56 protein-coding genes, 2 tRNA genes, 1 rRNA gene, 1 other RNA gene and 1 other annotated feature (2 of these 61 running past the window's edge) are annotated in these 57,671 nt (G+C 46.1%); of the genes, 18 read left to right on the top strand and 42 right to left on the bottom strand.

The annotated features are described in order from the left end of the window. From dnaX to HP399_RS00480, 4 genes are all read right to left on the bottom strand, one after another. Positions 1 to 761, bottom strand: the beginning of a protein-coding gene (dnaX, locus tag HP399_RS00495; RefSeq protein WP_173620767.1) for a DNA polymerase III subunit gamma/tau. Its footprint begins 946 nt before the window's first position; 761 of the gene's 1,707 nt are visible here — the first part of the coding sequence; the start codon lies at positions 759 to 761; its stop codon lies beyond the left edge, outside the window. A 141-nt stretch (positions 762 to 902) separates the two neighbouring features. Continuing rightward, positions 903 to 2,336 (bottom strand): PAS domain-containing sensor histidine kinase, encoded by a 1,434-nt coding sequence (locus tag HP399_RS00490; protein ID WP_173620768.1) that lies wholly within the window; start codon positions 2,334 to 2,336, stop codon positions 903 to 905. 230 nt (positions 2,337 to 2,566) lie between these two features. After that, an RNA gene (gene ffs, locus HP399_RS00485) (signal recognition particle sRNA large type) lies at positions 2,567 to 2,831 on the bottom strand. Positions 2,832 to 2,886: 55 nt separating this feature from the next. After that, the gene (locus tag HP399_RS00480) at positions 2,887 to 4,647 is read right to left on the bottom strand and encodes an HD-GYP domain-containing protein (protein ID WP_173620769.1); all 1,761 of its coding nucleotides are present in this window, start codon (positions 4,645 to 4,647) and stop codon (positions 2,887 to 2,889) included. 214 nt (positions 4,648 to 4,861) lie between these two features. Between HP399_RS00480 and HP399_RS00475 the strand changes: the two genes are divergently transcribed. Then, positions 4,862 to 5,752: an EamA family transporter gene (locus tag HP399_RS00475; RefSeq protein ID WP_173620770.1), complete on the top strand. Its 891-nt coding sequence runs from the start codon at positions 4,862 to 4,864 to the stop codon at positions 5,750 to 5,752. 125 nt (positions 5,753 to 5,877) lie between these two features. On the opposite strand, the gene HP399_RS00470 is transcribed toward HP399_RS00475, so the two are convergent. Both HP399_RS00470 and HP399_RS00465 read right to left on the bottom strand, forming a co-directional pair. Beyond that, positions 5,878 to 6,537 (bottom strand): DedA family protein, encoded by a 660-nt coding sequence (locus tag HP399_RS00470; protein WP_173620771.1) that lies wholly within the window; start codon positions 6,535 to 6,537, stop codon positions 5,878 to 5,880. A 12-nt stretch (positions 6,538 to 6,549) separates the two neighbouring features. Further along, entirely contained in the window at positions 6,550 to 7,149 is a 600-nt protein-coding gene (locus HP399_RS00465; RefSeq protein ID WP_173620772.1) for a class I SAM-dependent methyltransferase, read from the bottom strand. A gap of 238 nt (positions 7,150 to 7,387) precedes the next feature. Between HP399_RS00465 and HP399_RS00460 the strand changes: the two genes are divergently transcribed. Further along, the gene (locus tag HP399_RS00460; RefSeq protein WP_069852527.1) at positions 7,388 to 7,696 is read left to right on the top strand and encodes a DUF4870 domain-containing protein; all 309 of its coding nucleotides are present in this window, start codon (positions 7,388 to 7,390) and stop codon (positions 7,694 to 7,696) included. A gap of 78 nt (positions 7,697 to 7,774) precedes the next feature. Here the strand turns inward: HP399_RS00460 and HP399_RS00455 are convergent, their stop codons facing one another. The 8 genes from HP399_RS00455 to HP399_RS00420 all read right to left on the bottom strand — a co-directional run bounded on the left by HP399_RS00455 (position 7,775) and on the right by HP399_RS00420 (position 13,252). Further along, a complete protein-coding gene (locus HP399_RS00455; RefSeq protein ID WP_173620773.1) occupies positions 7,775 to 8,407 on the bottom strand; it encodes an NAD(P)-dependent oxidoreductase in 633 nt (210 codons plus the stop codon). A gap of 190 nt (positions 8,408 to 8,597) precedes the next feature. Then, positions 8,598 to 8,987, bottom strand: a complete 390-nt coding sequence (locus HP399_RS00450) for a rhodanese-like domain-containing protein (protein WP_173620774.1) — start codon at positions 8,985 to 8,987, stop codon at positions 8,598 to 8,600. 24 nt (positions 8,988 to 9,011) lie between these two features. After that, a complete protein-coding gene (locus HP399_RS00445; protein ID WP_173620775.1) occupies positions 9,012 to 9,278 on the bottom strand; it encodes a metal-sensitive transcriptional regulator in 267 nt (88 codons plus the stop codon). Positions 9,279 to 9,392: 114 nt separating this feature from the next. Then, complete coding sequence (locus HP399_RS00440) at positions 9,393 to 9,875, bottom strand: DsrE/DsrF/DrsH-like family protein (protein ID WP_007719857.1); 483 nt, start codon at positions 9,873 to 9,875, stop codon at positions 9,393 to 9,395. Positions 9,876 to 9,959: 84 nt separating this feature from the next. Beyond that, positions 9,960 to 10,748 (bottom strand): sulfite exporter TauE/SafE family protein, encoded by a 789-nt coding sequence (locus HP399_RS00435; protein ID WP_173620776.1) that lies wholly within the window; start codon positions 10,746 to 10,748, stop codon positions 9,960 to 9,962. A gap of 340 nt (positions 10,749 to 11,088) precedes the next feature. After that, complete coding sequence (locus HP399_RS00430; protein ID WP_173620777.1) at positions 11,089 to 11,313, bottom strand: sulfurtransferase TusA family protein; 225 nt, start codon at positions 11,311 to 11,313, stop codon at positions 11,089 to 11,091. A gap of 206 nt (positions 11,314 to 11,519) precedes the next feature. Further along, complete coding sequence (locus HP399_RS00425; protein WP_173620778.1) at positions 11,520 to 12,656, bottom strand: MBL fold metallo-hydrolase; 1,137 nt, start codon at positions 12,654 to 12,656, stop codon at positions 11,520 to 11,522. A 14-nt stretch (positions 12,657 to 12,670) separates the two neighbouring features. Then, on the bottom strand, positions 12,671 to 13,252 hold the full coding sequence (locus HP399_RS00420) for a sulfurtransferase TusA family protein (RefSeq protein WP_173620779.1): 582 nt from the start codon (positions 13,250 to 13,252) through the stop codon (positions 12,671 to 12,673). A 175-nt stretch (positions 13,253 to 13,427) separates the two neighbouring features. Here HP399_RS00420 and HP399_RS00415 point away from each other — a divergent pair, with 175 nt between their 5' ends. After that, on the top strand, positions 13,428 to 13,856 hold the full coding sequence (locus tag HP399_RS00415) for a DUF4275 family protein (protein ID WP_173620780.1): 429 nt from the start codon (positions 13,428 to 13,430) through the stop codon (positions 13,854 to 13,856). A gap of 81 nt (positions 13,857 to 13,937) precedes the next feature. Here the strand turns inward: HP399_RS00415 and HP399_RS00410 are convergent, their stop codons facing one another. The 3 genes from HP399_RS00410 to HP399_RS00400 form a co-directional block, all read right to left on the bottom strand. After that, a complete protein-coding gene (locus tag HP399_RS00410; protein ID WP_173620781.1) occupies positions 13,938 to 15,251 on the bottom strand; it encodes a peptidoglycan D,D-transpeptidase FtsI family protein in 1,314 nt (437 codons plus the stop codon). Further along, the gene (locus tag HP399_RS00405; protein WP_173620782.1) at positions 15,235 to 15,765 is read right to left on the bottom strand and encodes an RNA polymerase sigma factor; all 531 of its coding nucleotides are present in this window, start codon (positions 15,763 to 15,765) and stop codon (positions 15,235 to 15,237) included. The genes HP399_RS00410 and HP399_RS00405 overlap by 17 nt, the downstream gene beginning before the upstream one ends. A 144-nt stretch (positions 15,766 to 15,909) precedes the next feature. Next, positions 15,910 to 15,998, bottom strand: a tRNA-Ser gene (locus HP399_RS00400). A gap of 159 nt (positions 15,999 to 16,157) precedes the next feature. On the opposite strand from HP399_RS00400, the gene HP399_RS00395 reads away from it, so the two are divergent. Continuing rightward, a complete protein-coding gene (locus HP399_RS00395) occupies positions 16,158 to 16,877 on the top strand; it encodes a pseudouridine synthase (protein WP_173620783.1) in 720 nt (239 codons plus the stop codon). Between the two features lie 39 nt (positions 16,878 to 16,916). On the opposite strand, the gene tadA is transcribed toward HP399_RS00395, so the two are convergent. Beyond that, the gene (gene tadA / locus HP399_RS00390; RefSeq protein ID WP_173620784.1) at positions 16,917 to 17,399 is read right to left on the bottom strand and encodes a tRNA adenosine(34) deaminase TadA; all 483 of its coding nucleotides are present in this window, start codon (positions 17,397 to 17,399) and stop codon (positions 16,917 to 16,919) included. A 183-nt stretch (positions 17,400 to 17,582) separates the two neighbouring features. Here tadA and HP399_RS00385 point away from each other — a divergent pair, with 183 nt between their 5' ends. The 6 genes from HP399_RS00385 (at position 17,583) to nagE (ending at position 23,565) form a co-directional block, all read left to right on the top strand. Next, entirely contained in the window at positions 17,583 to 18,080 is a 498-nt protein-coding gene (locus HP399_RS00385) for a ribonuclease H-like YkuK family protein (RefSeq protein ID WP_007719824.1), read from the top strand. Positions 18,081 to 18,447: 367 nt separating this feature from the next. Beyond that, complete coding sequence (glcT, locus tag HP399_RS00380) at positions 18,448 to 19,305, top strand: glucose PTS transporter transcription antiterminator GlcT (protein WP_173620785.1); 858 nt, start codon at positions 18,448 to 18,450, stop codon at positions 19,303 to 19,305. 129 nt (positions 19,306 to 19,434) lie between these two features. Further along, on the top strand, positions 19,435 to 19,932 hold the full coding sequence (locus tag HP399_RS00375; protein WP_007719817.1) for a PTS sugar transporter subunit IIA: 498 nt from the start codon (positions 19,435 to 19,437) through the stop codon (positions 19,930 to 19,932). A 30-nt stretch (positions 19,933 to 19,962) separates the two neighbouring features. Beyond that, positions 19,963 to 20,229, top strand: coding sequence for an HPr family phosphocarrier protein (locus tag HP399_RS00370; protein ID WP_144618346.1), 267 nt, complete (start codon positions 19,963 to 19,965; stop codon positions 20,227 to 20,229). A gap of 31 nt (positions 20,230 to 20,260) precedes the next feature. Then, positions 20,261 to 21,973 (top strand): phosphoenolpyruvate--protein phosphotransferase, encoded by a 1,713-nt coding sequence (gene ptsP, locus HP399_RS00365; RefSeq protein WP_173620786.1) that lies wholly within the window; start codon positions 20,261 to 20,263, stop codon positions 21,971 to 21,973. 152 nt (positions 21,974 to 22,125) lie between these two features. Beyond that, a complete protein-coding gene (gene nagE, locus HP399_RS00360) occupies positions 22,126 to 23,565 on the top strand; it encodes an N-acetylglucosamine-specific PTS transporter subunit IIBC (protein ID WP_173620787.1) in 1,440 nt (479 codons plus the stop codon). Positions 23,566 to 23,857: 292 nt separating this feature from the next. On the opposite strand, the gene HP399_RS00355 is transcribed toward nagE, so the two are convergent. Next, a complete protein-coding gene (locus tag HP399_RS00355; protein WP_173620788.1) occupies positions 23,858 to 24,070 on the bottom strand; it encodes a helix-turn-helix domain-containing protein in 213 nt (70 codons plus the stop codon). Between the two features lie 166 nt (positions 24,071 to 24,236). On the opposite strand from HP399_RS00355, the gene HP399_RS00350 reads away from it, so the two are divergent. Next, positions 24,237 to 24,593 carry a helix-turn-helix domain-containing protein gene (locus HP399_RS00350; protein ID WP_228088427.1) on the top strand — a complete coding sequence of 119 codons (357 nt, stop codon included), beginning with the start codon at positions 24,237 to 24,239 and terminating at the stop codon, positions 24,591 to 24,593. 103 nt (positions 24,594 to 24,696) lie between these two features. Here the strand turns inward: HP399_RS00350 and HP399_RS00345 are convergent, their stop codons facing one another. After that, positions 24,697 to 25,044, bottom strand: coding sequence for a winged helix-turn-helix transcriptional regulator (locus HP399_RS00345; RefSeq protein WP_039960453.1), 348 nt, complete (start codon positions 25,042 to 25,044; stop codon positions 24,697 to 24,699). A gap of 197 nt (positions 25,045 to 25,241) precedes the next feature. On the opposite strand from HP399_RS00345, the gene HP399_RS00340 reads away from it, so the two are divergent. Then, positions 25,242 to 25,652: a DoxX family protein gene (locus HP399_RS00340; protein ID WP_173620790.1), complete on the top strand. Its 411-nt coding sequence runs from the start codon at positions 25,242 to 25,244 to the stop codon at positions 25,650 to 25,652. Positions 25,653 to 25,719: 67 nt separating this feature from the next. On the opposite strand, the gene HP399_RS00335 is transcribed toward HP399_RS00340, so the two are convergent. After that, positions 25,720 to 26,328, bottom strand: a complete 609-nt coding sequence (locus tag HP399_RS00335; RefSeq protein ID WP_173620791.1) for a hypothetical protein — start codon at positions 26,326 to 26,328, stop codon at positions 25,720 to 25,722. Between the two features lie 1,014 nt (positions 26,329 to 27,342). On the opposite strand from HP399_RS00335, the gene HP399_RS00330 reads away from it, so the two are divergent. Together HP399_RS00330 and HP399_RS00325 are read left to right on the top strand one after the other, a co-directional pair. Next, positions 27,343 to 30,408: a type 2 lanthipeptide synthetase LanM family protein gene (locus HP399_RS00330; RefSeq protein ID WP_173620792.1), complete on the top strand. Its 3,066-nt coding sequence runs from the start codon at positions 27,343 to 27,345 to the stop codon at positions 30,406 to 30,408. Between the two features lie 39 nt (positions 30,409 to 30,447). Next, on the top strand, positions 30,448 to 32,622 hold the full coding sequence (locus HP399_RS00325; protein ID WP_173620793.1) for a peptidase domain-containing ABC transporter: 2,175 nt from the start codon (positions 30,448 to 30,450) through the stop codon (positions 32,620 to 32,622). A gap of 135 nt (positions 32,623 to 32,757) precedes the next feature. On the opposite strand, the gene HP399_RS00320 is transcribed toward HP399_RS00325, so the two are convergent. Next, entirely contained in the window at positions 32,758 to 33,939 is a 1,182-nt protein-coding gene (locus HP399_RS00320) for a NupC/NupG family nucleoside CNT transporter (RefSeq protein WP_173620794.1), read from the bottom strand. Positions 33,940 to 34,079: 140 nt separating this feature from the next. Further along, positions 34,080 to 34,487 (bottom strand): RidA family protein, encoded by a 408-nt coding sequence (locus HP399_RS00315; protein ID WP_173620795.1) that lies wholly within the window; start codon positions 34,485 to 34,487, stop codon positions 34,080 to 34,082. A 102-nt stretch (positions 34,488 to 34,589) separates the two neighbouring features. Here HP399_RS00315 and HP399_RS00310 point away from each other — a divergent pair, with 102 nt between their 5' ends. Further along, positions 34,590 to 35,168: a hypothetical protein gene (locus tag HP399_RS00310; RefSeq protein WP_173620796.1), complete on the top strand. Its 579-nt coding sequence runs from the start codon at positions 34,590 to 34,592 to the stop codon at positions 35,166 to 35,168. 51 nt (positions 35,169 to 35,219) lie between these two features. Here the strand turns inward: HP399_RS00310 and HP399_RS00305 are convergent, their stop codons facing one another. After that, the gene (locus HP399_RS00305; RefSeq protein ID WP_173620797.1) at positions 35,220 to 36,464 is read right to left on the bottom strand and encodes a hypothetical protein; all 1,245 of its coding nucleotides are present in this window, start codon (positions 36,462 to 36,464) and stop codon (positions 35,220 to 35,222) included. A 52-nt stretch (positions 36,465 to 36,516) separates the two neighbouring features. Between HP399_RS00305 and HP399_RS00300 the strand changes: the two genes are divergently transcribed. Both HP399_RS00300 and HP399_RS00295 read left to right on the top strand, forming a co-directional pair. Then, positions 36,517 to 36,915 carry a hypothetical protein gene (locus tag HP399_RS00300; RefSeq protein WP_228088426.1) on the top strand — a complete coding sequence of 133 codons (399 nt, stop codon included), beginning with the start codon at positions 36,517 to 36,519 and terminating at the stop codon, positions 36,913 to 36,915. 204 nt (positions 36,916 to 37,119) lie between these two features. Next, positions 37,120 to 37,545, top strand: coding sequence for a DUF7832 domain-containing protein (locus HP399_RS00295; protein WP_173620798.1), 426 nt, complete (start codon positions 37,120 to 37,122; stop codon positions 37,543 to 37,545). A 40-nt stretch (positions 37,546 to 37,585) separates the two neighbouring features. Here the strand turns inward: HP399_RS00295 and HP399_RS00290 are convergent, their stop codons facing one another. The 17 genes from HP399_RS00290 to guaB all read right to left on the bottom strand — a co-directional run bounded on the left by HP399_RS00290 (position 37,586) and on the right by guaB (position 54,593). Further along, entirely contained in the window at positions 37,586 to 38,125 is a 540-nt protein-coding gene (locus tag HP399_RS00290; protein ID WP_370642592.1) for a hypothetical protein, read from the bottom strand. A gap of 139 nt (positions 38,126 to 38,264) precedes the next feature. Continuing rightward, a tRNA-Arg gene (locus tag HP399_RS00285) sits at positions 38,265 to 38,338 on the bottom strand. A gap of 73 nt (positions 38,339 to 38,411) precedes the next feature. After that, positions 38,412 to 39,440, bottom strand: a complete 1,029-nt coding sequence (locus tag HP399_RS00280) for a histidinol phosphate phosphatase domain-containing protein (protein ID WP_173620799.1) — start codon at positions 39,438 to 39,440, stop codon at positions 38,412 to 38,414. Continuing rightward, a complete protein-coding gene (locus tag HP399_RS00275; RefSeq protein WP_173620800.1) occupies positions 39,434 to 40,234 on the bottom strand; it encodes a DeoR/GlpR family DNA-binding transcription regulator in 801 nt (266 codons plus the stop codon). The genes HP399_RS00280 and HP399_RS00275 overlap by 7 nt, the downstream gene beginning before the upstream one ends. Next, positions 40,218 to 41,237: an ABC transporter ATP-binding protein gene (locus tag HP399_RS00270; protein ID WP_173620801.1), complete on the bottom strand. Its 1,020-nt coding sequence runs from the start codon at positions 41,235 to 41,237 to the stop codon at positions 40,218 to 40,220. Before HP399_RS00270 ends, HP399_RS00275 begins: the two co-directional genes overlap by 17 nt. After that, entirely contained in the window at positions 41,237 to 42,025 is a 789-nt protein-coding gene (locus tag HP399_RS00265) for an ABC transporter permease (protein ID WP_012683806.1), read from the bottom strand. Before HP399_RS00265 ends, HP399_RS00270 begins: the two co-directional genes overlap by 1 nt. Next, a complete protein-coding gene (locus tag HP399_RS00260; protein ID WP_173620802.1) occupies positions 42,022 to 42,867 on the bottom strand; it encodes an ABC transporter permease in 846 nt (281 codons plus the stop codon). The genes HP399_RS00265 and HP399_RS00260 overlap by 4 nt, the downstream gene beginning before the upstream one ends. 60 nt (positions 42,868 to 42,927) lie before the next feature. Further along, complete coding sequence (locus tag HP399_RS00255; RefSeq protein ID WP_173620803.1) at positions 42,928 to 43,737, bottom strand: alkaline phosphatase family protein; 810 nt, start codon at positions 43,735 to 43,737, stop codon at positions 42,928 to 42,930. Beyond that, on the bottom strand, positions 43,727 to 44,824 hold the full coding sequence (locus tag HP399_RS00250; RefSeq protein ID WP_173620804.1) for an ABC transporter substrate-binding protein: 1,098 nt from the start codon (positions 44,822 to 44,824) through the stop codon (positions 43,727 to 43,729). Before HP399_RS00250 ends, HP399_RS00255 begins: the two co-directional genes overlap by 11 nt. A 191-nt stretch (positions 44,825 to 45,015) precedes the next feature. Further along, entirely contained in the window at positions 45,016 to 46,305 is a 1,290-nt protein-coding gene (aceA, locus tag HP399_RS00245; RefSeq protein WP_173620805.1) for an isocitrate lyase, read from the bottom strand. A gap of 26 nt (positions 46,306 to 46,331) precedes the next feature. After that, positions 46,332 to 47,939, bottom strand: coding sequence for a malate synthase A (gene aceB, locus HP399_RS00240; protein ID WP_173620806.1), 1,608 nt, complete (start codon positions 47,937 to 47,939; stop codon positions 46,332 to 46,334). Between the two features lie 60 nt (positions 47,940 to 47,999). Next, on the bottom strand, positions 48,000 to 48,167 hold the full coding sequence (locus tag HP399_RS00235) for a hypothetical protein (RefSeq protein ID WP_228088425.1): 168 nt from the start codon (positions 48,165 to 48,167) through the stop codon (positions 48,000 to 48,002). Positions 48,168 to 48,360: 193 nt separating this feature from the next. Next, positions 48,361 to 49,641 carry a serine--tRNA ligase gene (serS, locus tag HP399_RS00230; RefSeq protein ID WP_173620807.1) on the bottom strand — a complete coding sequence of 427 codons (1,281 nt, stop codon included), beginning with the start codon at positions 49,639 to 49,641 and terminating at the stop codon, positions 48,361 to 48,363. A gap of 54 nt (positions 49,642 to 49,695) precedes the next feature. Next, positions 49,696 to 49,920, bottom strand: a binding site (T-box leader). 131 nt (positions 49,921 to 50,051) lie between these two features. After that, entirely contained in the window at positions 50,052 to 50,627 is a 576-nt protein-coding gene (gene pdxT, locus HP399_RS00225) for a pyridoxal 5'-phosphate synthase glutaminase subunit PdxT (protein WP_173620808.1), read from the bottom strand. Positions 50,628 to 50,637: 10 nt separating this feature from the next. Next, positions 50,638 to 51,522, bottom strand: a complete 885-nt coding sequence (pdxS, locus tag HP399_RS00220) for a pyridoxal 5'-phosphate synthase lyase subunit PdxS (RefSeq protein ID WP_012683798.1) — start codon at positions 51,520 to 51,522, stop codon at positions 50,638 to 50,640. 105 nt (positions 51,523 to 51,627) lie between these two features. Next, positions 51,628 to 52,944 (bottom strand): D-alanyl-D-alanine carboxypeptidase family protein, encoded by a 1,317-nt coding sequence (locus tag HP399_RS00215; protein ID WP_144618368.1) that lies wholly within the window; start codon positions 52,942 to 52,944, stop codon positions 51,628 to 51,630. A gap of 188 nt (positions 52,945 to 53,132) precedes the next feature. Continuing rightward, complete coding sequence (gene guaB, locus HP399_RS00210) at positions 53,133 to 54,593, bottom strand: IMP dehydrogenase (protein ID WP_173620809.1); 1,461 nt, start codon at positions 54,591 to 54,593, stop codon at positions 53,133 to 53,135. Between the two features lie 166 nt (positions 54,594 to 54,759). Here guaB and HP399_RS00205 point away from each other — a divergent pair, with 166 nt between their 5' ends. Beyond that, positions 54,760 to 55,773 (top strand): YaaC family protein, encoded by a 1,014-nt coding sequence (locus HP399_RS00205; RefSeq protein ID WP_173620810.1) that lies wholly within the window; start codon positions 54,760 to 54,762, stop codon positions 55,771 to 55,773. A 108-nt stretch (positions 55,774 to 55,881) separates the two neighbouring features. Here HP399_RS00205 and HP399_RS00200 read toward each other — a convergent pair. Beyond that, positions 55,882 to 57,671, bottom strand: a 23S ribosomal RNA gene (locus HP399_RS00200) (it continues 1,139 nt past the right edge of the window).

Here is a 57,671-nt window from a genome sequence, read left to right as displayed (position 1 = left end):
CGCGCAAGCACAGAAAAGTAAGATTGGGCAACTGTGCCCGTAATCTGCATAATATCACTAGCACGAACCTCGTCCTTGCTATAGCTAATCGCTTGGTCCAACAAGCTAAGAGCATCACGGGCTCCACCTTCAGCCATCTTCGCTACGAGCTGCAGGGCCTGCTCCTCCACCTGCACCCCTTGTGATTGGCAAATCTTTTGCAAAAGATCGACCATCACTCTCAGTGGAATTCGGTGAAAATCAAAGCGCTGGCAACGAGAGATAATCGTCGCTGGCAGCTTGTGTGGCTCTGTCGTCGCCAAAATAAAAATGACGTGGGACGGCGGCTCTTCGAGAGTTTTTAACAAAGCGTTAAATGCCTCTGTCGTCAGCATATGCACCTCATCGATGATGTACACTTTATACCTGACGTCACTCGGGGCAAATTTCACTTTGTCGCGAATGTCGCGGATCTCTTCAACACCACGGTTGGATGCCGCGTCGATTTCCAGCACATCCGTTACAGAACCGTTGGAGATGGCTCTACACGTATCGCATTGATTGCATGGCTCGCCATCTATGGGCTGCTCGCAGTTCACTGCTTTCGCCATAATTTTGGCTGCACTTGTTTTTCCCGTACCTCGGGGACCGTTGAATAAATAGGCATGGGACAGCCTATTTTCGCGTAAAGCATTACGCAAGGTTGTCGTAACATGCTCTTGTCCGACTACGTCTTGAAAAGTCTGCGGTCGGTATACGCGGTATAGCGCGGTATAAGCCATGTTCGTGTGACACTCCCCATCTGCACAGTCCTCTTCTATATCCTATTCAGTATACACGATTGCCACCGTTCGTACAAAGTGAACGGACATGTCTCACTTAAAAAACGCCCCGCTCACAATTGTGCGGGACGCATTCTACTCCTAATACGGCAGCATGATATGGAAGGTCGTCCCAAACCCTTTGGAGGAGACACGGATTTGACCGCCAATATCGTGAATAATTTTTTGGCAGACAGACAATCCGAGCCCTGTCCCTTCCTCTTTTGTCGTAAAAAACGGATCAAAAATCTTATCAATAATGTAAAGCGGAATGCCCGGACCTGTATCGTGGATATCGATACTCACTTTGTCGCCATCCTGATCGAAATGATGGGAAATCCGAAGCGACCCTTGCTCTCCCATTGCTTCTATTCCATTTTTGCAGATATTAATGAACACTTGCTTCAATAGCTCGTTATCCCCGACGACCATCGGAAGCTTACCGCGAGAAGCAAACTGGACATCAATTCCGTACAGATTCGCCTGTGACTCGACGATCGGCAAAATTTCCTCAAAAACAGTATTTAAGTCGACCATGGAATATTGAATATTCCGAGGCTTGCTCAACAGTAGGAATTCACTGACTAAAGAATTGATGCGATTGATTTCGGTGAGCATGATTTCGGTGTACGTTTTCTCCCTTTCCATGCCGCTGTCACCGAATAACCTGAGGAACATTTGCAGAAATCCTTTGATCGAGGTAAGTGGATTGCGAATCTCGTGTGCTGTACCAGCAGCAATTTGCCCGATCATCGCCAAGCGTTCATTCCGCTCGAGCTTTTGGGCGAAGGATCGCAGGTTTGTTATGTCTTTGAAAAGAATAAACGCCCCTACTATTTTCCCTGACTCGTCTTGGAGTGTATTTGCGTCGACAATCAGCTCATAGCGTTGATTGTCATTCGTCCAGGAAGTCGCGACATTTTGCAGCTTTACGCCTTCCAACAATTCTTTTTTAATGAACCGATGCGGTTCGGGGATGCCGCTAAATACTTGATCGACGTGTTTATTGATGACGTCCAGTCTCTCCATACCCAACAGCTTGCACGCCGTCTGACTGGCTTCAATAATGATCGATTTCTCGTCGAGGATAAACAAGCCCATGCTTGTATCATAGGTCAGTTTGGTCAGCAATCGTTGCGACAAGAGCTGGTCGCTTTCTTTTACGAGTTGGGGAAAATGGATCATGTACAGAAGTTCTTCTGCTTGTTGTGCCATGATCATGACAGATGTGTTCCTGCATCTCCCCTGTTTATCACACCATTCCAGTTCGACCTCGCCTTTGGTTCCCACTTCTTCTTCCTTTCGCAAATATTCCTCATACAGGTGCTCCATGGAACCTCGATGGGGAAGAAGAGAGCTGATAGGCGTATTGACAAGTTGATCGCGTGAATATCCGGTTACACGAAGCAGTTGTTCGTTGACCTCCACGATACTACCCGCTTGATTGACCAATAAAACGGCAGTAGGCAGTTGATGCATGAACCGCTGCAATCGACCGGACGAGCCAACGAGATGTAACGAAGAAAGTGCACTCATAGCTTGTCCCTCCTGGCCTATGACGTATTTTGAAAGGAAAGAAACGAAATCCTTTCCGCCTATTATGAAAATTCGTGAAAATGCTCGTAAAACCTTCATTCTATCCACCTGAAAAGCATGGAAATGTTTCGCTAGTTATCGTCAAATTCCAACAAAAAATAATTGGATCGCAAAATAAAAATAGCATGCTTCCCTTCGGAAACATGCTATCTGTACATGCGTGATAAGTACCGTGCACCTATCTTCGATAATTCTTATCCGAGCGTTACTTATGGTAGCAGCTCAGAGCAGGCTACCCTGCGGCACACGCGATGATCCACTTATGGCTGCTTCCTTCCGGACCTGACCAGGTTCATGGGTTCGCGTTGCACAGGACCCGCTCCTCAACACCGCCGCCATAAGGCAGCCTCACATAAGAAAACCTAGGATAGGAATTCAACCCTGCTATTGCGGATTGCAGGTTACAGGGCACCGCAACCTCCCCGTCTAGCACGGTAGAATTAGAATACCAAAGTTAGTAGCCGATAGCAAGGAGTAAACCTATCCAGCGCTAGGAAATCTCTCTATCCTTACTAACTCTTCCCTTACAATCAGCCGATTGTGTAATCTGAATAGCTCCATCCTCAAAAGCCTTCTTAAAAATCGAAACAATGGAGGGGTCGAATTGTGTTCCTTGGCATCGGAGAATTTCTTCGTACGCCTCTATTGCGGTCATGGCTTTGCGATAGGAACGTGTAGAAGTCATGGCATCAAACGTATCTGCGACGGCAAGAATACGCCCAATCAGCGGGATTTCTTCCCCATTGAGCTGATCAGGGTATCCTTTTCCATCCCATCGCTCATGATGATGCCTTACCCCTGGACTGATATGTGACAGGTTTTCTATTTGCTCTACAATTTCTCCACTGATGATGGAATGAGTTTTCATACATTCATACTCGTCTGGCGATAGCTTTCCTGTTTTTAAAAGGACGTGATCAGGAATGGCTACTTTTCCGATATCATGCATTAAGCCAGCATAACGTAAATCATCTCGTGAAACTACAAGCTGTTCCTGCTGCTGTAAATAATCGTAAATGATAAGGGCATAGTGCGTAACTCGTTCTGTATGTCCTGCTGTATAAGGGTCCTTCATCTCTACCGCTAAATAAAAGCTGCGAACGATTTGATCCAGGCTCTGTTGCGAATACTCCCGCTCTCGGGTAATTAACGCATGCATCTGTTCTGCCATAGTGTTGAACTTATTCTCCAGTAGCGTTATTTCTTTCATACCATGTATCGGGACGCGTATGGAAAAATCACCTTTCAACAAGGAGTCAGTGGCGGAAACCAAGCTATAGATCGGCTCACCAATCCATTTTGATAAACGATGAGCCACATAACAGGCAAATAAGACCACGATAAAAAGGGTGAAACAAAAGATGAGGTTCAATCGTTGTAATCGTTCATTAATCCCCTCTCTCGGCAACCACTCAAAATAAGCACCACCGCTTTTTTCAGACACTTGACGGTATACGTAAATGTTTTTGCCTTGGATGAGCAAGGAAAAGAGTCCTTTTTCATTGGATTGTTCCCACTGCCTGCGTACCATTTCATAATGAGGAAGCGTCGAAACATGATTTCCAATCATAGCTTTATCGGTGTGAATCATAATCGTTCGGGAGGGGGAAAGGACCATCATGCCATACTCTTTTGGAACGACATAGGTACGGATCCAGTCAGTCAGTTTATCCAGATTGATTTCCACCAATAAAAGTCCCGTAGCTTTTGGATTCGAACTCTCCAGGCGCTTCTCGAGAAAAAATGATCTTGGGTGCTTCTCTTGCTCCCTTTTGGTAAGAAAATCTACCCTGTTTTCTCCGGTTCCCCATTGCTCTCGTTCCATAAATTGATTATCCGCACTCCAACTCTTATCTTCGTGCAAGGAGAAAACTCTTCCATCCTCACCGAGAAAAACAATATTTCCTACTACATTTTGGTTGCGGGAGAAACGCTCGAATAGATTTTGGACTTGTTCCTCCGATGTCCATTCACGCCTGAAGCCATTCTTTTTCCCTTCGACAAAAGATGGTTCCTCTGTGATACGCACGGCCAGTCTATTCGCCAATTCATCGGTTTCCTTTTGGATAGACTGAAAAAGGGACAAAAGCCGTTCATCGACGAGCCCTATATTCGCATCCATGTTCGTCTTGTACAGTTCAAACACTGCCTCTTTGGCTTGATCATAAAAAAGGAAGCAAACAAACATAGTCGGCCCTAGAATTAACAATAAAAATGTGGAAAATAATCGATCCCTCCACTTCAGGTACACAAGCCTCCCCCTTTTATCTAACCTGTTCACCAAACCAATAGCTACACCATTTATAGTGGGCACGATTATATAGTGTCACTTCACTATTTCCCGCTGGGATCAAACGTAAACCTTTGTTCGAACCAAAAATGGAATCTTCTTCATCCATAGACAAACGGACGCTGTCGTAATATCCTAGCTAAGAATTATTATCGTATGTGAGGAGATGCATCAGATGAGATACATCCTCCTGGTTTTTCTCGGAGCATGTAGTTACGGCATACTATCAACCATCGTAAAGCTTGCCTACAAGCAAGGCTATTCGCCCGCAGAGGTAATTGGTGGGCAAATGTTTCTGGGCTTTGTGCTGACCTGGATACCCGCTCTTTTCTTCCTACGGACCAAGCCTCCCCTTCGCCAGTTGCTATTATTGGTCGCCGTAGGTCTGACTGTCGGTTCCACGGGAATTATGTACTACAATGCCCTGCAATATATCCCTGCCTCAATCGCCATCGTCCTTTTGTTTCAATTCACATGGATGGGCGTACTGGTCGAAGCTGTGATGACTCGCCGAATGCCTGGAAAGGAGACGATTTTTTCCCTTCTATTGCTGCTGACAGGGACCCTTCTTGCAGGAGGAATTTTTGAGAGCGGCGGATTAGCCCAATTCCATATCCTCGGTGTTGTCTTCGGTCTTCTCTCAGCCGTTTCTTTTACGTTGTTTATTTTGTTCAGCGGAAAAATCGCCATTGCTGTTAATCCGTGGGTACGTAGTTCCAGCATGGCGACTGGCTCTTTTCTGTTGGCCAGCCTGATTTACCCACCCGTTTTTCTATTTAACGGAGCATTGCTGGACGGGTTGTTTCCATACGTATTTTTGCTCGCCTTCTTCGGTATTTTGATCCCGACGGTTTTTTTCAATTATGGAATGCCCCATATAGGACCGGGGATGGGCGCTATATTAGGAGCAGCTGAGCTACCTATGGCTGTGCTCTCCTCCTATATCATTCTGAATGAATCTGTCTCTATGCTCCAAGTGAGCGGTGTCGTGATCATCTTACTCGGAATCATCTTGCCGGAATGGCTGCGCCAGCGAAACATGCGAAGAAACAAGGCTACCTCATAAATCGTTGTCCAAAGCCCATCCATTGTGCCACTACCGCACATAAGGACGGGTTTTTTTTATGATAAAAAACAAAAAACCTCTGCTCCACGCAGAGGGTTGTTGACTTCGTCATTATTACATTCGGGTTACTCTTGTCGATCACGATCGATCATCAGAGGTTGTGGCGCAGCTGCGATGCTTTTTTGTTTTCTCCAAACGGTAAATCCATAATAAGCAGCAGCAATGAGAACCAGTGCACCTAAGACAGAGAAAATCACGGTTCGATTATTCAATAAGGCCACATAGGAAGTAAGCATCTCCACCTTATTTCCCATGAAATGACCGAGCAAAAACAAGATCAGCGTCCATACAAAGCCGGTTGTATACGAAAACAGGGCGTACCGTGGAAACGTCATTTTCCCGATCCCGACCAAGTAAGGAACCACATGCCTGACGACAGGAAAGAAATAGCTGATACATAGGGCGTAGCTTCCGTAACGATCGAGAAGCGACTGCGCTTGATCTACGTATTTGTTCATTCCTTTTTTTCGACTAATCCAGTTCAGTGCAGGTGCACCTAGCCATCTCCCGAGCACATATCCCAATGACAGCCCCGAAACCACACCCAAATAGGTCGCAATAAATGCAGGAATAACATGCAGAAGTCCCATCGAGGTCAGCACTCCTGCAGACAGCACGATCACCTCATCAGGAATCGGCATACCAACAATCCCTAGCCATAACATAAAGAAAAGAGCAAAATAGCCAAACTGACCCACAGACTCGGACAGCATATCGACAATCATTTAGAAATCCTCCTAGCCGACACCCTTGCCATCATCCTTCCGGCAAATGTAGACAAAGGCAGGTGGCAGATTCAATGGAACCATCTTCACTGATACTTGCTCAAATACAGAGGAAAGCTGCTTTTTCATTTGCAGCGAATATTGAAAGGCGACAAATACTCCGCCTGGTTTCAGCGCATGATATACCTGATCCATAATTTGATCACGCAGCTCTTGTGGGAAGTTGGCAAATGGCAGTCCTGACAAAATACAGTCGGCTTTGCCCAATCCCGCGTCCGAAAGAACCCGATTCAAATCTACCGCATCTTCGTGGAATCGTACATCGGGAAATAGTGGTTCCAACCTTTTGCGCATCTTGGTCTCCTTTTCAAAGGATACCAGTACGGCTTCTGGTTTTTTCTTTTGCTCGATCCACTTCGTAAAAATCCCCGTTCCTGCTCCTAATTCCACAATTGTATGTGCGTGCTCCCAGTCGATGGGCGCAACCATTTGTTTACAAAGCGCACGGGAGCTAGGAGTAATACTGCCTACCTGTCCAGGTGACCGCAAAAAATTATAGAAGAACATCATCCGATCCTTCATACTGGCTGGATGATGACAATCGATCATCATGTCTATATGCTCCCTTCTCAGTTCTTGCTTATCCATTTATCATATCCAAAAAACATTACGAATTATCTACCAAAAACGAAAGATTTTCTTACTACTATAACAGTAAACGAATGGAAATAAAAATTCCTCCGTCTATAGTCGGAGTAAATAATCACGCTCATGATGGTTTTTCGAGCTGTTTCCATACGGTACAATGACAGTAGATCAAGTTTTACATCTAATCAAGGAGGACTTATTTATGGATTATAAAGGTGTAAAAGTCATAACGCACGCTAGCACATTTTTTGCACCGATCCTTGTGCCCATTCTTGTCTGGCTGCTCGTACAAAATCGTGACGCCAAAAATATGGCGCTGCAAGCTTTGTTTTTCCACATCATTATGACGGTGCTCATCGCTATTTCTTGGTTCTTCACTTTCTTGCTGATTGGGATTCCGTTCCTGATTGTGTTTGGACTGATGGCGATCTACTACCCGATCAAAGGTATCATTTATTCCTTAAATGGACGCCCGTTTTCCTACCCATTCGTCGGTGGGATTGGTAGATAATCTCGATACACAACAAAGACCAGCTATCCTTTAGTAGGAAGCTGGTCTTTTTGTTAAGGAGCCCAATTCGAATCGAGATTAGGAGCCTACTGTGAAGCGCTCATTGCGATGCTTCGGATTTTCGATTTCATCAAGCATGGCTACAGCATAATCGGCATAGCTCACATAGCTCTGTCCGCTAGCGTTCACTAACAGATGATCTTTTCCGAGTTGGTACGCGCCTGTTCTCTCCCCTGCTGGATCAAAAAAGGCAGATGGACTCATATACGTCCATTGAATGCCGTTTGACTCTTCCAATACACGCAAGTATTCTCCATGCTTTTGCGCAGTTGCCAAGTAAGCCTTAGGGAAATCAGGAGTTTCTACGAGACGCAGTGTTTTGGCTTCGTCTACAAACAGACTGCCTGCACCACCTACAGCGAGCAGACGTGTAGAAGGAGCACCCTTCAACGCCTCAATCAAAGCCTTCCCTGACTCTACATGCAGATGTTCCTGACCTGCTGGTGCACCAAAAGCGTTCACGACTACGTCAAAGCCGTTCAAATCTGCTGCTGTCAGGTCAAACACATCTTTCTGAATCACAGCTACGTCGGCTTGCTCAATTTTGGATGCATCACGTACAATCGCTGTCACTTGATGACCACGATCCAACGCCTCTTTCATAATCACCTTACCTGCTTTACCGCTTGCTGCTACAATTGCAATCTTCATAATGATATTCCCTCCGTTTTGTATGTTGTAGATGTAACCGAATTAGTTACAACTCTCTCGAAAATAATAGGCGTTACCGCATCGCCCTGTTGTAATCATTTTAGTTACAACGAAACAAAATGTCAACCCTGTTTTTTCATCGCATAAAAAAAAGCACCCGGGTATTCACACGTACACCAGGTGCTAGCTGTTACTTCTTTTTCGTCGAACCATTCCAGGTAATGAATCCGCCTTGCAGATGAGCCATCTGAGGAATGCCGTGTTTCTTTAACATTTTTGCTGCCTGCTTACTTCGCATCCCGCTCCGGCAGTATAGCAATATATCGTTCTTGCTGGAAATTTCTTTTGCACGATGGTCGAGCTGAGACAAAGGGATGTTCACCGCTGATGGAATATGACCCGCTTTATATTCGTGCGGTTCACGTACGTCGATGAGCAGCACCCTGCTTTTTTGGTTGACCCGTTCCTTGAACTGATCTGACTTGAGATTTTCCAATCCTTTCACAGGAACGAAGCGAGAGATGACATACCAAATAATTACCGCATAGGCGATCAGCAAAAGAATCGTAGTGAAACTCATAGGAAGCTCCTCTCCAAAATCGGTTTAACGGCTCTTGACCAAAAGCTCTACCGCTTCTTTCACCAGCTTGCTCGTGTCTCCTCCAGCAGCCTGCTCTTCTAACAAACAGCGTTGCAGGTTTTCCGCTACAATCTGGGCAATCGCCTTGTCTGAAGCGTTGCGAACAGCGGAGAGCTGCGCTACTACGTCTTTGCAGTTTTTCTGCTCGTCCATCATTTTCAGCACACCGCCAACCTGTCCCTGGATTCGGCGTAAACGTCTTTTGATATCGTCACTGTAGTTGTAATCCATATGAATTCCTCCTGTTTCACGACAAGGCATACGTATCAATCTTGGAACAACCTTACATACAGGTATCTTATGCGAAATACAGGTAATGTCAAGCGAGCGCCTACGCGGGCTGTTTTAAATAAATAGGTTTACTTTTGCCTGTGTCGCATCCCCCAAATAAGCGGCTACACCTGCATACTCCATTCCGTCGAGCAATTCCTCCTGTTTGAGACCGAGCAAGTCCATCGTCATCGTACAAGCGACCAACTTTACTCCCTGCTCCTGAGCCAACTCGATTAGTTGTGGAAGCGTCAGGGCATTGTGTTTTTTCATGACATGCTTGATCATCTCTGGCCCCATGCCCATCATGTTCATTTTAGACAGTCCAAGCTTCTTGGCGCCTCTTGGCATCATCCAACCGAATGCTTTTTCAAGCCACCCCTTTTCTACCTTCACGATCTCGTCCTTGCGCATGGTATTCAGTCCCCAGAAGGTGAAGAAAATCGTGACATCATGATCATAGGCCGCCGCTCCGTTCGCAATAATAAAGGCTGCAATCGCTTTATCCAAGTCACCGCTGAACAACACAATCGTCGTTTTTTCTTTTTGTTTTTCCATGTAAGAACACTCCTTCAAAATACTTATACTTGTATAGGTATAAAAATAAGCGAAAGAAGCTTTTGCAACGAAAAGCATCTTTCCTTATAGAATGTCACTCCAAATCTTGATAGCCGTTCCACTGATCAGCACAATCAGGCCATAACGCAAATATTTCACATCGCTCTTGGCGCTGACCATACTGCCCACCGGCGCCCCCAAAACACTTCCGATGACCGTATACAAAACGGGCAAGAGCGGAATTTGCCCACCCGACAGCTTCCCGATCACACCACCTATTGCGGAGATGAATACAATGGCCAAAGATGAGGCAATCGTCACGCGCGTAGGTATTTTCAACACAGTCAGCATGATCGGAATGAGGATGAACGCTCCCCCTGCACCGACAATCCCGGATACGATTCCCACAGCAAATGCAGCACCAGCAGCAATGAAGCGGTTATATGTGACTTCCCCTGCTGCCGCTTCTGTTCCCCTATTTTTCACGAGCATCAAAATCACGGCGATGATCGCCAGTATTCCGTATACCAAATTGATGCTTTCATTCGACAAGTATTGGGAGAGAGCCGCACCAATCAGGCTTCCCGCCAAGATGCTTACCCCCATATCTCTAACGAGTCCTTTATGAATCAGGGGTGAGTTATTCCCGTTTCTTTTGCGGAAAGCCAGTACGCCAGACAGCGACGCGAAAAATACTTGAAACATCGATATCACCGAGACTTCCTGGGCGGAAAACTGCGCCACACCTAGTGCCGGTGGTATAAACAGAAGCATCGGATAGCTGATGATCGCTCCGCCAATCCCGAGCAATCCGGAAAAAAAGGAGCCGACAAAACCGAGAGAGACCATGAGCAGAAGCAGTAAAACGTCCATATATCCTCCTCGAATTCCTACCTAACACATCGGAATGCTCAACCCTCTTTTCAAATGAACGATCTTCAAGTAAAATTAATCCCAAGTAAATAACTATGAATAAGGTGATTTAAATGGTTCGTTTTTTCAAATCCATTTTTCAGCATCGGTGCCCCACCTGCCAAGAACCTTTGCGCTCACACAAAAATGCCTTGTTCAGTGAAAAACAATGCCCTAATGGCCACTACAAAGAAGAAATCTATACGCACCTTGGCGTACGTATCGTTTATGAAAATCAGGAGTAAGCGAGCACTACACGAACTGTTAGCGGCTTCATCCAATAGTGCTCGCTTCTTCCTCCCTACAGCTTTTTCACTAAAAATTTGTACACACCGTTCTCAAATTCATGGGAAACCAGCTCATTCCCAGTTTGCTTGACCCATGCGGTGAAATCGTTCAGAGAGCCTTTATCCGTCGAGAGTACCTCCATGGTTTGACCGGATTGCATTCCGTCCATTGCTTTTTTTGCTTTGACGATCGGCATCGGGCATGCCAGACCTTTTGTATCTACCATAATATCCGCCATGTTTTCATTCCTCCTGTTATATAAATGAGTGTTCAAAAAGTCGGCTTTTCAGCACCGAGAAAGTGGCGAGAACCTGAAAAAGGAGGAGCGGAGTGTAGGGGACCTACATGAGCACCGGACTTTGAAGGTGAACGCCAATTTCGATGCCGATTCAACTTTCAGGACTACTTCGTGATCAAAAGACGATTTTTTGAACTACCTCTCCGTTATTTATCGTGAATGGCGCAGCGATTTGGCCCTACTTCCATCTCTTGTTGTTCCTCTTCGCTCGGTATTAATTTCCCCATGTTCACTTGACGAATTTCTTGATACGCATTCGGCTGCGGCGGTAAATGATGCGTAACGATATGCCGGAATTCACTTTCATCCGCAATCGTTAGCCCTGGATTTTTGCGATACAAGTCACCCAAAAGGGCAGATACGACACCCATTGGACCAAGCTCCATGTAGCTGCCAAAATGAGCAGGCAACACGACTAAATGCTCGGGAAGCTCTTTATATCGATTATACAAGGTGTTGTGCAGGTCTCCCACCCAATCTTCTGCTTTCCCAGCTAAATCCGGGCGTCCGATCGAAGCTACGAACAGACTGTCTCCCGTGAGAAAATACGTATCATCGACAATCAGTGACGTACTCCCGATGGTATGTCCGGGGGAATAGATCGGCAGGATCGCAATTTTGGTTGCACCCACCTGAATTTCCTGCCCTTCCTCTAGCTTACGATAGGAATGCGTAACTTCTTCCGCATCTTTTTCTGGAAGCCAATACGATGCATCGAGCCGATCTGCCAGCTTCTTTCCACCGGAAATATGGTCCGCATGTAGATGCGTATCGATGGTGTGCTTGATCGTCCATTGATGCTTTGCTGCAAATGCTTCGTACACATCCGTCATCCGCAATGTATCGACGACTGCCGCCTCCCCCCCTGATACGATCATGTAAGACAAGCAGCCTTTTCCAATGCGGACAAACTGATAAATCGCACCGCCATCACGGAGATCACCCACCTTCACTGGCTCCAGATGCTCACTCCACGCCTTCATGCCTCCTTGCAGGTAAGAAACATCGGCTAGCATCTCTGCGACAAAAATGGACGAGCCCTCTTTTGCACAGACAACCAACACCTTCTGTTTCACAGGGATTTTATCAAGAACAGCCTCCACCCCATCCAGCAAATCAAAGTAAGGGATGTTCATGCTCACTACTCGATGCCCTTCGATTTGCCAAGCCTCGTAATCGCTCGTATTGCGAACGTCGAGAATAAACAATTCCTCCTGCGCAAAGAGAAGCTGCGTTAGCACGTGTGCTGTCATTGCTTTCACGCTTGTTTGTTGTTCCATCATCTTTCTCTCCCCCCTTATTGTTTTTCTACCGGGCCATTCCAGCCGGACATACCCGGTACTACATTGGTGATTTTGGTAAAACCTTTTTCGGCCAGCAACTGGCAAGCCATGTCGCTGCGTTTGCCAGATCGGCAGATGAGATAGATGTCGTCATCGGGCTGTAACTCATCCATGCGCTGCTCTAATACTCCCAGGGGTATTGAAATGGCTATAGGAATGCGGTGAAAAGCGTATTCTGCCGGTTCCCGCACATCAATGAGCGTTAGCTTCTCGTTGGCTTCCAGCTTTTTTTGTAGTTCTTCATTAGAAATGGTCCGCAGGAAGTTCGTCTCCTCCTTCACCTCATGGGTACTCGCTTTTCGCAGGAAATGCTTCCATACTTCCCCCTCCTGAATCGTGCCCAAAAATTCATGACCCGTATTGTTTGCCCAGCTCTTCAGGTCAGCCACTGACCCTTTATCCGTCGCCTGTACCTCCATCACTTGACCCGGTAACATCTCTTCCATCGCTTTTTTTGTGCGTACGACAGGCATTGGACATGCCAAGCCTTTGCAATCTAACGTTTTATCAGCAGAAAAATTCGATTGTACGGACATGTTGTCTACCTCCTACGTTTTGAGTGAAAATGTGATCGATCAACCTTATACCTATACCCCTATGGGTATTATAATATGTGCCCAGTATTTCTTTGTCAATAGGCGAGACGTGACCGACCCACTCTTTCATACGTATTTTCTTAGAGATGAACTTGTACCAACATGGAGGCGCCCAATGAAACTAGCTGATCGGATGAAGGAGAAGAACACGAAGACAACGGAGCTGTCTATTTGGGGACCGTACTTACGGGAAGAATGGGAGAAGCATTTTGCGGGCCATCTGACCGAAGAAGATAAAGAGAGGATTTTTCTCAAAAATAAAGACGGCTACCAGGGGTATCTGTGGCATTTATTCAGCAATAAGCTGAGAGATTGTCTTGAACGCGAGGAAGCGGATGAAGCCTTTCAGCAAGTTGCCCATGAGTCGTACTATGTGTTTTACCAGCTTTCCAACGAAGTGTTGATCTTGGAAAATGCTACGGCGTTTTCTGTCGCGGACTTGGAAAAGGAATACGATGTGTACGTCGTGGATAAGGATTTTACGTGGACGTATGTGAAGACCCATGAAACCAAGTGGTGTGGACCTTATTTTTGTAGGAAGTAGCATAGGGAAAACAAAGAGAGGAAGCATTCGGATACCTTTAGGGGTATGCCGCTATGCTTCCTTTTTTGATGGATGGGTTGATTATCGTTCTTGTAGATACTGCAAACTGTTTTCCATGATTTCTTTGAAAGGGGGAGCAACAATTTCTTTCCCCCATAATCTTACCCAGAGGTCTGTATTCGGGTTATCAACAGCTATGTAAATCAATAGCTTTGGATCATCACTTGGTGCAAATCCGATAAACGAATACGTATATTTTCCTTCGATGAAGTTTCCTTGCTGGTCGCGTTTCTCTGCTATCCCTGTTCGCCCAGCGACTGTATGTTCTTTTATAGAAAAATCTCTACTCGAACCGGGGGGGGTTTTTACAACAGATTCTAAAATCTCTCGAACCTGTTTGGCTGTTTCCTCTGAGATGACTCTACGCCCTTTGTCAATGTGATTCCTTTCCTCCTTCGTAATATGTGGTTTCATCAATTCACCACCGTTGGCGATAGCCCCGACAGCAGCTACTTGTTGAATTGCAGAGGCAGAACCCCCAAGTCCATAAGCTACCATTGCCTTATGATAGGGAGTATCCATGTTTGGTATCTTTCCGGGCTGTTCATTGATTTGTTCAGTACCAGTTTTCGCTCCAAAACCGAAGCGTTCAAAATATTGCTGCAACGAATCATTGGGTATCTGTTCACTGAGCTTGGCAAAAGCGACATTCGAAGAACGTTGGATACCTTCTAAATACGTAATCTGTCCCCACCCTGCACCATTATTGTGGTCTTTTATAAACTTGCCTGGGGTAGTCTCGTAGGTTCCGGACTCGTAAGTTTCGTTGTCCTTATACTTCCCCTCTTCAATAGCAGCCGCCAACGTCACGATCGGAAATGCGGCCACAGGATCTGGTTTCGCTTTTACTATATCTGGAACCCGGTCATTGGTTTCCTGATTTTTCAGATTCCCCATCCCAAGAATTTCTCCGGTATTTGGATCGGTAACGATTACCGTCATATTTTCGAACTGATAGGCTTTGCTGGTCTTATGTATCGCTTCTTCTACATACTCCTGAATTTGTGAATCGAGGGTCAGAACAATATCTGCTTGGGATGTCGTTTCAGCGGCTAGTACCTTTTGACTCTCCTCTTTACTCATCTGTTGTGCGCTTGGCACGGATGGGGTTACCTCCGAAGGCATCCACTGATAAGCGATAAACAATAAAGCAAATGAAGCAACTGCTCCCCCGATGAACTTGGCATACTTTTTTCGCCTTTTCATTTGTACGAGCAGCTCCCTTTCTCGACGAATATGACTCGCGATTTCACGTCGTTTGTCCTCTTCCATCTGAAGCGATGGAAATGCTTGCAGCACTGTGCTTATCTCTTTTTCTTTAAAAGATGGCGTCATGTAGATTGACCTCCCTGCCGCTATTGCCCATTTGTTTTTGCAATTCCTTGATAGCTCGATGGAGCGTCGTGCTGACTTTTGCTTCACTCCAGCCCAAAATTTCTGCTGTCTCTACTGTAGATACTCCCTCTATCAATCGCAGGATTAGAACTTCTCGATACGTGCTTTTGAGATGATTCATCGCTTCATAAACTTCCTGCAATTGTTCCTTTAACACCAATGCCTTCTCAGGTGTACGCTCTTTGGAAGTGAGGAGTCGGAGGACGTTTTCGGGGAACCAGTCCATCATTTTTTGCTTTCGCCTATAATCGATCGCTGCATGGCGCGCGATGGTCAGAAGCCATGTCTTGGGCTGTGCCCTTCCTTCGTAACTTGATAAGGCTCTTAGCGCCTTCGTAAAAACTTCCTGGACTAAATCCTCTACATCTCTACGTCCGGTAAAATACGCGAGGTAATTGTAAATATCATGGCCGTATTGCTGGAACCATCGCTCTATTCGATCATCGGAATCCATTCGTACGCTCCTTTTTATGGGTTTGTACCTTATTAGACGCAAAAATGAGATTTGCTTACAGTTTTTGTGATATAAAAAAATGAAGCATACTTCTGCCTCACTGGCAAAAATATGCTTCATTCTCTTCGATCCGAAAAATCTAAGCGGAGAGAGTGGGATTCGAACCCACGCACGCCTCACGACGCCTAACGCATTTCGAGTGCGTCCCCTTATGACCACTTGGGTATCTCTCCATATTTGGTTTGTCAGAAACATTATCTACTATAGCAAAATACAGTCAAAAATGCAAGACTCATTCCTCTGCATCCCCCTTGATTTGCGCGGCTCATTAGGCCAAACTAATAACAGCACACACGATTGGTATCCGATCAGAAGAAAAGCGAGGAACATATATGAAACGTGAACGTTTGGACAAGGTGCTGGCCAATATGGCAATCGGCACACGCAAGGAAGTGAAAGCATTAGTGAAACAGCGACTGATCGTCGTGGACGGCGTTGTCGCAACAGACCCTGGGATGCATGTCATTGCCGAGGAACAGGAAATTCTTGTGGATGGAGAACCACTCAACTTTAAGCGCTGGGTATACGTTTTGCTGAACAAGCCGCCTGGAGTGGTTTCTGCTACAGAGGACAATGTTCATGAAACCGTAGTGGACTTGCTCCCGTACGAGTGGGCTATCAAGGTGCATCCGGTTGGCCGACTGGATATTGATACAGAGGGCCTCTTGCTCTTGACCAATGATGGTCAGCTCTCCCATAGCCTCTTGTCCCCGAAAAAGAAAGTGGACAAGGAGTACTTTGCACACATCGATGGCCGGGTCACTGAGCACCATGTACAGGAGTTCGCCAAAGGCGTGGAATTAGAGGACTTTACTACACTGCCAGCCAAGCTAGAGATTATCTCTTCGGGAGAAACATCAGAGATTCGTGTCACCATCATGGAAGGAAAGTTCCATCAGGTAAAGCGGATGTTTGCTGCTTTCGACCTGCAGGTCACCTATCTGCAACGGATTCGTATGGGCCCGCTTCACCTTGACCCGTCACTTGCCCCTGGTGAGTATCGCGAACTGACTGAAGAAGAGCTGCACATGCTGCAAAACGTAAACAAATAAAAACCGCCTGCATGCAGACGGTTTTTCCAGACAGCCCGGTCATTCCTGTACCGGCTGTCTTTTTTTTCGCAATCCACGAAAGAAGTCCTTGAGCATCTGCCCGCATTCCTCTGCAAGAACGCCCTCTATGACTGGCACCTGATGATTGAAGCGCGGCTCTTCCAGCAGGTTCATTAATGTCCCGGCACAGCCCGCCTTTGGATCACGAGCGCCATACACTACCTGTTCGATGCGGCTTTGAACGATTGCACCCGCACACATCGGACACGGCTCCAACGTTACGTACAGCGTACATCCGATCAAGCGCCATCCACCCAAGCGTTCACTTGCCTCCCGTATCGCGATCAATTCCGCGTGCAAGGTAGGGTCTTTTTGTGTTTCCCGCAAGTTGTATCCGCGACCTATGATTTCCCCGTCACGCACGATGACCGCACCGATCGGAACCTCACCAATCGCAGCGGCTTTCCGGGCCTCTTCCATGGCTTGTTTCATATAATAATCATGTTCATTTGCTTGTGTCACGTTTCCTAAAGCTCCTTCAAAAACAGTCTTTCGTCCCGAACAAACGGACCATTTTACCCAAACAAGTTGATTCAAGAAGTTTTTGTCCCTACCCGTTCACATACTATCTGCGAGATTACATACATTAATGATGTAAGGAAGAAGTATGCAAAAGATCGTTAGCCTCTTTCTGGAGGGATGTAAGTGGGCTTAACCTCTGCAAATACGTTATTTGATCGCTTTCACAGTCCGACTAGAGGTCTACTGGCAAAAGAAGAAGTGTTTTCCCACATCGAACATACCATCTCATCAATAGATGGTCCATTTGAAATTATTGTGGGGGCCGACTCCCAATTAAAAAGCCGCGGGACTTTTTTTGCCCTTGTTATCACGGTGATTCGTCCCGGTCATGGGGGTACCTTCTTTTATCACAAATTTCAGGAACGCCGGTATTCATCCTTGCAACAGCGTATATTTCAGGAAGCGATGTACGCAGTCGGACTTGCCACAGAAGTACGCCAATATTTGCGGGACCACCACTTAGATACTCCCATCCGCCTGCATTTTGATATCGGTACGAATGGCCCTACCCGTAAGTTTATCCAGTCTTTGTTGAGCTTAGCAGAAACCAACCACTTTCGTGCCGAAATCAAACCGAACTCCTTCTGTGCATCTACGATTGCCGACAAGTACACCAAGTAACAAAACAGGCGGATTGCTATGAGGCGTCCGCTTGGCTTTGTTTAGCCCTTATCCTGATGGTTCAAACAATTCGGGACAGGCTCTTGCATCTCCTGCCCACCGTGTTTTTTCACGTAAACAGGGTGATTGACAATGTACGAGACGTGAGCTATTATAAGCTTTAATTGAAGCGTTTTCACAAGGCGTGTTACTGGTAATGCAGGCATGAGCCGAGAAGATCTTTTTCTTGTTAAAAAGGTTTTTTCGGCTCTTTTTTCTGATTAACGTCATGGTTCGTCGGCGTTTTTCATTAAATTGGATGTGACCGCTTGCGGTAAGCAAATACGGTCATGGACCGTTTTTGTCTATCAAAAGGTGGTGGAATGGATTGTCCCGTGAAAAGGAAAAAACGTACGCAATTACGCGTGTGTTGAACCATAACGTCGTACTCGTGGAAGAACCCGGACCCGGACAAGAAATTGTCCTGTTCGGAAAAGGAATCGGATTTGGCGCAAAACCCGGGAATACCATCCCCGCCCATGACTCGCGAGTGGAAAAGCGCTTCAGGCTCGAAAATGAAAATCATCAGAAGCAGTATCAGAACATCTTGAGCCAAGTAGATCCTGCTGTCGTAGGAATTGCGGAAGAAATTATCGCTCTTATTGCGATAGAGATTACGCCAGAATTGAACGAACATGTCCACGTTGCCTTGCCTGACCATATCCAGTTTGCCATCTATCGGCTCAATAACGGTATGGAGATCGTGAATCCGTTCTTGTTCGAAATCCAGACGCTGTACACGAAGGAGTACGCGCTGGCGAATCGGGCAGCGGATATGATCAAAAACGCATTCGACCTGGACATTCCAGATAGTGAAATCGGATTTCTGGCCTTGCACATTCACTCCGCGATCAGCTACGTCCCAGTAAAAAAGGCTGTCCAATTCACCAACATCATCACGGAGTTGGTAAGCCTGATTGAAGAGCGAACAGCCATTACGATTGAACGCAGTACCATTGATTACGTTCGCCTCATTACCCATCTGCGCTTTGCCGTTGAGCGCATTCGTCAACAAAAATTCATCAAGAACCCGCTTCTGGACCGAGTCAAAACCACCATGCCAGAAGCCTACCAATTGGCAACAGAGCTGGCTCAATACATCTCCACCCGTCTCGAGATTGCTGTACCAGAAGACGAGGTTGGTTACATGGCTCTGCACCTTTATCGCTTATTACAACAAAATTAAATCATAATCCTGCGTGTTACTAGCTCGACTAGGCATGAGCGGTGAGATCATACGGACATAGTAAGTATGTCGTCGTATGAATTCAACCGTCTCATGCCTTTTTTGGTTCAGACGCAAAAGGAGGATACTATGCTACGCAGTCTTTTTTCCCGGAAAAAACAACAACAAGAGGTAACCTTTCTTGCACCATTAACAGGTACCGTACTCCCCCTGTCCGAAGTTCCTGATCCTGTATTTGCAGGTAAAGTCGTCGGTGATGGTGTAGCGATTTTGCCAAGTGCAGATACTCTCGTCTCCCCTGTCGATGGAAAGGTAACACATCTTTTCCCTACTCATCATGCTATCGGGCTGTCGACTGAAAGTGGTCTTGAGATATTGATGCATATCGGAATTGATACTGTGAAATTAAACGGGAAAGGCTTTACCCCGTTTGTCTCGGTTGGCGATCAAGTGAAAGCTGGCGACAAGCTCATCCAATTCGACAAGAGTGTACTGGAGGATGCGGGTTGTCCGATCGTAACACCGATCGTTATTACAAACGGTGATCGGGTTGCTGAACAAAATGTGGTGGCAAAAGCAACTGTGCAAGCAGGCCAAGAGCCACTTATGACTGTCGTCTTAAAATAAAGCGAAACGCATGGTTGAAGGAGGTACAACATGGTTCAATTTGAAGTAACCGTCAATGTAGAGGGTGGGCTCCACGCGAGACCAGCAGCTCTACTCGTGAATTGTTCGTCGCAATCTCAGTCAAAGATTACGCTGAGCAAAGGGACAAAACACGCAGATGGCAAAAGCATTCTCGGCATCATGACGTTGGGTGTCTCCCAAGGCGACACCCTGACCGTTCAGATCGACGGAACGGATGAACAAAACGTAGCCACTGCGATTCAGCAGCTATTGGAGCAATCCTCGTCAAACATATAGTGTAAACGACGGACAGGAAGGTGAAGGATGTATGTTAAAAGGAATCCCGGTATCCGCTGGCATTTCGATAGCCCCTGTTTTACGACTCACACACGAAACAGCCATCACGCAGGCAGAGTCCACCACTCCAGTGGATACGACTCAGGAGCTAGGACTACTTAGCAAGAGCGTAGAGCAAGCACGCGAACAGCTAGAAAAGCTAAAAGAACAGACAGAGGAACAATTAGGCTCGGAAAAAGCGGCCATCCTCTCTGCTCATATTGCCTTTTTGGATGACCCGGCATTTGTTGGGGAGATGAGTGCGCTCATCGAAAATCAACAACTGGTGGCATCTGCCGCCGTCTCGCAAGTAGCCGATCAGTTCATCGCTCTCTTTGAGAGTATGGACGATGCTTACATGAAAGAGCGCGCGGATGATATTCGTGATGTGAGCCGCCGTCTGATTCGAAATATTTCGGGCGGTGACACCGTCATCTCCTACCCGGAAGAGCCATTTATTCTGGTTGCATGGGACGTCACCCCATCCGAAACGCTTCAACTTCCGCTCCAACATGTCCGAGGAATTGTCACGGCAAAAGGCGGCGCTACCTCTCATGCAGCCATATTGGCACGCTCTCTCGGAATTCCCGCTGTCATGGGTGCAGGCGATACCTTAATGGAAAAAGTAGACTCCGGAAGTTTGCTGATCATCGACGGAACCTCTGGACATCTGATTGTTTCGCCTGATGCGGATACACTGGCTGCCTATCAGGAAAAGGCCGCGCAGGAAGAAAAGGAACGCCAATTGTACGAAGCCATTAAAGAACTGCCTGCCGAAACAACCGATGGCCACCGCGTTCACCTGATGGCAAACATGGCTGTGCCAGAAGAATCAGATGCGCTGATCGCATCTGGTGTAGAAGGAATCGGTTTGTTCCGCTCCGAGTTTTTGTTTATGGATCGCAGCACCCTTCCCGATGAGGCCGAACAATTCGCAGCATACAAACATGTAGCCGCTGCTTTTGGCGACAAGCCGGTCATCATTCGCACCTTGGATGTCGGTGGCGACAAGCATTTGCCGGCACTCGCGCTTCCACAGGAGGAAAACCCGTTCCTTGGCTTCCGCGCAATGCGCATCTCGTTAGCCAGACCGGAATTGTTCCTGGTGCAATTACGTGCTCTCTTACGTGCTAGTGCATTTGGTCGCCTGCTGATCATGTTCCCGATGATTTCCCATCTGGAGCAGCTGCGTGAAGCCAAACGATTACTGGAGCAAGCGAAAGCAGAACTGCGGGCAGAAGGAATCGCTTTTGACGAGAAGATCGCAGTAGGCATGATGATGGAGATTCCGGGTGCCTGCCTGCAAGCAGATGCGTTTGCGAAAGAGGTAGATTTTTTCAGCATCGGCACGAATGATCTCGTTCAATATACCCTGGCTGTAGACCGGATGAATGCCAATATCGCCGATCTGTACAGCTACTACCATCCGGCCGTATTACGATTGATTTCCCAAGTCATCGAAGCTTCCCATAGGGCGGGCATTTGGACTGGGCTGTGTGGGGAAATGGCGGGAGATCCGTTAGCTACCAAGCTCTTGCTCGGATTGGGACTCGATGAGTTCAGCGGTGCCGCTTCAGTCATGCCAAAAGTCAAAGAACGTATCCGTTCCACCAGCGTAGAGGAAGCCAAACAACTGGCCGAGCACGTTCTTACACTCTCTACTGTAGACGAGGTCGTTCAATATCTGAAAGACAAAGCCTTATAAAAGGTTTTGTCACCCAAGTAGCGAAAGCGCTTTCAACATATCGATCAGAATGGTCTCTCTCCGGCTTATTCCTTGTGCCCTCATCATTTTGCCATTCATCCGGAGAGCGGCTTCCCTGATAAATTCATTCCATTCCAAGGAGGTTTTATCCTATGCTCGCTTTTCTGCAAAAGATTGGGAGAGCCCTCATGCTCCCGGTCGCAACGTTGCCAGCCGCAGCGATTTTGCAAAGCTTTGGTCTTCTCAAATTCGAGAAGGACCTCAATCTCGGCGCCTTTGGTGCATTCATGGACTCGTACATCGCTCCGCTTTTGGCTGCTGGCGGTGCAGCCATTTTTGACAACCTGGCATTAATCTTTGCTGTCGGTGTTGCCATTGGCTTGGCTGGAGATGCTGTTGCTGCTTTGGCCGCTGTCATTGCCTACGTCGTATTGACGAAAGTACTTGCAGCTGTTCCTGCTGCCATGCCTTTCATCGCGGACGATTTAAAACTGAACATGGGTGTCATCGGTGGTATTATGGCGGGTGGTATTGCAGCGTTTTTCTACAACCGCTACCATTCGATCAAGCTGCCAGAATGGCTAGGCTTCTTTGGTGGAAAACGCTTCGTCCCGATCATCACTTCTCTTTCCATGGTTGTCGTCGGCTTGATTTTCGGGATCATTTGGGGGCCGATCCAGATTGCCCTTGACTCATTGGGCTCTTGGATCGTAGGTCTCGGCGCAACAGGTTCTTTCTTGTTCGGATTCTTCAACCGATTGCTCGTTCCATTTGGTCTGCACCACGTACTCAATGCGATTGCCTGGTTCCAAATCGGTGACTTTACCGATGCGACAGGAAAAGTCGTACACGGCGACTTGCATCGTTTCTTTGCGGGAGACCCATCAGCAGGAATGTTTATGACTGGTTTCTATCCGATCATGATGTTCGCACTTCCTGGAGCGGCTTTCGCTATTATTCACTCAGCGCGCCCTGAAAAACGCAAAGTAGTTGCTTCTATGTTTATTGGTGCAGCTCTCGCTTCGTTCCTGACCGGGATTACCGAGGTAGTTGAATTTGCGTTCATGTTCGCTGCTCCACTCCTGTATTTTGTTCACGCGATATTGACGGGTGTGTCCGGGTATATCGTGACCTCTCTGGGTATCAAGCACGGCTTTGGATTCTCAGCGGGTCTGATCGACTACGGCATCAACTACCACCTCTCTACGAATGCTTGGATGATCATCCCGATTGGTCTGGCATTCGCCGTGGTCTACTACGCCCTGTTCCGTTTCCTTATCGTAAAGCTGAACCTCAAGACGCCAGGACGTGAGGATGACGAAGATATGACAGCTACAGCTAAGGGAAGGAACAATTCGATGCAGGATAAAGCGATCCAAGTGCTCACTCACATTGGTGGAAAAGAAAACATCGTTAGCGTAGACGCTTGCATCACTCGTTTGCGTCTCGTCTTGAAGGACGACAAGAAGGTCAATGACAAAGCTTTGAAGGACCTCGGTGCAGCAGGTGTTATGCGACTGGGTCAAGGAAGTGTGCAAGTCGTCTTCGGAACCCATTCGGAGCTGCTAAAAGAAGAGATCAGCAAGCTGTAACATATAACGAAAGCCCGGTCACGGCGAAGTCCGTACCGGGCTTTTTTCTGTTTCCTGAATGGGTAACGGACGCGACCCGGCATCATTCCCATCATGTGTCCTACTATATGGGCATCGCGCGTTATTTTCCAACTCCTTTTCAAACATGACCAAGCGCTCGAGAAATCCCTCGCAAGCCGGCATACTCTGTGGCGCCATCATTTCAATTTCGTAAGCGACAGTCTTTCTCCATATTTCCAGCTGCCTTCTATTTGCCTCCCAAGCGTTCAAGCCCCCCACCCCTTTTGCTAAATCAGCAAACCAACCTAATAAAAAAATCAAGCATGTTACATCGTAGTTTTTTAGCCAACACTGGCAGATGATTAGCCTTGAAATCATATTCTCCCTTCTCGTACTTCAAGTATGTCGAGGCATTTCGAAACCCGAGTGCTTCCGCCATTTCTTGCAAGGTCAGTTTGCACTCATTACGTCTTTGCGCGATAAACGGGAGGTTGAGTCGTTCCACCAGTCATCTCCTCCTGATTTGCAAAAATGGCAAATATTTATAGTTACATCATATCCTTTCAATTTTAGCAAAGTCAATACAGATTTTGTCATATTAGCAATCTTGTTTTTTCCGTTTTGGAAAATTGTTAGAATGGAATTGCCAAAACGATAAAGGTGGTCTCACGATGTCCATAATTGGTCAACGCATAAAATGGCTACGCGAGCAAAAACAATGGTCACAACTTCAATTAGCTGAAAAGCTGGGCATACATAATACGGTACTTTCGCGAATCGAGTCAGGCGAAAAGAAAGGCGTCGATTTTCATCTGATTTCCAAAGTCGCAGATTTATTTGAAGTATCCACTGATTTTCTCCACGGGCGCACGGAGGAACCATCTTGGAAACGCGGTTCTGTCCGGGAAACACCAGCGACCTTCTTAGATGTCGATGGCCTGTCAGAGGACGAGCTGGTTGAGGTCAAGCGCCATATTGAATTTTTAAAGTGGAAGGCTTTGCAAGAAAAGAACGAAGACCCTTCTTGAAGATTTGAAGATGAACGGATAACAGAAAAACCCCTGTCTCCAGGGGTTTTCATCGTGGCAAGCGTCAGGCATACTCTCCTGATGCTTTTTTATATAGGCTGTGTTATTCTTCGCTGTCGTTAGCCATTTCATCTGCATTCAACTCGATCCAGCTCTGCGACCAAGACTCAATTCCTTTGAGCACTGGAGTCAGAGCTTTTCCCATCTCCGTTAAGGAATACTCTACGCGGACAGGAGCAGAATCAGTAAACACCTGCCGATGCACGAGTCCTTCCTTCTCCAAATCCTTCAAACGCTCAGAAAGTAGCCTTCCGCTTACTGGCAGGGCCCCTTCCAATCCACAGAAGCGCTGTGGTCCCGACAACAATTGGTATAAGATTAGACCTGTCCATCGCTTCCCCAACAACTGCATACCTTTTTCGAACTTGGGACAGAGGGTAGACTGTTTCATAGGTATCACCTCATTCTCCCTCCAGTATACCGCTCTTTGTTCAATCCATCAAAACCAATGATGTGAATCCACCTTGAAAATTACACTTGCCAACTGTTGGGATTTTATTGAATCACTTGACTTAGGAAATTATTATTGTATACTTACTAACGAAAAGTAACTTTGTTACGCATTTAAATTTTCGGAGGGATTCATACATGTCTAATCGTTTTGAATGGAGCGCACTTATTCTACGTGTGATTGCTGGTCTTACTTTTGCCATTCACGGAGTGGCTAAATTCCAAATGGGGCTGGAGAATGTCGCTGGTTTCTTCGGGACCATGGGACTCCCTGCATTCATTGCTTATCTCGTAGCCTTCTTGGAGGTAGTAGGTGGTATTGCCTTGATTCTCGGTCTGGGTACTCGCGTGTTCGCAGGTGCGTTGTCTGTTGTCATGCTTGGTGCGATCTTTAAAGCCAAGCTCGCTGCCGGCTTCCTGGGCGGTGAAGGTGGCGCTGGTTATGAGTTGGATCTGGCCTTGCTTGCGATGTTGGTTTCTCTTGGTATCAGCGGCAGCTCCAAGTTCGCACTCGACGCTATTCTGTTTGGAAAAAGCTCGGTTGAGTAATGCCATTGTTAACGTATAAAAGCCAGTCTGAAGGTCATTTTCGAGCCTTCTGACTGGCTTTTTCTTTTTATTCTTTCTGCGGCGATTCCTCGATCATTTTTTTATTGATGATTCTTATTTTGTCTGCTGGTGATTGCTCGTCCTTTGCACTAATAAATACGGAGTTATTTCCCGCTTCAAAAAACATGACATAATCCTGATCGGCCATGCTCTTCTCTTCACTGACAGGCGCCCCCAGATTTTTACGGATTGTGTCCAGATTCGTTTCATGTAGATGAAGACCAGCCAAATCAATTCCATACACGCGATCCTGCCCATCAAAATAAATGAGCGCACTCTCTAGCTTCTCAAAGACTTCATAGCGCCCGCCATCCCAATAATCCTGTTTCGTTACCTTGCCGTATAGCGCAGAAACCTCATCCCGCTTCATCCCGATGTGGATATCGAAGCCACTGATCTCGTTTTTGGATAGCTGCTTTAAAAATTGATCGTCCAGAATAATTTGGCGCACGGTAGCGGTTTGCTTCTCTTGCTTTTGGTCGCCCCCGCTATTTCCCGCCTCTTGCTGCTGCTCGGTTACAGGCTGTTGTTTAGAATCTGTTGATACGCTCGCGTCAGGTGAACAGCCTCCCACAATCAAACCTGCCACTACAGCCATACACACCCATTTTCTCATCCGACTTCATCTCCTCTTGAATGGTCTCATCGCAACCTAAGAAATATGAAAACTCATCTAATCTAACGTTCATTTTATCCAAATACAGAACAAGGTTTCCAAGAGGAATAGCATTATGATGCTGGAGTAGTTCTACTAGAAATGCAACTCAAAGCAGACTGACTAATAATACACTCCACCCTCATTTTTTTCAAAAGTGTCCCTGTTTTCAGAAAATACCTCCTTAAAAAGAAATGTTTCGAATTTATAGTTTATATTTACATTCTACTAAATTCGTGTTATAAATTGTAAGTATTTCCATTTTTGAGTCGAAATTTGTAATATTTAAAATGTGCGCTTTGAGATTATTTTAAACACAGAATGGAAGGCAGAGTATCTTTGTGAGCACTTCTTCTCTTTTATGGAGAAGAGATAATATATAGTGCTACTATCATCTCGAAAGGAAGTTGTATATGTCTAACAATGATCTACGTGCTCAGTATCGTTCTTCTGAGGGGAGAGCGAAGCAAGGATTTGTTTCGCCGGTTGGCGAAGTTGATGAGAAACAGTTGAAGGAAATGGTTGCAGGTAGTGTTGAAGCAAACTCCGTGGGAACTACAACCGGTAATATTATCTCATACGCGTTTGGTTGTTACACTTATAATGATAGTTGTAATCCACCGACTCCCACTCAAAGCCAATGTCTTACGTACCGCCCTGGTGATGTACCACAATGCTAGAAAATTATAAGTAATTAATCAGAAGTGAGATGGTGAAATGTTACCTTCTCACTTCTGATTGTAATGTGGGTTAATGAATAGTTTCTTTCCATAATGCGGTTTTAGATAATGAACCGTAATGTTCTAACTATTGAACAATTAATACTCAAAATGAATATTAATCCTAATCATCTTATTTCCAAGTCCAGCAAATAATCGTATGAGGTCGCCATGCAGAATGTGCGGCCTACATATGTCAAATATTCGATGATAAATAAATCTTTGGTACGAAATAAATATAGCAGGAGGGGACATTTTGGTTAAAGCTGCAAGAGATAGAGGGATTAGTGTAGATAGCGATGAGAATCTGAACCGAATATTAAGTGCCTCTCATGATAATGAGTTCATTGAAAAAGAACCTAATCCCATAATCCGTCCATTTCTAGCAGATTTTTGGCGCAATCTTCAGGAAGCTCTAAATAATGTTCATGCAGATATTATCGATGATTTTCAAGTTGAACAAGGGCTCATGCAAGCGTGTGTACAACGGTTGGCTTCATTGCAGTTCAAGACGACGACGTTAGAGATATCCATTGCTAGTCAGTTAGGTGATTTAACAGCTGAATCACCGAACGAGCGATATCAAGAGTATTTTAAACTGTTAGAAGATCCTCATCATTTAAGAGTATTCTTCGATACATACCCAGTGTTAGCTAGGTGCTTGACAGAACACACGTTAATGTTTAGCTCGTATGTACGTGAAATTATTGATCATTACCATTCAGATTGGATAAAATTCAAGTCGAAATTGGGAAATGGTTGCGAATATGATTGTCTAACTGGGATAGAGATTGGAGCAGGGGATACCCATAACACAGGTAAATCAGTTGCCATATTAAAGTTTAACAGTGGTGCTAAGCTAGTGTATAAACCCCATTCATTACGTATAGATGAATGTTATAGTACTATGCTTGATTGGATTAATCAGAGAGGTTTGAAGTATTTGTTGAGCAGTCCACATGTGCTCAATTGTGGAGCTTATGGATATCATGAGTTTGTAAGCCACAATCCATGTCAATCCATTATGGAAGTAGAACAGTTCTATTATCGTCTAGGTGCATTATCGGCATTATGCTATACATGTGGGGCTACTGATTATCATTCTGAAAATATTATCGCAAATGGAGCTCAGCCGATATTAATTGATTTGGAGACCATATTTACTCCATTAACAGATACCCAATTGCATCAGGTGCTAGGGGAGCAAAATCAGCGAACGATATTCTCATCTCTAATGCTACCTGGAATTTATATTCCTAATGCACTATGGGATATTGATTTAAGTGCAGCAGGCGGTCGAGGTGGACAAAAGTCGCAGTTAATGAAGACTCAGCGTATTGAAAATGTTGGCACAGATGAAGCTTATTTGATTGACGACATATTTACGACTAATGAAAAACAAAATCGACCAATATTAAATGGCGAATATATGGACATCTCGATGTATACAAAGCATATGATCGAAGGTTTTTGTGATTTGTATCGATTATTACATACGCATCGCGATACTTTTGTTCGTGACATACTCTTACCGTATTCTGATGCGACTGGTCGTCATGTATTTCGGGCAACAGCCTTGTATGGAAAGTTTTTATCAGATAGTATGCATCCTGATTATTTACAGAATGAATCAGACCGCAATCGCTTATTAAAAATTATGGTGAATAACTCAACGTTTCCACCACCTGCTGTTATGGAATGTGAGTTGGAACAAATGCAGCGGCAAGATGTTCCTTACTTTATGTTCTCACTTAATAGTCGTGACTTATATGATATGAATGGAGTCTGTATACCCAATTTTTATCCGATGTCGATTATTGAGTTAATGGAACATTACCTGATGCAATTATCTGAAGATGATCTTAGTTTACAGCTACAATATTTGCGCTGGTCTCTATCCAGCTTGGAGGAAAGTGAACATTCTAGTGATGGTCATTCATACAATCAGCGTGCTGATATGTATAATCGCCATACTACAACACTAACCCAAGATGTAATACATAATGAGAATAGAATTACACAATTTCAGCAATATGCGACATCAATAGGTAATAGTATAATGCGTCGCATTGTCCAAACAGATGATAGTAATATTGCGTGTATTGGGTTTGCTATAGTTGGAGTAGAGGATAAATTTAAACCAACATGGTTAGATCACAATATGTATAGTGGTCTAGGTGGTTATGTGTTATATCTCGCTCAACTAACTCATATCACTTGCGACCAGCAGTATCGGGAAATTGCACGACAGCTTTTGAATGCTATTCAGCCAAGTAAGCTGAAACTAGATGAAGCAAGCGAATTGTCCAATGAGATAACTATTTCGACCTCAGCTTATTTAGGTGAAAGTACAAATATTTATGCACTCATTTATTGTGGGTTGCTATGGAAAGATGATACCTTGCTAGAAAATGCCAAGAATAGGCTATCCGTATTGATGCGGGGAATAGAAAAAGAAACTCAGTATGATGTAATCAATGGTCTTGCAGGTTGTATGATCGTTATGCTTCGTATCTACGATGCTTTGCATGATGTAGCGTATTTACATGTGGCACAAGCGGCTGGGGAACGCCTCTATACATTAATGGAGGAATTGAATTTTGATGCTGGCTCGAAAATATACCCTGATGGACTGACTAACCAACATGTAGTCGACAATGACAGCACGACGAGTGGGCAAATATTGTTGACGGGTTTATCTCATGGTGCAGCCGGGTTAGCATGGGCGTTCACATGGCTTGCTAGATTAAGTGATAACCATAGTAATCATTCAAGCTGTGAACAGTATTTGAAAATGGCGAATAGATTGCTCATATATGAAAATCATTACTATTCGGAAATTGAACAAAACTGGAGAGACTTGCGCTCTACAGATAGACATGAATATGCTAACTTTTGGTGTCATGGTGCTCCAGGTATCGCACTTGCTCGCGCAGAGATTATGCATCATCTTGAAGCAATGAATCTCCTACATGCACAAGAGTGGGAATTTGTTACTCAAGACTATAAGAATGCACTGCAGACTTTGTTGAATCGTGGGAATACATATAATAGTTTTTGCTTGTGTCATGGCATATTAGGTAATGCTGATATTTTGCTACACGTAAGTAAATTGATGAATGATCCTAATCTAGTGGATATTGCAAATGATTGGGCATTGAGAGCAATTGAAGATTATGAGTCATATAAGTCATCTGACCACTTAATTGCAAGATTGGAGTGTGATGGATTGATGACAGGAACTGCTGGGATGGGATACGAATATTTACGATTGTTAGATAATCGGGTGCCTTCAATACTTGCATTTGAATTGCCACGATAACTGTCGTGTTATCGTTTGTTGGATATGGAGATGATCGGTATGAATGATGAGAGGCAAGATAAACAAGATCACCGATGGCGCGTACCATTCATTGAACAGATGCAGCAAACGGAGTGTGGGGCTTGCTGTTTGGCAATGATCATGCATTACTATAAGAGTAGCATAAGTATGTATGATTTACGTGAAGCGCTAGGCAGTGGACGTGATGGGACTAGTTTGTTTCAGTTGAAGAAGACAGCAGAACAGCTTCAGTTTACAGCAAAATGTTATCAGTCAGATTTGGCATTGTTAGAGACTTTACAGTTACCATCTATTATTACTTGGGATGAACATCATTACGTAGTTTTGGAGCGAATCAAACATAAGAAAGATTCAAGCGAGAAGAAGTATACGATTATTGACCCTGCTATAGGACGCAAGCATTTGAATGAAGAATCCTTTATGAGCCACTTTCATGGCTACGTTTTAGAACTTAATCCAACGGCAAACTTCGAGCGTGTAAAGACAGCCAATGTCTGGGCTACTATGTTCAGACTTATCCTTCAGAATAAACAATTGTTCGTTCTGGTATTTTTAGTAACTGCTGTCTTACAATTGTGTGCCATCGCAATGCCAATATTAATTCAGCAATTGATCGACAAGGTGATTATGCCTGCAAATACTACGATGATGAGTGTTATGGCACTGGGTATTCTCATCATGTTAGTCACCTCATCTTTGTTTACCTATATTCGGGGCAGAGTACTTATTACCATGCACAATGTTTTGGATTCGTTGTTACAGATTAATTTTTTTCAACATTTGCTGAAACTCCCCTATAGCTTCTTTATGCTTCGTTCTATAGGAGATCTGCTATTTCGGGCTAACTCGTTGAATATGATACGTGAACTTATTTCTGGAAGTATCATTCGTGGGGTATTAGATGTATTGATGTTAATCGCTCTTTTCATATATATGTCGATACAATCTACTTCCTTGGCATTGTTAGTTGTTGCTTTATCATTAATCAATATTCTTGCAGTTGTATTTACTAAGAAGGTAATCGCTGAATGGAATCAGCGTCAGATTCTTGCAGGAACTAATGTACAATCGGTGCAAACGGAGATGCTATTGGGGATATTTCATATTAAGACGAGTGGTATTGAAGAGAGTATGTTTGAGAAGTGGCGACATCATTTCAAAAACTTACTTGATATTTATCGCAGTAAAGAACGGATTACAAACGTACTAGTGACAATGACAAGTCTACTACAGCTAGCAGCACCGCTTATCATATTGTGGTTGGGTGCATATCATGTCTTTGATGGAGTCATATCACTAGGAATGCTTATTGCGATTCAATCCATAGCAAGTCAGTTTTTTGGAGTAAGTGGTAGTTTGGTCGGGACAGTTAACAGCTTTATTCTCACAACTTCATATTTAAAACGTGTTCAAGATGTACTTGATGCTCCAACTGAACATTATGATGGCAGACAAAAAATAGAATTGACAGGGAAGATTGAATTAGAAAATGTATCCTATGCATATTCGAAGTTCTCTGATCAAACATTGTGTGATATTAGTCTGCACATTAAGCCTGGTCAGAAGGTGGCGATTATTGGTCAATCTGGTGCAGGAAAGTCGACTTTAGTCAATCTGCTGATTGGTTTATTTGAACCAACAGCTGGTCGCATTTGCTATGATGGCATAGATTCACAAAATTTAGATATGCAGCATATACGGAAGCAGATTGGTACTGTGCCCCAGAGTATTTACTTATTTAATCGCAGTATCCTAGATAATATTCGATTTTCTGCACCTGAAGCAACAATAGAAGATGTGATGGAGGCAGCAAAAGCTGCTCAAATTCATGATGAAATCATGCAGATGCCGATGAAGTATCATACCATGATAAGTGAAATGGGGATGAATCTATCAGGTGGTCAACGGCAACGGATTGCATTAGCGAAGGCACTGCTAACGAAACCGACAGTCTTATTGCTTGACGAAGCCACAAGTTCACTTGATCATTTAAACGAAGAGAGAATTGATCGTTATTTGTCTGATATTGCATGCACACGCATCGTTATTGCTCATCGCTTAACTACCGTGATGAATAGTGATGTTATTCTTGTATTAGACCAAGGACGCATCAGTGCTATAGGGACACATGAACAATTATTGGAGAAGTCAGCTTATTATCGACGCTACTATGGTGATCTAGCCGCAGTGTGAATACTTAAAAAGGGCTGTCTAGGAAGTGAGATGCTCCCCTTTAAGTAGACAGGTGAAATAATAAAGCCTGCTATTAAGGGGAGTTTTTTCATGCCTAAAGTACAATACAAAAAAAGACCCCGGAAAGGGTCCCCTTCACACCACAATGCTGATGATAATCCCTGACAAAATGCTGACGAGTGTTGCCCCATACAACAGCTTCAGTCCAAACCGGGCGACGACATTTCCTTGCCTTTCATTCAAGCCTTTTACCGCGCCAACAATTGTCCCGATCGAGCCAAAGTTTGCAAACGAGATCAAAAACACTGACACGATGGCGACCGTTCTTTCGCTTAACTGACCTTGAATTTTCGTAAAGTCGAGGATGGCGACAAACTCGTTCGCCACTATTTTAGTGGCCATGATACTTCCCGCTTGTACGGCTTCGTGCCATGGAACCCCCATGAGAAAAGCGAGGGGAGCAAAGGCATACCCTAACAACGCTTGGAACGAGATACCGAATACCGCACTGAATAACCCGTTCACCATCGCAATGATTGCAATAAATCCGAGCAACATCGCGGCCACGACTACGGCTACTTTAAATCCATCCAGAATGTACTCCCCGAGCATTTCAAAGAAGGCCTGTCTCTCTTCTTTTTCTTGATCGAGCAAATCATCTTCCGGCTTCACTTCATACGGCGTAATAATGGAAGCAATGATAAAACCACCAAATAAATTAAGTACCAACGCAGCTACTACATACTCCGGTTTGAGCATGGTCATGAAGGAACCCACGATCGACATAGACACGGTGGACATCGCAGAGGCGCACAATGTATACAGCCTGTTTTCGGGTATAGCACCAAGCTGCTTTTTCACGGTAATAAACACTTCGGACTGCCCGACGATCGCTGAGGCAATCGCATTATACGACTCCAATTTTCCCATACCATTCACTTTGCTCAACACAAGTCCTACATAATGAATAAATAAAGGGAGGATCCTCGTGTATTGCAGAATGCCTATCAGTGCAGATACGAACACAATGGGCAGCAACACTTGTAAGAAAAATGGCGACGCACCCGGATTCGCAATGCCACCGAAAACAAAATTGATCCCCTCGTAGGCATACTCCAGGAGTACGGAAAAACTGCTGGCAACTCCTGATATTAAAATGAGTCCAATATTGGTTCGCAACAGCAACAAGCCAAACACGATCTGAATCAGAATCATGATGAGGATAGGACGATACCGAATACGTTTTTTATTACTACTTGCCAGCCAAGCAAGCAAAAATACCGTGATCAAACCTATACCTGCGATGATATAATTCATGCAACCAACTCCAATAGCAAAAGATTTAGAGCCGACACGTACCATTGCCGATCCGCTTATCTCGCTCCATAATCTTCCCAAATGAGCACAAAAAAACCCTCCTGAACGATGAATAATCGAACAGAAGGGGGATGAGACAACTATATATCTGCCACGGCGATGGCCTCAATCTCAATCAACAACTCGTCCCTGATGAGTTTGCTCACTTCAACGGCAGAGCTCGCTGGTGGGGTTTCTGTATTCACATACTGATCTCGAATCTCACGGACAATGTGCATCTTGGAGATGTCGGTCACGAAAAAAGTCAATTTCACCACATGATCAAAGCTGACTCCTGACGCTTCTAACGCGAATCGGATATTTTCGAAAACTTGTTTCGTCTGTGCAGCTAAATCGCCTGTGCCGACCACTTGGCCTTCCTTGTTGAGAGCCACCTGACCCGATACATAAATCGTCCGTGCATTTCGAACCTCCACCGCATGGGTGTAGCCAAAAGTAGGTGGCATTGTTTCAGGGTTAATGAATGTGATTCGCTTATCATTCTGCATCCGACATGCTCCCTCCTATTAACAATTGTTGGTAAACCATTCTATCATACCCGAAAAATTCTGACCATTCTTCGAGTTCTCAAAGAAAGAGAGGAAAGCCTCATGATTATTACATGTGATGCTTACTGCAACATGGGCTATATTTATTTGCAGCAACCCGATAAGGAAATGATAGATTATCAAAAGGAGAAGGATAACCAGATTAGCCGTTATGTCGATCCTTCCTTGTTGCACATCCCGCTAGTCGTTGATTTCAACAGGGGAAAGCTGTTAGATGACATGCGTTTATCCACGAAAACGTACGAGAAGGCGGTTGACGATGAGATCGATGAGGAATACCAGAACGATCTCGATGAGCAAGGCTACATGACAGGGATTGAACTGAATTTATCCAAAGACAAGCTGGTTCACTTGTTAGAAAATAAAGCGTTTGTGGTTTATCGCACTGAGTGGAAAGGTCTACCCTCTCACCTGGTTACATTGGATGTGGATCACAAAGTCTTTGATTCGAGCAATGTGATTTATCCTCTGAATGAGAAGCAGGATGCGTTCGTGATCATTGAAGTTATGGGAGAGTATCAAATTGGGTTAGTAAAGGCGTTACTAACAAGAAGAAATGATTTATATCCCGTCGAGTACTTGTTGGCTCCGCAGTTTATTTTAAGTGAGTATACGTTATAGAATGGAATGAATAACCCGTCTCCAGCTAGACTGAGGACGGGTTTTTGCTTATCAATGGTTGTTTTTAAATTGATCAAACAGCCCGCTTCCAGAGCTTTTCGGCTGTTCTTTTTTGTTTGCGGCTTCAAATTGCTGAAACAGTCCGCCGTCATACTTCTTTTTTTCTTCTACTCTTATTTCTCTCTTTTTAGGTGGGGGCTGTTGAATCGGTGTTCTTTCAGGCTTTACAGGCTTTACAGGCTTTACAGACTCTACATTCTTTTTCTTTCTCGTACTTTTCGTATTTTTCGTAATGATCTTGTTAGGAGGTTGCTTCTTCTTCTTTCTTTTTTTAGTCATATACCAATAGGATAAAGGAAAAATACCGAGCATAATCGCACCGGCTGTAATCAAATACAGCTTCCAGATCGATTGCCTTTTCTCTTCTTCTTGTTTTTCTTTCCGCATCTTTTGGACAACCTGTTCAAAATCGCGGACTTTATAATCTTCTTGAACAGACGACAGGTTCTTTACAAACCCAACCGAACGGCTTCCATAATAGATAAAATGTCGCGGGGCATTGTTCACTGTCATCTGATATATGTATCCTGTCGGGACCCCTGAATCTTGGATTTTTTCTTCGATCTCTCCCATAAGATCAGGAGAAGTCGGATCAATCATTTGGTCATATTCCAAAACTTCATAGTTCTTAAGTTCTTTTTTTCCTACTAACTGAACATTTTCTTCATTGTTAAACAGAAAATACCTCGGAATTCTATTGATATTCTTCCGGTAGACTTTGTTTTTGGGGAAATTATGCAAGGCCATTTGGTTGCTGTGCATTTCCAGTGTCTGCTCTGACAGCAGTACCTCTTCTGCTTCTATAATGGGGAGGTTTTTCTCTAAGGCTTCATATTTAGGGAGCCAGTGAATGATTCCATCTGGGTCTAAAAACAAGTAAATATCCTGATATTGAAAGGATGCCACATAGATTTGATCCGTTGGCAGGCTATTAAGATAAAACTCTTTTTCAAATGGTGTTGGATCGAAATTGTATGGGATGTTAAATACTGTTGCCCCATTTATCTCACTCTCATCTACCTCTTCTAACTGTCCGTTATTATGTACGGTAAAGTATAGGGGACCATTATGAGTTGGGTCACCCCAAATGGTCGTTTGATAATATTGATTCGGTTGTAAATGGTATGGTCCAATACCGCTATCGATTTGGATTAAGAGTTCGGACCGCTTGATTCTTTCCTCTTCCGCAGCGGCTTCTTCGCTCGTCTCCTCTTCTTGGCTTGAATCTTCTTCCACGTTTTCATCATCGTCATCGTCATGCTTTTTGATTTTAACCGGCTTGGATGATTTGAAACCGCTTGAAGGCTTTGCGCTTTTTATCGAGGAGCTTGAACTTTTGCTGGTTGAGCCTGAGCTTTTTCCTGAAGAGTACGAGCTTCTGCCGGACGAATATGATCCTGTACTAGATGACCCTGAGCTTCTGCCCGACGAATATGAGCTGGTACTCGATGATCCTGAACTTTTGCCAGACGAATATGAGCTTGTACTAGACGAACCTGAGCTTCTGCCCGACGAATATGAGCTGGTACTCGATGATCCTGAACTTTTGCCAGACGAATATGAGCTTGTACTAGACGAACCTGAGCTTCTGCCTGAACTACTGGAGCTAGATGAACTTGAGCCTCTAGATGACGCAGGCTCTACAGGAAGGATTACTAGACTAATCATTACAGCGCTAAGAAAATAGGCAAGCAATTTCCGCATGAAATATGACCCCTCTATGAACCAACCAATGGTTCTCTCTATATAACAGTTAAATACTACCACTTCGAATCACGGCAATGCTACAAAATTCCTACCCTTCCTTCTTCATCCTCTTTTGACTTTTTACGATTACATCTATCCTGTATAATTTTTGAAAAACGGGCAAATAGAAAGAGAGGATTCGCTAGTGACAACGGTATACGATAAGGCGAAATATCATTACGAAAACTTTGAGGAGGATCTACCTCAAAAACAGGCATACGTACATACAGGTTTTTTCATCGGCTGGTTGATTGAAAATGAAATGGTTAGCGAAGATTTTAATAAGAGTTTCGAAAACCTCATCGCTGATTTTAAACAAAGGAAGATTACAGGCCCTGAAGTTTATGAGAAGACAGGTGGAGTATTTGCAAAAGACATGCTGACTGAAGAAGGAAACCAGTTCGCGATGTTTTACTTCGATTTCGATACGGGGGAGTATCGCTATCATTATCTAGAAGCGTTTGATTGTGAGCCAAGTGTGTATCACGTGGACGATACTTGGGAGAATTACGATCATATCAAAGATTGGATCGACAATGAGTACGAGTACTGGTGCGAGAAAAATGAATAAGACCGCGTGATTACGCGGTCCTTACAGTTAAGTCGCTATCTTATTTCTTCAGGATGAAATCAGACATGACTGCCTTTTCCCATTGGATTCCTTTTGGACTCACATTGGTGTAAAGCGTTATGGAGTCCGCATCTTCAACTACGGCTTTCAAATGAAAGTTCATGTCCTTGGGTTGCAAATATTCATCATACAGCTGTTGGTAGTTGGGATCGTTTTTTTCTTTTGCCGCTTTGATGTAGTCCACGGTATCAGGGTCTTTCTCAAAGTTTTTGTATTTCACTTGATACCCGAATGTCGCTTCCACTTTTCCGTCAACTGTCTTCTCTTCATAATCTGATACGGTAAACTCTACAAACTCATAGTAGGGGGAGAAAGCTTTTTTGCTCTCTTCTTCCATATAGCTTGCGATTTGGATATAGCTTGTAGAGCTGTCGACCGGTTGTTTCTGTTCTGTGCCAGTATTCGTCACTTCTTTTGCAGGTGGAGCGGCAGTCTGATTTTGTACGACCGTATCTGAGCTGCAACCACTGAAGAAAATAGCGAAGACCATGCCTATGATCACTTTTTTCAAAGGAAACACCCCTTATCTCCATCGTTTTCTGCTACAAGTAATACGTTCAAGACATGTTCTTTGTCTCCGTATTTTCCAAAATAAACGATGAGGGGCGTATGCATAAAAAAGAAAAAACCTTGATACATCAAGGCTTTTTCTTCAATAGCGTCCCCGAGAGGATTCGAACCTCCGACCTACAGTTTAGGAAACCGTTGCTCTATCCTGCTGAGCTACGGGGACAAGTATGATCACCTACTTTCTTATTATATGTGTATATCCATTTTTCGGCAAATCCTATCCGTTCCAGTTCATGTCAGCAGCTCTCGTCTGGAATAGCTGATGCATAACGAATTGGCTTCATGATCCGTTGACGACCGGAAAAAGTGGCAATCTCCGTTACCCCCATTGAATGGAGGATCTCCAGATTCGCCGCCACGTATCTCCCAATATCGTCGGGAAAGTGCGCGTCGGACGAGAGTGTCAGTGGAACACCATGCGCCACCAAAACGTCGAGGAAAGCAGGACTGGGGCACATTTCCTGAACGGGATAGCGGTAATACAGGCCCGCATTGATTTCGGTCGCTGTATCCGTTTCTGTCAAAGCAGTTGCGATTCGGTGGTAATAGGGAACAAGCTCCGATTCCTCTGGACGATAGGAGAATACTTTCAGATTGTCCAGATGGGCAACAAAATCAAACAAGTTGCTCCTAATCATGGATTCAACTGTGTGGAAAAAGTCCGCGTATAGCTGTTTCAGGTCATGCTGCTCAAACAGATGGCGAGTCTCAGGATTGTCAAAGCCCCATCCTTGCAAAAAATGAACAGAACCGATCACATAATCCCACGAAGCACCTGCCAGCAAGCTTTCCAATTCTGCTTCCCCGCCGATAAAGTAATCCGCTTCGATCCCCAGCCGCAACTCCACACCGCTTGCTGACCAACGCTGCTTTGCTGCCTCAATGGCGACACAAAAGTCGCTGAGGCTCTCGGTGCATACTTGATCAAGCCATGTGCGCTGCAAGCGACCCAAATCGGTGTCACCCAGCTCCATATACCGTTCAAAGTAGGGACGGGCTTCACGAAAGCGGTATAAATGATCGACAATCCCCACTTCCTTCAAGCCTTTGTTTAACGCCTCACGTAAATACAGATCGATCCATGACGGATCATATGCCCCAAGAGACATCCGGTTATTTAATCGCGCAAGACTGTCCAGCAGCCAGGCACGGGTATGTCGAGGTTCAGATAGCGGATAAAAGTGGTCGAGGGCCACATTGGTACGGTCGAGCCAACGCAATGAAAAAGGCCCTTCTTCCAGATGAAGATGATAGTCGATCAGCATATGAAGTCTCTCCTTCCCGGATGTTCGCTTATCCAGGTAGTTTGCATGCCAGACGAAAGCCATTCATCCGGCATCGGCTGGTCACAAACAACCGCGCTGACATCCTTCCAGCCGCAAATACGAAAAAATTGCGTTTGGCCGATCTTCGATGTGTCTCCCAATACATAGACTTGCTCCGCCCGCTGTATCATCATGGTCGAGCACAGCGTTTCTTCCATGTCATAATCGGTGAAGCCATCAGCCGTAATTCCTCCACAGGAAATAAAAGCTTTATCAAAATGAAAACGAGAGAGCTGCTCGCAGGTAAACGCCCCAGCAACTGATTTTTGGGCCGGATGGGTCAGCCCCCCCAGCATAATTACCTGACCGTTGAATTGATTGGCTTCCAACAACTCGTTTAGTAGAGAAGCGGCGGGGAGCGAGTTCGTGACAATCGTTAATTGGTTGAGGCCCTTTATAGCACGTGCCAATTCCAGTGTTGTCGTCCCGACATCGAGCGCGATGGTATCCCCGTCAGACAAAAGTTCTGCCGCTATTTGCCCGATTTTCGATTTTGCCGTCTGTTGGATCGCCTGTTTCTTTTCAAAGTGCGGCTCACGCTTCGCCAAATGATAAGGGATTGCTCCTCCGTACACTCGCTTTAACAAACGTTGCTGTTCCAAATGGTCCAGATCACGTCGTATTGTCTCCGGTGTTACTGCCAGGTTTTTTGCCAGACTCATCACCTGAATTTTACCGTGGCGGTTCAATTCGTCCAGAATCACTTGCTGTCGTTCTTCAGGCAATAGTGTCATAAAGCGGAATCACATCCTTGGGACCTACATACAATGTTTTTGTTGTGCCTATCTGCTCCTGCTCGAAGGTCAGGTGAAGAGTGTCCACCAGTACAGGAACATCACCAATGTTCAGCTCGTAACGGGAGATATTGCCGAGCATGGTTACTTGAGCGATATTCCCGGTCAAACAGATGTCCTCCGCAGTCAAAGGCTGTTCGCGAAACGTCTCAGGACGGATTGCGAAACGTTCAACTGCCGGATGAGACAAATGAGGCGCGATTTGGTTAAGTTGCTCGGCAGTCAGCACGTTGTAATTGCCAATGAAGCGAGCAACAAATTCAGAACGAGGTTGCGTGTAAATCTCTTGAGGACTGCCGTGCTGAACGATTCGTCCACCATTCATGATGTAGATGCGGTCACTGACAGCCATGGCTTCTTCCTGATCGTGCGTAACCAGCACAGTCGTCATGTTTAACTCACGTTGAATTGTGCGTAGCTGCTTTTGCAAATTTTTACGAATCTGGGCATCAAGCGCACTAAGCGGCTCATCCAGCAGAAGCACTTTTGGCCGGGTGACCAGAGAACGGGCGAGTGCCACACGCTGCTGCTGGCCGCCAGACAATTCACGTGGGTAAGCCTGCTCCTTTCCCACCAATCCCACCAGCTCAATCATTTCCTGGACACGTAGCCGAATCTCCGTTTTCGAGATTTTGTTCATTTCCAGGCCAAAGGCAATGTTTTGACTGACCGTAAGATTGGGAAAAAGCGCATACGATTGAAACACCATGCCGATCTGTCTGTTTTTTGGCGACACGTCCGTCACATCTTTGCCGTCAATGTAGATCATGCCCGTATCAGGAGCCGTCAAACCACTGAGGATGCGTAGCAGCGTACTTTTGCCACACCCGCTAGGGCCAAGCAAGGTAACCAGCTCGCCTTTTTCAATCGCAAGATCGAGTTGCTGCAACACATGTTGACCGTGAAAGGTTTTGGACAAGTGTTCGATTTGGACGTAACTCATCAGGGGACCTCCTTGCGTGCGAAGCTTCGGCGCGTGAATTTTACAACCAGGCCAGTGATAATAGCCATCAGGACAAAATAAGTGACCGTAATCGCGCTGGCGACGTGTCCACTTGACGATAGCTTGGCGTATAGATACATCTGCAGGGTTTCGTATCTTCCACCCACCAGGATGTTAATCAAAACGAATTCACCAAACAAAATGGAGAACGACAAGAGTGAGGACACGAAAATTCCAGACATGATATTCGGAACGATAATCCGTACGAATGCCTGCCAGTGGCTCGCACCCAATAGCTCAGCTGCCTCCATCAACGAACGTGCCTGCATGGCAAGCAGGCTGTTGCGCGTTCCCTGATAAAGATACGGAAGCAAACCGACCAAATACGCCCCGGCTGTGATGATGACCATTGGAATTCCGTTTCCTGAATAAGTACGGATCAATCCGACCGCCATAATGACACCCGGAACGGCATAGGTCAGCATCACCAAAATCTGAACCAGCCTCTCCATCCGGGGAGCGTAGACGATAATGGAGAATACAGCAGGAACAATAATGACGACGGCAACGACAGTCGTCAGAAAGCTGAGCAGAAAAGAACGCCCGAACGCCTGCAAGAATCGGGGATCGGCATACAGCTCCGCAAACCATTTTCCTGTGAGTCCTTCTGGCAAAACTGTGCTGTTCCACTCTGTTGCCAGTGAGTAAAGGATGGTAGCAGCTACTGGCAAAAACAAATACAGCATGACCAACGCAAACGACAAGGATGGCAAACTGATCCGCTTCAAGACAAATCCCTCCGAATCTTCCGCGTTAGCCACTCGTTCACGAGTAAGGCTCCGGCAAGCGTCAGGCCGAGCAGTACTGCGAGTGCGCTACCCAGCTCGGGTCTGGCAAAAATGTCGCCAGATACTAGCGCGCCAATCCGAATGGGCACCAGATTGTAGTTACTCCCGGTGAGCGCGTAGGCTGAAGCATAGGCACCCATTGCATTGGCAAATAGAATGCTGAATGTGCCAACGATGCCTGGAAGCAGTACTGGAAACCCGATTCTCAGCCAAAACTTCCATGGACTTGCCCCAAGCAGCTCGGCCGCTTCCATCCATTGGTTTTGAATGGCGTTGTACAGGGGATACAAAAGCATTACCGCCAGGGGCAGTTGAAAATAAATATAAACAAGCGTCAAGCCGCTCCACGAATACAGAGTAAAGGTCTGTCCAAAATCAATCCCCAGTTGCTTCGCGAGCAAAACAAACAATCCACTGTTTCCCAACAGGACAATAAAAGCAAAAGCGAGCGGAATCCCCGCAAAATTGGAGGTTAGATTGGTAATGACAAGCACTCGCTGTTGCAGAGCCTGTGGAAAACGGGTAATCGCATAGGCGGCGAAAACAGCAACGACGATTCCAATGAGAGCAGACAGGAACGAGATGAGCACGCTGTTCTCAAAAGCCTGCAAGTAATACGGATTTGAAAAAATTTCACGATAGTGACTCATGGTAAAACCGCCGCCCCCCTCGGCCTGAAAGCTCCCTCCAATCATGGAAAGCAACGGGACGAGAAGAAACAGAGCGATCATTGCAAAGAACGGAATCGTCGTGACCCAAAACATACTGACAAATCGTTTCATCGCAAAAGCTCCTTTCTTAGAGGAAAAGACGCCCCCTTAGGGAGACGTCTTACTCAGCCCTCATACGTTCAATGGCTGCATCTCTTTCGAGGGGGAGATGCCAAGCAAATGGCAGACAAGCGGAGCCACCTGCAATTGCGGAATTGCCTCCTCTCGAATACCCGGAGATATCAGATTACTGATGACAAACAGGGGGACGTCCCGGTCAGCACTAGAAGTACCGCCATGATTTCCATCAGCTGTCATCCCATGATCGGCTGTTACGATGATTTGATAACCCGCATCGATCCACGCAGGAAGCACATTTGCCAGTATCGAATCTGCCGCCAGAACGCGATTTCGATATTGCACGGAATCAGCCGTATATTTGTGTCCGTCATCATCGATATTCATGGAGTGGACGTAAAGAAAATCTGGATTGTATCCATTCAATAAAAAGTTGGCGTCAGCAAATAAGTGTGTATCCGGATAGTGATCTTCCCAGTAGAACATCCCGTTTTGTATCGGCTTGTCGGAGTTCAATTGGATTCGGTCGTGAAACGGATTGAATGGGGCCTTGTTATAAAGCTCGCTTACCCAACCATAAGCCGCAGCAGCGTTGGACATCCCGTTTTTTTGCGTCAGGTGAAAGAGACTCTCCTGATGCGAAAGCCGAACCGTCTGATTGCTGGAAATTCCGTTTTTCCACACAGGGGTTCCCGTTAAAAGAACCTCGTACAAAGGGCGCGACAGACTGGGCAATTCCGATCGTACCTGAAAGCGGGCCGCAATACCGTACTCGACCAGGTGATGCAGGTACCCCATGTGCGAGACGGCTGTATCAAATCTCAATCCGTCGAGCACAATCATAGCGAGCTTATTAGCGCACATGGATTAACACCTGCTCTTGCCATAACTGCGGCAATTTTTTGGTTGTCTCTTCCCAAGCAGTCAAATCGCCCACCGGACGTGCGTTTTTATACATTTCATCAGGGAGCAACATGGCTTTAGCGGATTCATCCAGCTTGGCATTCGCACGAATCGGTCGAGCATAGCCACGAGCCAGATTGGACTGTCCAGCGTCGGAGAGAATGTATTCACGAGCCAGCATGGCAGCGTGTGGGTGCTTGGCGTACTTGTTAATCACAGTTGCGTACCCGCTGCTGACTGATGCTTCCTCCGGGATGAGGACATCAAAGCGGTTTTTATCGATTTTGTCCCGATACCCGAGCGCGTTGAAGTCCCACAAGATTGCGACTTCGACCTCACCCTTTTCTAGATTGGCAAGGCTCGGATCGCTCGTACTGAGTCGCTTGTTTTTTGCCAACTCAGCGAAAAAGTCTATGCCGGGCTGAATATTTTTCTCATCTCCCCCATTAGCATAGGCCGCGGCCAGTACGGCAAACTGCGCCTGATTCGCTTTCATAACATCGCCGATCGCGATCTTGAAGCTGCCGTTTTTCAAATCTGCCCAGGTCTTGGGAGGATTCTGCACCTTTGTTTTGTCAGTGATAAAGGCCAGTGTTCCGGTATAGCCCAGCAACCAATGTCCTTCATCATCTTTTGCCCAGTCGGGAATGTCGTTCCAGTAAGAGGTTTTGTATGGTAACGTCAGCCCTTTTTGCTTGGCTAACGGTCCAAAAGCAATACCTACGTCACCGATATCTGCTGTGGCGTCTTCTTTTTCTGCTTCAAACTTAGCCAATTCTTCTGCGCTCGACATGTCCGTGTCCGTATGCTTCAAGCCGTATTCCTTTGCGAGATTACCCCAAGTCTCCCCCCAGTTTGCCCACGTGTCCGGCATACCCACGGAGTTGACTTCTCCCTCCTTCTTTGCTTTTTCCACGATTTGATCCAGGGTCAATTGCGACGTATCCAGAGAAGTGCCTGATTTCGTTTCGGTGGCACATCCCGCAAGCAGAAAAACGGATGTCATGACAACAACGGTTCGTTTCCAGCTTAACTGGTTCCCTCTCATCTTTAAGGCCCCTTTTCGTTTTTATTTGTGTTTGATTCCTTTGTTTTTCCTAAGCTAATCGTAAACAACCAACATGAAACTGATATAAATGCGTTGTTAAAAAGCTATTAAGACTCTATGAATAATAGACGTGAACGCAAAAAGTGGCCCTCTGAATACCAGAGAACCACCTAGTCCTTCGCTTTTCCTATTTAATTATGGGCGAATTGCTCCTCTTCCGTCGACCCGCTCAATGCCGTCGTCGATGAATTGCCGCCCGAGATAATCTGTGCCACCTCATCGAAATAGCCAGTACCCACTTCACGCTGATGGCGGGTCGCCGTATAGCCATGTACTTCGCTGGCAAACTCAGCCTGCTGCAATTCAGAGTAGGCAGCCATTCCGCGGTCACGATAGCCGCGCGCTAGTTCAAACATACTGTAATTCAAGGAGTGGAAGCCAGCAAGCGTGACGAATTGGAACTTGTAGCCCATCTCGCCGATCTCCTCTTGGAAGCGAGCGATGGTCTGTTCATCCAGCTTCTTTTTCCAATTGAACGAAGGAGAGCAATTGTAGGCTAACAGCTTACCCGGATATTTGGCATGGATCGCTTCTGCAAAACGACGTGCTTCCTCCAAATTCGGCTCAGAAGTCTCGCACCAGATCAAATCTGCATAGGGAGCGTACGCCAGTCCACGAGCAATCGCTGCATCCAACCCGCCGCGTAGACGGAAGAAGCCTTCTGCTGTTCGTTCACCCGTCAGGAATGGTTTATCCTGCTCGTCGATGTCGCTGGTGATCAGGAAAGCGCCATTGGCATCGGTACGTGCCACGATAATCGTTGGAACCCCCATCACATCTGCCGCAAATCGTGCGGAAATCAGGTTTCGGACGGCTGCTTGCGTAGGAATCAGTACCTTCCCACCCATATGGCCGCATTTTTTCTCGGAAGCCAGCTGGTCTTCAAAATGCACCCCTGCTGCGCCCGCTTCAATCATACCCTTCATCAATTCAAAAACGTTCAGTGGCCCACCAAAGCCCGCTTCTGCGTCTGCTACGATCGGTGCAAACCAATTCGTCTCGGTACCACCTTCTGATTGATCGATCTGATCGGCCCGTTGTAATGCCTGATTAATTCTTTTTACGACTTGGGGAACACTGTTTGCCGGGTAGAGGCTTTGATCAGGATACATCTGACCAGACAGATTGGCATCGGCCGCTACCTGCCAGCCACTCAAATAAATCGCTTTTAATCCTGCCTTTACCTGCTGAATCGCTTGATTCCCGGTCAAAGCCCCCAACGCTTTAATATGGTGCTCAGTATGCAAGAGGTTCCACAGACGCTCTGCTCCGAGATGAGCCAGCGTATGCTCGATTTGTACGGAACCGCGCAGACGAACGACATCTTCTGCCGTATACGGGCGTGTAATTCCTTGAAAACGCTCGCCTTGCCAGCTTTGCTCCACCTGTTGAATCGCTTCTTGCTTGTTTACTTTCGTCATTTTCATTTCCCCCACTCTTTATATTTTTACAAATAGCGATAACCCGGTACCGTTAGGAAGTCTTCAAAATCTTCTGTCGTTACCAATTGCAAGAATAGATCACCAGCAATCGGATACTTGCTGTTGTCATACCTCTCTTGGCCAATTGCTTGCTTTATCGCTTGTAGCTCCTCACTCAGCCACTGCTTTACCAAGCCTTCCGTCACCTTTTTACCATCCTGCAAGACTCCGTGACGGTGACGCATCCATTGCCAGACTTGTGCCCGCGAAATTTCTGCTGTAGCTGCATCCTCCATCAGATTGTTGATCGGCACGGCCCCAGAGCCTCGCAACCATGCCTCGATGTACTGCAAGCCTACGCTAATATTCGTACGGACACCCGCTTCGGTAATCGTGCCCTCTGGGACTGCCAGAAGATGCTTAGCAGATACGTCTACGTCTTCACGTTTGTACCAAATTTGGTTCGGCTCTCTCATCAAGCGATCGAACACTTCCATGGCTACCGGCACTAGCCCAGGGTGAGCAACCCAAGTCCCATCATGTCCATCGTACGCTTCCCGCTCTTTGTCAGCGCGTACTTTGGCGATGGCTTCTGCATTTTGTACCGGGTCATTTTTCACCGGAATTTGTGCAGCCATTCCCCCAATGCAAGGCGCCATCCGTTTATGGCAAGTCTTCACTGCCAGCGTGGTGTATGCTTTCATGAACGGAACTGTCATGGTTACTTGCGCACGATCCGGTGTAATGACATCAGGCTGATTCCGCAGCTTTTTGATATAGCTGAAAATGTAATCCCAACGTCCGCAATTCAGTCCTGCACTATGCTCACGCAGCTCGTACAGAATCTCATCCATCTCAAAAGCTGCGAGGATCGTTTCGATCAATACTGTCGCGCGAATTGTGCCGCGTGAGATATTTAATTCATCCTGCGCGAAAAGGAAGACGTCGTTCCAAAGGCGGGCCTCCAAATGGCTCTCCAGTTTCGGTAAGTAAAAATACGGTGCTGTCTGATTCGCGATAAGAGCATCTACGTTGTGGTAAAAGTAAAGTCCGAAGTCAAGCAGACTGCCGGAGATCGGTTTTTGATCGAGGAGGATGTGTTTTTCTTCAAGATGCCAGCCACGAGGACGCACGATCAAAACCGCCGTCTTTTCATTGAGGGTGTATGATTTGCCTTCCGGACTGATGTAAGAGATATTGCGGCGTACCGCATCCTTCATGTTGATTTGGCCTTGGATGGTGTTCTCCCAGGTCGGTGAGTTCGCGTCCTCAAAATCAGCCATGAAAAGCCGAGCACCCGAGTTCAGTGCATTGATGACCATTTTCCGATCACCCGAAGGTCCCGTAATCTCCACCCGTCTGTCTTGCAAATCTTTGGGCAATGGAGCAACAGTCCAATCTCCTTTACGAATGTCCGCTGTTTCCTGTAGAAAATCGGGCAACTGACCTACATCGATTTGCAATTGACGTTCCACGCGTTTAGCCAACAATTGTTGTCGTCTGTCGCCGAACCTTTGCTCCAGCTTCATCACGAATTGAATCGCTTCTGGTGTCAGGATATCTTGATAACCAGGGTGCATCTCACCGGAAATCTGCACCTCCAGCGGATATGGATTCGTAGGTACGGTAGTCAAAACAGCTCCTCCTCCCTCATTCTAAAGTTATTATGATACAGATCGATAAAATGTTTTTTATTATATAACAGTAGTGGCAAAAAAAATGTCCTTACTCCTGATTCCCGCTGCCACTACAATGGCTGCAGCATACATGCCCGTCTCCCAAGCAATTGTGGCAAGCCGCTCCGTTGGCATCACGACCAACGCCTCCACATCTTGGGCAATTTTGTTCTCCGTTTCCTTCACACCGATAGCAGTCCATTCTCCATTCCTCCATTTCTGTATTAAAACAATATTCTTAAAATTTGTTTTTATTATATAACAGAGAATAGTACAGTGCAACACGTTTTTTTAAAAAATCCACCTGTATTAGTACACAATATAAAACAGCCCTTGACCCGCTATGGATCAAGAGCTGCTTTTCTAAATCTCTCGCTTATTACTTCGGTGCGATCTTTTCTACTCCGCCCATGTATGGACGAAGAACTTCTGGAATCACGATTGCTCCATCTGCCTCTTGGTAGTTCTCCAAGATCGCTGCTACTGTACGTCCAATCGCCAAACCAGAACCATTCAATGTATGCACAAATTCCGGCTTCGATTTCGTATCGCGACGGAAACGGATATTGGCACGGCGCGCCTGGAAATCTTCAAAGTTCGAGCAAGACGAGATTTCACGGTATGTGTCGCCGCTTGGAATCCAAACCTCCAGGTCGAATTTCTTCGCAGCCGTAAATCCAAGATCGCCTGTGCACATGCTCAGGACACGGTATGGCAGTCCAAGCAATTGAAGCACCTTTTCAGCGTTTTTCACCAGTTTGTCGAGTTCGTCATAAGACTCTTCTGGTTTCACGAATTTCACCAGCTCAACTTTGTTGAATTGATGCTGACGAATCAACCCACGCGTATCACGGCCAGCAGAACCCGCTTCCGAACGGAAACATGCACTGAAAGCAGTGTAATAGCGAGGGAGATCCGCTCCATCCATGATTTCATCACGATGCATATTGGTGACTGGCACCTCTGCAGTTGGAATCAGGAAGTAATCTGGTCCCTCAATTTTGAATGCATCCTCTTCGAACTTAGGCAATTGACCCGTTCCCGTCATGCTCGTGCGGTTGACGATATACGGTGGGATCACTTCTTCATAGCCATGCTCGTTCGAGTGCAGATCCATCATGAAGTTCATCAGTGCGCGCTCCAGACGTGCGCCCAATCCTTTATAGAAAACAAAACGGCTTCCTGTTACCTTTCCCGCCGCTTCAAAATCGAGGATGCCTGCTTGGCTAGCCAGCTCCCAGTGAGGCTTAATCTCGAAGTCAAATGCACGTGGCTCTCCCCATGTCCAGGCAATCACGTTATCGTCTTCTGTCGTACCGATCGGCGTGCTTTCGTGCGGCAGGTTCGGGAGGCTCAGCAAAATGAACTCCAGCTGCTCATCCAGTTGGCGCAACTCTTCATCCAAAGCCTTGATGCGTTCATTTACTTCTTTCATTTCAGCGATCAGATGGTCTGCATTTTCCTTATTGCGTTTCATAACCGCTACTTGCTCGGATACCGTGTTACGCTTATTTTTCAGCGCTTCTGCTTCTTGGATGACTTGGCGACGCTTTTCATCTACTTCTACGAATTGATCCAACGCAGAAATATCTTCATTGCGGTGAGCCAAACGGCGTTTTACTTCTTCTAAATCCTGGCGTAATACTTTTACGTCCAACATGTGTAAATCCCTCCGAATCGTATTAAAAAAAAAACAAAAAACACCCGTCCCCTGGTAAGGGACGAGTGTTGTATACCCGCGTTGCCACCCTCGTTGACATATGCAGCAATCCTCATGCATATGCCCACTCTTCCGTCATAACGGGACGGTTCCGGGCAAAGTTGTTGTTCCTTTGCCACTCCGAGATGGATTCCTTCACATAACCGGATCGGTTCGCACCTACCACCGACTCTCTAGGCCTGGCTCTTGTGAAGTACTTGTTCTCATCATCGCATTCTCATTCATGAATACTATTATTGTTAACTGTACTACAGGATCTATACGTATGTAAAGAGTAGCCCGCCTCGATCTCTTCAGAAAAAAAGAAGATCGGCGCCTTTTTACGGCCGATCTTCCGGTATGACAGCTAGTTAGCTTCTGTATTCCTTGACCATGTCGAGGAAGTATTTATGCAGTCTTGTATCTTCGGTCAATTCTGGGTGAAAGGCTGCTGCCAAATAGTGACCGCTTCGGGCGACAACAATCTTGTCTTCGTGCTTGGCCAAGACTTGACCGTTCTCTCCCACTTCCATGATATACGGTGCTCTGATGAACACTGCCGGGTAATCTGCCGCCACTCCCGCAACAGGCATCAAGGCTTCAAAGCTCTCCTTTTGGCGACCAAAAGCATTCCGCTCGACTTTGATCTCCATCAACCCTAAATGGCAATCGTCTTGTCCTTGAATCTGTTTTGCCAGAAGGATCGCTCCTGCGCAAGTTCCGAAGATCGGCTTGTTCGCCTTACCAAACTCTTGAACCGCCTCCATGAATCCGTACTTGTGCATCAGCTTGCTAATCGTGGTGCTTTCTCCGCCGGGAATGACCAGCCCGTCGAGCTCATCCAGTTCTTCTACTTTTTTGACCGGGACAGCTGTGGCACCAACCTCTTCTAGCATTCTCACATGTTCTGCTACAGCTCCTTGTAGAGCGAGTACGCCGATTTTCATGCTACTCACCTTACCAGCCGCGCTCTTGCATGCGATCAGCTTCACGAATCTTGGAGATTTCGATTCCTGGCATTGCCGTCCCCAAGCCTTTGGATACGCGAGCAATCAGTTCGTAATCCGTGTAGTGGGTGGTCGCTTCCACAATCGCGCGAGCAAACTTCTCTGGATTCTCTGATTTAAAGATACCAGAGCCTACAAACACGCCATCGGAGCCCAATTGCATCATCAGGGCAGCATCTGCTGGTGTTGCTACTCCACCTGCTGCGAAGTTTACGACTGGCAGCTTACCTGTTTTGTGTACCTCTTCAAGCAGTTCGTATGGGGCACCCAGGTTTTTGGCTTCCGCCATCAGTTCATCGTAGGACATCGCTTGCACTTTGCGGATTTGGGACATCATCGTGCGCATATGACGAACAGCCTCTACAATGTTTCCGGTCCCTGGCTCACCTTTTGTGCGGATCATGGATGCACCTTCCCCGATACGACGGAGAGCTTCACCCAGATCACGGGCGCCACATACAAACGGTACAGTGAACTCTTTTTTATTGATATGGTACAAGTCATCTGCTGGAGTGAGTACTTCACTCTCATCGAGATAATCTACACCCAGAGACTCGAGAACACGCGCTTCAACAAAATGACCGATACGAGCCTTCGCCATAACAGGGATCGAAACAGCATTCAGTACTTCCTCTACAATGCTAAGGTCCGCCATACGCGCAACTCCACCAGCTGCACGAATGTCAGACGGTACACGCTCCAAAGCCATTACAGCAACAGCACCCGCTGCTTCTGCAATTTTCGCTTGTTCTGCATTTACGACGTCCATAATAACGCCGCCTTTTTGCATTTCAGCCATACCTCTTTTTACGCGGGATGTTCCTACTTGTACCATGTCATTACCCCCTACATCATGAGTCAGAACCGAAACTGTTATGCACTGTTATGGTTCTTGTTACCGTCATTGTAAACGATAGATGTAGGGAAAAACAACAGTTATTTAATTTCCTGTCCCACTGCTAAACAAATTGCTGAAAAACTCTATGATGCTACGGAAGAACAGACGAATCCAACTGGCTTCCTCTACTGCCTGTCCTGCTACTACATCAACACCTGCTTTTGTCGCGTCTTCAGGCTGCAAATAATCCGTATCCTTCATGCCTTCTTCTTTCAATACGATCTTACCAACAACCTGTCCTTGCGTAATTGGCGCGGTCAGATCCTGGAAGGTAACAGTTGGTGTGAATTTTGCTTCTGTACCGATCTTTGTAATCATATTTACTTCGCTACCTGTAACGGCTGGAACTGTTACCTCTACACCGTTTTTCACAGGGGCTATTTCAAACCCTTTAACTGGTACATTCTTGTCCATTTGTTTCGTCAGTTTGTAATTGTTAAAACCGTAGTCAAACAGTTTTCTGGTCTCCGCGAAACGCTTTGTATTGCTATCTGTATTCATTACTACACTAATCAAACGCATGTTGTCACGAACAGCCGTCCCTGTAAAGCAATAGCCCGCTGCAAGTGTATGCCCTGTTTTCAATCCATCTACGCCCGGATAATAGCTAATCAGACCAGGCAGCATCCAGTTGAAGCTTTTCTTGCTCCACTCTTGTGGGGTACCTGTTCGGAATGTGAAGTTTGTTTTTTTGGAAACTTCCAATGCCTCAGGGAAATCACGGATCAGAGCACGTGCGAGGATAGCCGAATCGCGTGCCGACATCAGATTTTCTGGTTGATCGGTTTTCACTGAATACGGGCCCAACTCATTAGCTGGCAAACCTGTAGAAGTGACAAACATCGTATTTTTCATACCAAGCTCTACTGCTTTTTTGTTCATCATTTCAACAAAGGCAGCTTCACTGCCTGCGACCTTCTCAGCCAAAAGTACGGTTGCGTCGTTAGCAGAAACGACTGTCATCGCTTCTGACAATTGTTTAACTGTAAATGATTCACCTAAATTCAGGTACACACCAGACGAATCTGAAATTTTCGCGATATAAAAAGCATACTCACTTACCGGGACAACATCATCCCAGTTAATTTTCTTTTGTTTAACGGCTTCCTGAACCAGGTATTCAGACATGATTTTACTCATGCTAGCTACCGGAAGTGCTACGTCAGGATCTTTACTATAGAGAACCCTTCCCGTCGATGCCTCAACAAGAATGGCAGACTTCGCTTCCAGTTGTAAATTCGCTTGAGATGCTACAGGGGCAGCTTCCACCTTTGAAACCATTCCTCCCATTGCTGTAGCAAAAACAGCGACCGAAAGGAACAGACCTGTCAATCGCTTTGTCCATGTCTTTCGCTTCATGTAATCTCTCACTCTCCTATTTCTGTCGATTTTATTTTTTCATGAAACAAGCACACAATTGTAAGTGTACCATAGGTTACAGGGTGGCTTGAAGCGAGATTCCTCCTATTTCCACAAGTTAGTAGCTAGTAAAAATCCCCTCTCTTATTAAAAGAAAGGGGACCTGGGTCTTCCGTACTATTTTTCGCTTAGGAAATCGAGTAGTTAGGTGATTCTTTTGTAATTTGTACATCGTGTGGGTGGCTCTCACGCAAGCCAGCACCGGTAATGCGGACGAACTGGGAGTTTTGAATCAAATCTTCGATGGTCTTCGCTCCGCAGTATCCCATACCTGCACGCAGTCCACCAATCAACTGATACGTGACATCCGCCAATGGGCCTTTGTAAGGAACACGGCCTTCGATCCCTTCCGGAACGAGCTTTTGTGCGTTCTCTTGGAAGTAACGGTCCTTACTGCCGGCTTTCATCGCGCCAATCGATCCCATTCCGCGATATACCTTGAAACGACGACCTTGGAAAATCTCGAATTCGCCCGGGCTTTCTTCTGTACCGGCGAACAGACTGCCGATCATGATCACAGAAGCACCTGCACCAATTGCTTTTGGCAAATCACCGGAGTATTTAATGCCGCCGTCGGCAATAATTGGAATATTGTACTCTCGCGCTACTTGTGCACAATCGTGGATCGCTGTAATTTGAGGAACACCGATACCTGCTACTACACGAGTTGTACAAATGGAACCAGGACCGATACCAACCTTCACCACAGATGCCCCAGCTTCGATCAGATCGCGAGTAGCTTGTCCAGTTGCAACGTTTCCTGCGACGATTGTGAGCGTTGGGTATTCTTTGCGAACTGCTTTTACCGTTTCAAGTACGCCTTTGGAATGCCCATGAGCGGTATCGATCACCAATACGTCCACGCCAGCTTGTACCAGTGCAGCTGTGCGCTCAAACGTGTCAGCAGATACCCCAACAGCAGCACCGCACAGCAAGCGCCCTTGTTTATCTTTTGCTGCATGCGGGTATTGGATGGCCTTTTCAATATCTTTAATCGTAATGAGTCCACGCAGAGTGTTGTTCTCATCCACCAACGGGAGCTTTTCGATCTTATGTTGTTGCAAAATCAATTCTGCCTGTTGCAATGTGGTACCGACAGGAGCCGTCACCAGGTTTTCCTTGGTCATAACCTCTTTGATCTTGATGGAGAAGTCATGTACAAAGCGCAGATCGCGGTTGGTGAGAATTCCGATCAGCTTTTGATTGTCATCGACAATCGGAACACCGGAGATACGATATTTACCCATGAGAGCATTCGCTTCTTCGACGGTATGCTCTTGAGACAAAGAGAATGGATTAGTAATAACGCCACTTTCAGAGCGTTTTACACGATCTACTTCGCTTGCTTGTTGCTCGATGGACATGTTTTTATGGACAATCCCGATACCACCTTGGCGAGCCATGGCGATTGCAAGTCCAGACTCCGTTACGGTGTCCATACCAGCACTGATCAGAGGAATATTCAGCTTCACATTCTCACTCAATTGTACTCGTAGATCAACATCCCTTGGCAAAACTTCAGATTTTCCTGGAATGAGCAATACATCGTCAAACGTTAAGCCCTCTTTAACAAATTTGTCTTCCCGCACAGTTGAAAGCTCCTCTCGGCGAATGGTTTAAGACAGTTTAACAAACGGCTTAATTTACTGTCAAGAAATGAGTATATCGTTCGGTTATAGATTCAATTAGACAGATAAATCAAAAAACAATTAAGGAAACTTAACCATATTACGAAAATTGGTAAAGGTGGGTAACATGGATAACGCTTGGAAAACATTACGCTATTTTGAGACAGAACCAACTGCACGTAAATATTTGGCTGCCTGCTATCACGACATGGGTGTTGAGCATGCGGAGCGACTAGCTTTTCAACAAAGCTCGCGTTTCCTGTTTCTCTGGAGACAAGCCAGACATTTTTATTCCACTTCCGCTGTTGCCGACTTGTCTATCCAGCCATTGTTGCTGTTTTATGGCTGCTCTCACTTGTTGAAGGCGATGTTATTGACTCGTGATCCGTATTATCCCCAAAACAGTCGTGTTCTTCAACATGGTGTCACGACACGAAAGCTTAAACGAAACGCCTATATGCTCATGGAAGACGAAGTTCGTCCACAAAAGGAAGGGTTTTTTGCGCAATTAGCTCACGCGTTCCAGCTTGCGCCGTTACAAGACCGCTATTCAGTCCATGACTTATTTTCATCCATCCCCAGCGTCAGCGATAGTTACGGAATTGCTACGGATAAACCGCGTAACTGGTTAACGCTAAAGATTGAGCATATAAGTCAGGATGATTTGGTTCGCATTACCTTTCCTGAAAAAACGGACGGGCCACTGTCCTATTCAACTGAGACCTTCATCCAGTACATTCGCAGGCTGGCTCCATCTGTTTGTAACTTGGAAAAACTCGCCTCGGTAAATAGTAAAAACATAAAGGAACTGACCCTTCCTCAGTGTGCCCTGTCTGAACTGGATCAACACCCGTTATTTCGTTTGCATCAGAACGTCCTCTTCTTTTGGAATGGGTCTGCTTCTTCTCTACCTCTTCCCGAATGGGCCAGTCATTATTTGCTGCTTTATGTACTCAGCATGCTTTGCCGCTATGAAACGGAATGGTGGGCAGAGCTAACGATGTCTCACGGACTTGTTGAGCGATATTTAGTTGAACATTTTTTGGATAACCACATGGATACCTTTCCCTCGGTTATTCGAAGGCATTTTCACCGAAATCACTGGATGCCCCTTCCCTCTTTGCCCTCAGATCTGTATTAGTTTTCCTGCCACCGCTTTATCTACACGAAAAAACCTTCCTGCCATCATCAGCAAGAAGGTTTCTTTTATTCCCTGAAAACTGGATCTGCATGATCAGTTGCTAAGTGTGTGGATAAGTCCTCGACCGATTAGTATTCGTCAGCTCCACGCGTTACCGCGCTTCCACACCGAACCTATCAACCTCATCGTCTATGAGGGGTCTTACCAGCTTGCGCTGTGGGAAGTCTCATCTTGGAGGGGGCTTCACGCTTAGATGCTTTCAGCGCTTATCCCGTCCGCACATAGCTACCCAGCTGTGCCACTGGCGTGACAACTGGTGCACCAGCGGTGCGTCCATCCCGGTCCTCTCGTACTAAGGACAGCTCTCCTCAAACTTCCTACGCCCGCGACAGATAGGGACCGAACTGTCTCACGACGTTCTGAACCCAGCTCGCGTACCGCTTTAATGGGCGAACAGCCCAACCCTTGGGACCTACTTCAGCCCCAGGATGCGATGAGCCGACATCGAGGTGCCAAACCTCCCCGTCGATGTGGACTCTTGGGGGAGATAAGCCTGTTATCCCCAGGGTAGCTTTTATCCGTTGAGCGATGGCCCTTCCATGCGGAACCACCGGATCACTAAGCCCGACTTTCGTCCCTGCTCGACTTGTAGGTCTCGCAGTCAAGCTCCCTTCTGCCTTTACACTCTACGAATGATTTCCGACCATTCTGAGGGAACCTTTGGGCGCCTCCGTTACCTTTTAGGAGGCGACCGCCCCAGTCAAACTGCCCACCTGGCATGGTCCTCTCGCCCGATAAGGGCGACGAGTTAGAAACTCCGTACATCAAGGGTGGTATCCCACCGACAGCTCCACAGAGGCTGGCGCCCCTGCTTCTCAGCTTCCCACCTATCCTGTACATGATGCACAAAGTTCCAATACCAGGCTACAGTAAAGCTCCATGGGGTCTTTCCGTCTTGTCGCGGGTAACCTGCATCTTCACAGGTATTATGATTTCACCGGGTCTCTTGCCGAGACAGCGCCCAAGTCGTTACGCCTTTCGTGCGGGTCGGAACTTACCCGACAAGGAATTTCGCTACCTTAGGACCGTTATAGTTACGGCCGCCGTTTACTGGGGCTTCGGTTCAAAGCTTCGCTTGCGCTAACTCATCCCCTTAACCTTCCAGCACCGGGCAGGCGTCAGCCCCTATACTTCGCCTTGCGGCTTCGCAGAGACCTGTGTTTTTGCTAAACAGTCGCTTGGGCCTTTTCACTGCGGCCCCCTCGGGCTATTAACCCTACCGAGGCGCCCCTTCTCCCGAAGTTACGGGGCCATTTTGCCGAGTTCCTTAGCAAGAGTTATCCCGCGCACCTTAGGATTCTCTCCTCGCCTACCTGTGTCGGTTTGCGGTACGGGCACCTTGTTCCTCGCTAGACGCTTTTCTTGGCAGTGTGAAATCAGGGACTTCGGTACTTAAATTTCCCTCGCCATCACAGCTCATGCTTATCGGTGTGCGGATTTGCCTACACACCACACTCACTGCTTGGACGGCCATCCAGTAGGCCGCTCACCCTATCCTCCTGCGTCACGCCATTGCTCAAGCGGAACAGAGGTGGTACAGGAATATCAACCTGTTGTCCATCGCCTACGCCTTTCGGCCTCAGCTTAGGTCCCGACTAACCCTGGGAGGACGAGCCTTCCCCAGGAAACCTTAGGCTTTCGGTGGACAAGATTCTCACTTGTCTTTTCGCTACTTACACCGGCATTCTCACTTCCAAGCGCTCCACCGCTCTTTCCAGTACGGCTTCACTGCTGCTTGGAACGCTCCCCTACCCAGTCCGTAAGGACTGCCATAGCTTCGGTGATACGTTTAGCCCCGTTACATTTTCCGCGCAGAGTCACTCGACCAGTGAGCTATT

The sequence above is a fragment of the Brevibacillus sp. DP1.3A genome (genome assembly GCF_013284245.2).
In the GTDB taxonomy this organism is placed as follows: domain Bacteria; phylum Bacillota; class Bacilli; order Brevibacillales; family Brevibacillaceae; genus Brevibacillus.
The sequence above is the reverse complement of the archived record's forward strand: the minus strand, read 5'-3'. Positions and strand labels throughout refer to the sequence as shown.

Excerpts from the sequence above, each read along its gene's own strand:
- HP399_RS00490 (WP_173620768.1), bottom strand. The coding sequence starts at position 2,336 with ATGAGTGCACTTTCTTCGTTACATCTCGTTGGCTCGTCCGGTCGATTG.
- HP399_RS00475 (WP_173620770.1), top strand. The coding sequence starts at position 4,862 with ATGAGATACATCCTCCTGGTTTTTCTCGGAGCATGTAGTTACGGCATA.
- HP399_RS00470 (WP_173620771.1), bottom strand. The coding sequence starts at position 6,537 with ATGATTGTCGATATGCTGTCCGAGTCTGTGGGTCAGTTTGGCTATTTT.
- HP399_RS00465 (WP_173620772.1), bottom strand. The coding sequence starts at position 7,149 with ATGATGATCGATTGTCATCATCCAGCCAGTATGAAGGATCGGATGATG.
- HP399_RS00460 (WP_069852527.1), top strand. The coding sequence starts at position 7,388 with ATGGATTATAAAGGTGTAAAAGTCATAACGCACGCTAGCACATTTTTT.
- HP399_RS00455 (WP_173620773.1), bottom strand. The coding sequence starts at position 8,407 with ATGAAGATTGCAATTGTAGCAGCAAGCGGTAAAGCAGGTAAGGTGATT.
- HP399_RS00450 (WP_173620774.1), bottom strand. The coding sequence starts at position 8,987 with ATGAGTTTCACTACGATTCTTTTGCTGATCGCCTATGCGGTAATTATT.
- HP399_RS00445 (WP_173620775.1), bottom strand. The coding sequence starts at position 9,278 with ATGGATTACAACTACAGTGACGATATCAAAAGACGTTTACGCCGAATC.
- HP399_RS00440 (WP_007719857.1), bottom strand. The coding sequence starts at position 9,875 with ATGGAAAAACAAAAAGAAAAAACGACGATTGTGTTGTTCAGCGGTGAC.
- HP399_RS00435 (WP_173620776.1), bottom strand. The coding sequence starts at position 10,748 with ATGGACGTTTTACTGCTTCTGCTCATGGTCTCTCTCGGTTTTGTCGGC.
- HP399_RS00430 (WP_173620777.1), bottom strand. The coding sequence starts at position 11,313 with ATGGCGGATATTATGGTAGATACAAAAGGTCTGGCATGCCCGATGCCG.
- HP399_RS00425 (WP_173620778.1), bottom strand. The coding sequence starts at position 12,656 with ATGATGGAACAACAAACAAGCGTGAAAGCAATGACAGCACACGTGCTA.
- HP399_RS00420 (WP_173620779.1), bottom strand. The coding sequence starts at position 13,252 with ATGTCCGTACAATCGAATTTTTCTGCTGATAAAACGTTAGATTGCAAA.
- HP399_RS00415 (WP_173620780.1), top strand. The coding sequence starts at position 13,428 with ATGAAACTAGCTGATCGGATGAAGGAGAAGAACACGAAGACAACGGAG.
- HP399_RS00410 (WP_173620781.1), bottom strand. The coding sequence starts at position 15,251 with ATGACGCCATCTTTTAAAGAAAAAGAGATAAGCACAGTGCTGCAAGCA.
- HP399_RS00405 (WP_173620782.1), bottom strand. The coding sequence starts at position 15,765 with ATGGATTCCGATGATCGAATAGAGCGATGGTTCCAGCAATACGGCCAT.
- HP399_RS00395 (WP_173620783.1), top strand. The coding sequence starts at position 16,158 with ATGAAACGTGAACGTTTGGACAAGGTGCTGGCCAATATGGCAATCGGC.
- HP399_RS00375 (WP_007719817.1), top strand. The coding sequence starts at position 19,435 with ATGCTACGCAGTCTTTTTTCCCGGAAAAAACAACAACAAGAGGTAACC.
- HP399_RS00370 (WP_144618346.1), top strand. The coding sequence starts at position 19,963 with ATGGTTCAATTTGAAGTAACCGTCAATGTAGAGGGTGGGCTCCACGCG.
- ptsP (WP_173620786.1), top strand. The coding sequence starts at position 20,261 with ATGTTAAAAGGAATCCCGGTATCCGCTGGCATTTCGATAGCCCCTGTT.
- nagE (WP_173620787.1), top strand. The coding sequence starts at position 22,126 with ATGCTCGCTTTTCTGCAAAAGATTGGGAGAGCCCTCATGCTCCCGGTC.
- HP399_RS00350 (WP_228088427.1), top strand. The coding sequence starts at position 24,237 with ATGTCCATAATTGGTCAACGCATAAAATGGCTACGCGAGCAAAAACAA.
- HP399_RS00345 (WP_039960453.1), bottom strand. The coding sequence starts at position 25,044 with ATGAAACAGTCTACCCTCTGTCCCAAGTTCGAAAAAGGTATGCAGTTG.
- HP399_RS00340 (WP_173620790.1), top strand. The coding sequence starts at position 25,242 with ATGTCTAATCGTTTTGAATGGAGCGCACTTATTCTACGTGTGATTGCT.
- HP399_RS00335 (WP_173620791.1), bottom strand. The coding sequence starts at position 26,328 with ATGAGAAAATGGGTGTGTATGGCTGTAGTGGCAGGTTTGATTGTGGGA.
- HP399_RS00325 (WP_173620793.1), top strand. The coding sequence starts at position 30,448 with ATGAATGATGAGAGGCAAGATAAACAAGATCACCGATGGCGCGTACCA.
- HP399_RS00320 (WP_173620794.1), bottom strand. The coding sequence starts at position 33,939 with ATGAATTATATCATCGCAGGTATAGGTTTGATCACGGTATTTTTGCTT.
- HP399_RS00315 (WP_173620795.1), bottom strand. The coding sequence starts at position 34,487 with ATGCAGAATGATAAGCGAATCACATTCATTAACCCTGAAACAATGCCA.
- HP399_RS00310 (WP_173620796.1), top strand. The coding sequence starts at position 34,590 with ATGATTATTACATGTGATGCTTACTGCAACATGGGCTATATTTATTTG.
- HP399_RS00280 (WP_173620799.1), bottom strand. The coding sequence starts at position 39,440 with ATGCTGATCGACTATCATCTTCATCTGGAAGAAGGGCCTTTTTCATTG.
- HP399_RS00275 (WP_173620800.1), bottom strand. The coding sequence starts at position 40,234 with ATGACACTATTGCCTGAAGAACGACAGCAAGTGATTCTGGACGAATTG.
- HP399_RS00270 (WP_173620801.1), bottom strand. The coding sequence starts at position 41,237 with ATGAGTTACGTCCAAATCGAACACTTGTCCAAAACCTTTCACGGTCAA.
- HP399_RS00260 (WP_173620802.1), bottom strand. The coding sequence starts at position 42,867 with ATGAAACGATTTGTCAGTATGTTTTGGGTCACGACGATTCCGTTCTTT.
- HP399_RS00255 (WP_173620803.1), bottom strand. The coding sequence starts at position 43,737 with ATGTGCGCTAATAAGCTCGCTATGATTGTGCTCGACGGATTGAGATTT.
- HP399_RS00250 (WP_173620804.1), bottom strand. The coding sequence starts at position 44,824 with ATGAGAGGGAACCAGTTAAGCTGGAAACGAACCGTTGTTGTCATGACA.
- aceA (WP_173620805.1), bottom strand. The coding sequence starts at position 46,305 with ATGACGAAAGTAAACAAGCAAGAAGCGATTCAACAGGTGGAGCAAAGC.
- serS (WP_173620807.1), bottom strand. The coding sequence starts at position 49,641 with ATGTTGGACGTAAAAGTATTACGCCAGGATTTAGAAGAAGTAAAACGC.
- pdxT (WP_173620808.1), bottom strand. The coding sequence starts at position 50,627 with ATGAAAATCGGCGTACTCGCTCTACAAGGAGCTGTAGCAGAACATGTG.
- pdxS (WP_012683798.1), bottom strand. The coding sequence starts at position 51,522 with ATGGTACAAGTAGGAACATCCCGCGTAAAAAGAGGTATGGCTGAAATG.
- HP399_RS00215 (WP_144618368.1), bottom strand. The coding sequence starts at position 52,944 with ATGAAGCGAAAGACATGGACAAAGCGATTGACAGGTCTGTTCCTTTCG.
- HP399_RS00205 (WP_173620810.1), top strand. The coding sequence starts at position 54,760 with ATGGATAACGCTTGGAAAACATTACGCTATTTTGAGACAGAACCAACT.